The organism is Streptomyces aurantiaciflavus, from assembly GCF_049808595.1.
GTDB lineage: Bacteria > Actinomycetota > Actinomycetes > Streptomycetales > Streptomycetaceae > Streptomyces.
Genome location: NZ_JBNCAQ010000036.1, coordinates 1 through 57,671, shown reverse-complemented (window position 1 = coordinate 57,671; position 57,671 = coordinate 1). Strand labels below are relative to the sequence as shown.

The following is a 57,671-nucleotide window of genomic DNA, read 5'->3' as shown; positions in this document are numbered from 1 at the left end:
CCCTGACCGTCGAGGGTGAGCCCGTCGCGGTGCTTGACGATGCTGCTGCGCGCGCTGCGGAACCAGGTGAAGGCTTCGGTCGACTGCGCGGTGTCCGCGGTGATCGCCTCGGTGGCCTCGACATAGAGCCGGCCCAACTGCTCACGCGCCGTCTTGTCGTCGATCCAGAGCACGCTCGCTCCGTCGATGCGGGAGCTCTGCTCGGTGAAGCCGCCGAGGTCGACGGGCGTGGACGTGTACGGGCCACGATTGGTGTGCCGGTGCGGGATCGCGGCGGCCAGGTCACCGTCCTGCCCGGTGCCGCCGTCCCCCAGCACGACCCGCGCGACGTGGTCAGAGGCGGTGCCGTCCGGAAACAGGGTCACTTTCGCGGTGAAGCCGGCCGGTCCGGCGGCGATCACCATGTTCTCCACGGCGCAGCCGAGCCCGGCGAAGTGTTCGCGGCCACTGGCGTCGTTGAGCGGCATCCGCCGGCTGGGGTCGGAGTGGACGTCGATGGCATCGCCGTCGACGGCGATGCGCCAGGGCTGGGTGTTGTGCGGGTTGCACGCGAGGACGCCGGCGGCGACCACCCGCTCGATACCGGACATCGAGGTCCAGTCGTGCCAGAGGTCGTACGGATCGCCGGATCCCGCGCTGAAGACGCCGTTGGTGATCGCCCGGACTCCGCCGACACCCACGCCGACGGTGACTATCGAGCCGAAACCGAGGCCGGCCAGCTTCAGCGCGTCCCTGCGGGTCACGGCCACCTCTGGGGGTTCGTCTGTGACAGCGTTCGTGGCCATTGCGTCTCTCCTGTCGCGCGGCCCGGGTTGTGGCAGGACGATCGCGTCGGACAGGGTGCTCGCGCACCACCCCGCCGCGAGGTGCACCCGGGGTGGTGGAGCTGGCAGAATCGGCGCCGGGTTGCGGTGCCGGGCCGCAGGTCGGGAGCGTCGTGACGTCGGACATACGCACGCGGCCACTGCTGGCCGTGAAGCAGGTGATCCCACCGGCCCGGGCCGGCGCGGTCCCGCGTGAACGCCTGCGGCGGCAGTTGCGTCTGGCCGAGACCCGGCTGACCGTGGTGGTGGCGCCCGCCGGTTGGGGCAAGACGAGTCTGCTCAGCGGTTGGGCGGCGGACCCCGACGAGAAGCGCCGCATCGCGTGGGTCTCGCTCGACGAGAGCGACGACGAACCCGTCCGGTTCTGGAGTTACGTGCTCACCGCGCTGCACAACGCCGGTGACGCGATCAGCACGGGCCCGCTGCAGGCGTTGGACGCGGCCGACGTCTCCCCGGTCGACCTCGCCCTGCCGATGCTGCTGAACGAGCTGGCCGCGTCGGAGGTGCCGCACGTGTTGGTCCTCGACGACTACCACCTGCTCGCCGACCGGCGGATCCACGAGGCGGTCGAGTACCTCGTGACGTACCTGCCCGCCTCGTTGCGTGTGGTGATCGCCGCGCGTACGGACCCGCCGCTGCCGATCGCGCGGCTACGGGCCCGTGGCGACCTGACGGAGCTGCGGGCGGCGCAACTGCGGTTCTCGCCGGACGAGGCGGCGGCCCTGGTGTCGGCGGTGTCGGGGCACGAACTCGACGAGGCGGCGGCAGCAGCCGTGTGGGATCGGACGGAGGGGTGGGCGGCAGGCCTGCAGCTGGCCGCCCTCGCGCTGCGGGAGAACCCGGCGAAGGCCCACGCCGACGACCGGCATCTGCTGGACTACTTCGCGGCCGAGGTGCTGCCCGGCCTCGCGCCGAGCCATCGCGACCTGCTCATCAGGGCTGCGCCGCTCGAACGGCTCTCCGGGCCGCTGTGTGACGCCGCACTGCAGGTGAAGGGGTCGGCCCAGGTACTGGCCGAGCTGGTCAGGGCGGACCTGTTCGTGGCCGCCCTGGACGACGAACGGCAGTGGTACCGGTGCCATCACCTGCTCCGGGAGGTCCTGGGACGCGAGGCCACGGCGGACCCGCGGGAGGTCCTCGGCCATGCCGCGGCGTGGTTCGCCGACGAGGACCGCATCGACGAAGCGGTGCACCACCTGCTGCGGGCCGGCCGCGACGACGACGCCGCCGAGCTGATGCTGCGCAACGGGGAGACCTGGTTCTTCCCACGGGGGGCTGCGGCGACCTACCTGCAGTTCGGTGAGCGGCTGCCCCGCCGGGCGGTGAGCCCGGCGCTGGCGTTCTCGCTGGCCTACACGGCGGCGCTCTGCGGCGATCAGGACCGTGTGAACCGCTGGCTGGACGTCTGCGAGGCGGGTGGCGCCCCCGACACCGCCGTCCCCGGCTGGCACAGCTTCCGCAGCGCCGTGCTCTGCGTGCGTGCGGGCTTCGGCATGTCGGACGCGCAGGCCGCGCGGTCCGTCGCCATGGTGCAGCAGGCGCTGGACGAGGAAACCGAGGCAGGCACCACCGGGCATCCGACCGTACGGGCGGCGCTGGGGGCCATGCTGGCTCGCGACGGCCGCTTCGACGAGGCCGCCACGCTGCTGCTCCACCTGTGGTCGTCACCGGCCCACCGCAAGGCGTGGCCGCCGTCGCTGATGCTTCAGGGGGCCGGCACGCTGACGATCAGCCTCCTCGAAGCCGGCCGCGGCGAGGACTGCGACCGGGTCCTGCGCGAGGCCGGTCCGCTCGCCGACGCCGTCGAGCGGGACGGGCGGGAGACGAGTACGCCGGGGCTGGCCCCCCTGCGCATCGCCCAGGCCAGGCGCAGATACCAGAACGCCGACATGGAGGCGGCCGCCGTCCTGCTGCGCCGCGCCGTCACCCTCGCCGAACTGCACCCGCGGCCGACCGTGCTCTTCCTCGGCCTGCTGTACCTCGCCGACGCCGAACTCGCCTGCGGCGACCGGCCCGCCGCCCGCGCCGCACTGGCGCGAGCCCGCGAGGTGGTGGACGAGGAGCCGGTGAGCGCCTACGCGAAGCGGCGGCTCGAGGAGAGCGAGGCGCGGCTGGGCCGGGCCGGCGCCCGCACCGCCGTACGCTCGGGTGCTCTCGCGGAGGAACTGACCGACCGCGAGTTGTCGATCCTGCGGGCGCTGCAGGGGTCGGCGACCCAGCGGGAGATCGGCGCGGCGCTGTTCCTGTCGATCAACACGGTCAAGGCGTACAACAAGAGCCTCTACCGCAAGCTCGGCGTCGCCTCCCGGCAGGACGCCGTCATGGCGGCACGCGAACTCGGCCTGATCTGAGGCCACCCCGGGTGCCTCTCCCGGGCGGGTGGTGCGCGGACACCCGGGCCAAGGGTTCTCTGCACGGCATGGCCCACAACCGTTACGAGCTGACGCTGCGCGGACCGGTCTCCCGCACCCTGCTGGACGTGATCCGGACCAGGTTCGACCATGTGTCGACGCCCGGCGCGGACGGCACCGTGCTGATCGTCGAGAACATCGACCAGGCATCGGTACGCGCCCTGCTGACCCTGCTCTGGGACACGGGCCACGAGGTGCTGGCCTTCGAGGAGTTGACGGCCTGAGACCTCCCCCGCTCTCTACCGGTAGTTGAGCTCGGCGAGTTCGGTGGCGAGCTTCTTGGGCATGCCCGTGTGGCCGAGCAGGGGAAGCGCGATGTTGCGTGCCCCGCGAGCCATCGCGTTGCGCGCGGTGGCCACGCGGGTCATCCGGTGGGTGAAGGCGACCACTCGCTGGGCCACGGGGCGGCGTTGCGCCTCGTAGCCGTCGAGCTGCCCGGACGCGAACGCCCGGCCGAGGGCGTAGCCGTCCTGGATGCCGGTGTTCATGCCCTGACCGCCGGCGGGGCTGTGCACATGGGCGGCGTCGCCGGCCAGCAGCAGACGGCCGGCGCGGTAGCGGTCGGCGACCCGGTGGTGCACGCGGAACCGTGACGACCACGCCAGGCCGGTGACCTCGGCCTGGCCGGGGGCGCGCTCGTCGAGCAACTGCTGGACGAAGGCGAGATCCGGTGTGGCGGGCGCGTCGTCCACGGTGGCGACGACCCGGTAGTGACCTCCGGGGAGCGGGGCGACGACGGTGAGTCCCGCGGTGCCGAAGGTGAGCGAGACCTCACTGGGGCCCGGGGCCCAGTCCATCACGACGTCGGCGAGCACGAAGGACTCGGCGTAGGCGTTGCCGGTGAACCCGATGCCCGCGGCTTCGCGCACGGTGCTGTGCATGCCGTCGGCGCCGACGGCGTACGCGGCGCGCAGCGTCTCACCGGTGGTCATGGTGAGCGTCACGCCCTCCTCGTCCTCGACGACGGAGGCGACCTCGTAGGGGCGGTGCACATCGCCGCCGAGGGCGCGCAGCCGTGCCAGCAGCACGCTCTCGGTCTCGTACTGAGGAACCATCAGCGTGTACGGGTGGGGCGTGGGCAGCTGGTCGAACGGCACGGTCAGCAGTCGGCGGGCGCCGTCGCGGACGGCGAAGCGGGTGACCTGAACGCCTCGCGCGATCAGCTCCTCGGAGGCTCCGAGCTCGTCCAGGACCTCCAGGGTGCGGGCGTGTACGACGGCTGCACGCGAGGTGTTCGCGCCCTCGGCCAGCCGGTCCAGGACGACGAAGTCGATGCCGGCGGAAGCGAGTGTGACGGCGAGCGCCAGCCCGGTCGGGCCGCTGCCGACGATGGCGACATCGGTACGGCCGGGGAGTGCGGTGGTGTTCATGTCGGGGTTTCCCTTCCAGGAGCCAGGTCGACGATCAGACGTCAACAACTGTTGGCCAACGTCTGTTGACATCATGCTCGGCTTCCCGCTGGAAAGTCAACATACGTTGGCCTACAGTCGTTGGCATGACGCCGGAAACCGAGATCACCAGCACCGACAGGCGTTCGGATCGCACCAAGGCCGCGATCCTGCGCGCCGCACGCGAGCGATTCGCAGCCCAGGGCTACGAGCGCACCACCATCCGAGCCGTGGCCTCGGACGCCGGCATCGACCCGTCGATGGTCATGCGCTACTTCGGCAACAAGGCACAGCTCTTCGACGCGACACTCGCCATCGACCTGCGACTGCCGGACCTCACGGGCGTTCCCGCGGGCGAGCTCGCCCAGGCCCTGGTGCGGCACTTCCTCGAACGCTGGGAGGGCGACCCGGCCGACGACGCACTGCTGGTCCTGATGCGTTCGGCGGTCACCAACGAACAGGCCGCAACGCGGATGCACGAGATCTTCGCGGCGCAGGTCGCCCCGACCCTGGCCGCCGCCCTGGGCCCGGAACTCGCCGCACGCCGGGCCGGCCTGGTCTCCGCGCAGCTCCTCGGCCTCGGACTCACCCGCTGCCTGCTGCGCCTCCCGGCAGTGACCGCCCTGACGCCGGACGAGATCGAAGGCGGCCTCGCCCTGGCCATCCAGGCCGTCCTCGACCAGAACCAGGGCGAGACCGGTGCTGGAGACCTTCGAGGATCCGAGCGTGCGATGCCCGGTCCGAGTGATGACCACGGTCACCTGGTGGCGACAGCGTGCAGGGACGCTGCTGCCCGCGGACAGTGCTGCCGGTGCCGGTGACAGCCTGGCTGCCGACGCGGCCACCACGGCGGTGGCTGCCACTCCGGCCGCGCGGAGAACCGCGGCCGATCGGATGAACGGCGCCGAGGGGACGGACCGTACCGCTCATGCGCGCACGGGCGTTGCCTAGCATGACGGCCGCCGGAAGTCGCGCGTCAGGGTGTCATGCCCCCGAGTCCGGCATCGGCGGCACTGGCCCTCGACGAACGGGAGTCCCTGGATGGACCTGATCCACTTCAGGATGGTGATGCCGCCTGCGCTGACCCAGCGGGCCGTCGACCTGCTCACGGCGGACGGTCACGTTCTCAACCTCGTGGTGGTGAGGTCGGCGGCACACGGCCCGGACGGCGACGCGCTCGACTGCGACGTGATGAAGGGCGCGGCCAACGAAGTGCTGGGTGGCCTGCGTGCCTTGGGGGTCGACCGCATGGGGTCGATCGCTGTCGACGATGTCGAGATGATGTTCTCGCGGCGTGCGGAGCGCATCGAGGCCGACGAGCCCAGCGCACTCGTCCACACGCCCCTGTGGGCCGCGGTCGAGGCCCATATCCGTGCGGAGGGGACCTACCTGCCCTCCTTCTACCTGTTCCTGGTCATCGCCGGGCTCATCGGTTCGGTCGGCATCATGTCGAATTCCCAGATCCTCATCGTGGCGGCCATGGTGGTCGGCCCGGAGTACAACGCGATCGCCGGCGTCGCCCTCGGACTCGACCGGGGCAACCGCCGCCGGGTACGGGAGGGCGCACGTGCGCTGACGTCGGGCTTCCTCCTGGCCATCGTCGTCACTTTCGGTTTCGCGGTGCTGTCGCGGGCCGCCCACTTCGAATCCGAGGCGTTTCAGCAGGGCCTGCGGCCTGTCTCCCACCTCATCGACACGCCCGACTTCTTCTCACTGGCGGTGGCCGCCCTCGCCGGGGTCGTCGGCATCGTCTCGCTCACCGAGGCACGCGCGAGTGCCCTGCTCGGCGTCTTCATCTCCGTGACCACGATCCCGGCCGCCTCGGACATCGCCGTCTCGCTCGCCTTCGCCGACTGGTCCCAGGCCTGGGGCTCGCTGCTCCAGCTCCTCCTGAACGTGGTCGTCCTCGTGGTCGTCGGCTATCTCACTCTTCGCCTGCAACGACGGCTCTGGCGGCGCGCGAGTCGCCCGGCCGCCGCGGAGGCGGAGGGATGACACGGGGTGGCGGGGCACGTCGGCGGGCGACGGCGCACGAGTGCGGCGGATCCGGCTCGGCGGGCCGGTGCCGAGTGCCCGGCTTACGCTGGTCGGGGGGCGTCAGCCGAGTGGCGATCAGTGCCGGAAGGGGCCCCATGGACAAGTACCCGCTGATCGAGAACCACGGTCTGATCGGTGATCTGCAGACCGCGGCGCTGGTGACCACCGACGGGACGGTCGACTGGTTCTGCTGTCCGCGCTTCGACTCGCCCAGCGTGTTCGGCGCGCTGCTGGACAAGGACGAGGGCGGACACTGCACGGTCCGGCCGGCTCACGAGACGTACGCGACCAAGCAGTTGTACTTCCCCGACACGGCGATCCTCGTGACGCGGTTCATGACCGAGGTGGGCGCGGGTGAGGTGGTCGACTTCATGCCGGTGACCGGTACGACGGCCACCCCTCGCCACCGGTTGGTCCGCATGGTCCGCTGTGTGCGCGGCAGCATGACCTTCGAGGTCGCCATCGCGCCACGGTTCGACTACGGGCGCAAGCCGCACGAGCTGCGCGTCACCGAGCAGGGGGCGGTGTTCGTCTCGGACGGACTGGAGCTGACCGTGCACGCCATCCGTGAACCGGACGACGAGCGCTTGCTGAACCAGCTCACGGAAGGGAACGATCTGCGTCTCTCGCTGAGCCTGAAAGCAGGTCAGCAGCGCGGACTGGTCCTGGAGTCCGCCGCCGACGGGCCGCCCAGAGAGATCCGGCTCAGCGAGTACCAGCAGCTCTTCGACGACACCATCCGGTACTGGCGGTCCTGGCTGAGCAGGTCGCGCTACTCGGGACGCTGGCGTGAGGCGGTGGAACGCTCCGCCGTGACGTTGAAGCTCATGACCTACGCCCCCACCGGCGCCGTGGTGGCCGCCCCCACGACGGGGCTGCCCGAACAACTGGGCGGGGAACGCAACTGGGACTACCGGTTCACCTGGATCCGGGACGCGTCCTTCTCCGTGTACGCCTTGCTGGGGCTGGGATTCACGGACGAGGCGAAGGCGTTCATCGCGTGGCTCGGTGAACGGATCAAGGAACGGGCCGGCGCCAAGGGGGGTTCCGGGCCGCTGAACATCATGTACGCGGTCGACGGCTCCTCCGATCTGAAGGAGGAGGTCCTGGAGCACTGGGAGGGCTACGAGCAGTCGGCGCCCGTCCGCATCGGCAACGGCGCCGCCACACAGCTCCAACTGGACATCTACGGCGAGGCGATGGACAGCATCTACTTCGCACACCGGCACGGGATCCATCCGGGGCACCAGGCATGGACCGAGCTGATCACCGTCCTCGACTGGCTGGCGGACCACTGGGACCAGGCCGGAGAGGGTCTGTGGGAGACCCGTGGGGGCCGCGAGAACTTCACCTACGGCCGTGTGATGTCGTGGGTCGCGTTCGACCGCGCGCTGCGGCTCGCGGAGGCCGGCGGCCGTCCGGCCGCGGCCGGACGCTGGAGCCGTGTGCGGGACGCGATCTACGAGCAGGTCATGGCGCAGGGGTGGAGCAAGCCACGCGGGGCCTTCGTCCAGCACTACGGGAGCGATGTGCTCGACTCCTCACTGCTGCGCTTGCCGACGGTCGGCTTCATCACCCCTGAGGACCCGATGTGGACCTCCACGCTGGACGCGATGGAGCAGGAGCTGGTGACCGACAGCCTGGTCTACCGGTACAACCCCGAGGCCTCACCCGACGGGCTGCGCGGGTCCGAGGGCACCTTCTCGCTGTGCAGCTTCATGTACGTCGACGCGCTGGCACGCGCCGGACGGACGAACCAGGCCAGGCTCGCGCTGGAGAAGATGCTGGGGTACGCGAACCATCTGGGCCTCTACTCGGAGGAGATCGCTCTGACGGGTCGTCAACTCGGTAACTTCCCCCAGGCGTTCACCCATCTGGCGCTCATCGACGCGGCCATCACCCTGGACGCGGCTCTGAACCGGCGACCGTGACCGGCCCGGGCCGTGTGCACCGGTGGACCCTAGGAGGGGCCGTCCGGTCCGGGTCCGAGGAGCACGAGCGTGTCTCCTTCCGCCGGAGTGACCTCCTGCGCCTGGGTGACCGGTTCGAGCCGGCCGTCGGCCCGTACGACGAAGAGCGTCTCGTGTCCCGGTGGCACCGGGTCGGAGGCGGGCCGCACGAGAAAGCGGGCCCCACGCCCATGGCGGTCCGCCAGGGCGCTCCGGACGTGCCCGGGACCGAAGAGGACGGCGCCTCCGGTGTACGGGGCGACGACGCCCTGGCTGCCGGGCGGCGGACCGATGCGGTAGACCGGTCCTTCGATTCTGTTCTGCACGACCACCGAGGCGAGAGCGTTGAAGTCGTCGTCGTCCGTGAGCAGGAGGACCGAGGTGACTCCCTCCAGCCGGGCTTCGGGGTCGGTCACCGTGGCCAGGAGTTCCCCCGGGGCCAGCTCGATCCCGGCCTGCCCGATCCGGTCTCGTTCCTGCGGGAGTCCGGCCCACATCAGCACCTCCAGACCGGCCGTGCGCAGCGACCGCGCGAGGTCGATCACCCAGGGGGCGGCGCCCACCAGCAGGGGCCTGGCCCGAGCCGACCGGACGACGCCCAGACGGGCGGCCACCGGCCGGGCCGTCAGCGCGTACACCAGGACGGTTCCGACGATCACCAGGAAGGTGACCGGCAGGATCTTGTCGGCGCCGCGCAGTCCCTTGTCGACGAGCGTGGCGGAGAACGTCGTGGCGGTGGAGGCGGCGACGATACCCCGGGGCGCCATCCAGCCGATGAAGCGCCGGTCCCCGGAGCCGACGTCCGTCCTCGCCGTCGCGCAGACGGCTACCAGTGGTCGTACCACGAGGACGAGCGCGGCGACGAGGGCCAGTGAGGGAAGCAGCAGGGGGACGACCGTGTCCGGTGCGACCGAGGCCGAGATGGAGATGAACAGAAGACCGATGACCAGTTCGACGACGGTCCCGAAGAAGGGCCGGCGTGCCGGCATGTCGAATCCGGGCAGGTTCGCCAGCGCCATACCCATGACGATCGCCGCGATGAGCCCGGTGTCGTCGAACACCATGTCGCACGCCGCGGACAGCCCGACGACGGTCGCCAGCTGCGCGAGGGTCCCCAGCGTCCCGCTGAGCCCCAGCTTTCGCAGCGCCGCCCACAACAGTGCGACGCCGACCACTCCGCCGACCAGCCCGACGGCCAGGCTCGCGACGAACGTGCCGAACCGGAATCCCTGACTTTCCTGGGACCGGACGACGGCGTGGAACACGACCGCGCCGAGGATGCCGCCGAGGGGGTCGATCAGGGACCCTTCCCAGATCAGGATCCTGCGCACCCGGTCGGTCGGTCTGACGTGGTCCAGCAGGGGACCGACGACGGTGGGCCCGGACACCACCAGGATCACGCCGATCATCGCCGCCACCGTGAGCGGGACGTCGTACAGCGCGGTGACCAGTCCCAGACAGGCTCCCCAGGTGATGAGGACCCCGAGCACGATCAGCTGTACCACGACGTTCCGGGTCCTGCCTTTCAGGTACCGCAGATCGAGACCGAGTCCGGCGTCGTAGAGGATGACGGCCACCGCGAGCGACACCAGCGGCGTGAAGTCGGGTACCAGTTGGTCGGGGTGGACGACGTCGGTGAGTGCTCCGGCGGTGAAGCCGACGGGGAGCAGCAGGATCAGTGAGGGAACCCGCAGCCGGCTCGCCAGGATCTGGGAGCCGACCGCGAGCACGACGGTCAGACCGAGTCCCAGCAGGATCTCTTCTTCGGTCACGGCGGTCTCGTCCCTGTCGAACGCGGTGGTGGGGTTCCGGGATCAGCCTTGGTCCCCTGCTCCAGGTCGCCGCAGGTCGGCGTCGGTGAGGGGTTCCAGCTCGCCCTGGGTGTCCAGCCAGTACAGGAGGGCGACGGCCGGGAAGACCAGCAGCACGGCCACCAGCGTGACGATCCCGAGCCAGTGCAGGGTGCTGGAGGCTCCCGCCCCCTCGGTGACGGTCAGGGAGGTCGGGATGAGGTACGGGCGCTGGGCCATGCCCCAGGCGATCACGGCCGAGGCGACGACCGCGACGGCCGTGACCCGCGACCAGGAGCCGGGGGTTCGCAGCAGCAGCCCGGCGGTGGCGAGCGTGGCCACCGCCGCCAGGACGACGAAGACCAGGCCGACGCCGTGGGTGAGGCCGTGCCAGACGTGCGGTGCGTCGTCGTGGGTGACGAACAGGGTGATCACGGCGAGTACGGCGACGGCGGCGAGGGCGCCGAGCGCGCGCCTGCGGAAGTAGCCGTCGAGGTCGTCCGCACGGAAGCGCCGGGCGTCGGCGGCCAGGAACACGCCCCCCAGGAAAGCCGTCGCCGCGACGGCCAGCAGACCGAAGAGGAGGGAGGTGGGATTGGACCAGGCGTCGTCCGCCGCGGGTGTGCCCGGGGCGATCCGGCCCGAGGCCACGCCGCCGGCCGCCGCGCCGAGGAAGAACGGGGTCAGCAGCGAGGAAACGGCGAACACGGCCCCGTAGAGCCGCCGCCCGGCGAGCCGTCGGCTGGGCTTGCGCAGGGCGAAGCCGGCCCCGCGCAGGAGCACGCCCACGGCGGCCAGCGTCAGCGGCAGCCACATGGCGGCGAAGACCGTCTGGAACATCACCGGGAAGCCGGTCCACATGATGACCAGGACGAAGATCAGCCAGACGTTGTTGACCTCCCAGACGGGGGCCATCGCGTGGTCGATGAGCCATCTCGGGCGCCTGCCCCGCTTCGCTCCCCCGGCTGTCAGGTCCCAGAACCCGGCCCCGTAGTCGGTGCCGCCGGCGCAGCTGTAGGCGGCGATCGCGAGCAGCAGGACGACGGCGATGACGTCGGCGATCATGATCCGTCGCTTTCGGAGGAGTCGGCGCCCGGCGCGCGGGAGTCCCCGGCCGGGACCACGGGACGCGGTCCGTAGGGGCTGTCCGTCTCCGGGCCTTCCGCCGTCCGCTGTTCGTCGGCGAGACGCCAGCGGGTGCGCATCCTCAGAAGCACGACGAGGAACGAGCCGAAGACGAACACGTATACGACGATCACCAGGCCGAACATGGTCCACAGTCCGCTGGACCGAGTAGAGGTCACCGCTTCGGCGACCCGCATGTTCTCGTAGACGATCCACGGCTGGCGTCCCACCTCGGTGGTGATCCAGCCGCATTCCACGGCCACGACGGAGGCGACGCCCGCGCACGCGGCGACGCGGTAGAACCATTTCGACTCGGGCAGCCGGCGGCGGCGCAGCCACACCACTCCGTACCACAGGGCGAGCAGCGCCAGCAGGGAGCCGATGCCGACCATGGTGTCGAAGGCCCAGTGGGCGATGGTCGCCTGGGTGGCGTTCGGCCGGTCGGCGGCCGGTACGGAGGTCAGCCCGGTCACCTTGGTGTCCGGGCTGAAGCCGGCCAGGATGGAGTCGAACTGCGGGATCCTGATCCCGCCGGAGATGCTTCCGTCCGGATGGAGACGGCCGAACAGGTACTCCGGCACATGGGTGTCGGTCTTCCAGACGATCTCCATCGCGGCGAACTTGACCGGTTGTTTGTGGAACACCTGCCGGGCGATGGAGTCGCCCAGCATGAACTGGACGGGTGTGAACACCGCGGCGACGGTGAACGGGACGGCGAAGCCGAGACGGTGGTAGCGGTCCCGGCGCCCGCGCAGCCACCCGGTGGCATACACACCGGCCACGACATAGCCGGCGGTCACCAGCATGGCCACCATGAAGTGCCAGTACTCCGGCCCGAACATGGGCGTGAAGATCGCCTTCCAGACCTTCACGTCGCTGGGGTTGCCCTCGGCGTCGAGCGTGAAGCCTCGCGGCGTGTTCATCCAGGAGTTGGCGGCCAGGATGCCGAAGGCCCCGAGGAGGGCGGCGGCAGGAAGCGGAAGAGCGAGCAGGAAATGGGTGCGGGGCTTCAGACGGCGCCATCCGTACAGATAGATGGCGATGAGCACCGCCTCCAGGAAGAAGGCCCATGCCTCGACGCCGAAGCCGATGCCGAACACGTCCCCCCAGCGGCCCATCAGGCCGGGCCACAGCAGGCCGAACTCGAAGGACAGGACCGTGCCGGTGACGACGCCGATCGCGAACTGAACCGCCATCACGGCCGACCAGCGCCGGGCCAGCAACAGGGCGGTCGGATCGTCTTTGCGCAGCCCGTATCCGTGCACGATGAGAGTGATCAGCGGCAGCGCCACGCCCAGCGGCACCAGGATGATGTGAGAGGCGAGGGTGAAGGCCATGAGCGATCTGGCCGGCAGCATCTGCGGCGGAGCGTCGGCCAGCAGGTGGATCGTGGTGTGCATACGTGTCTCCCGGAAAGCCGACGAGGCCGGTGAGCGAGGTCAGCCGCCGGTGGCGAACCCGGGAAACAGGGTCATTCCCCCGTCCACGTAGAGGGTGGTTCCCACGACGTAGTCCATGAGGTCGGAGGCGAGGCCGACGGCCGCGTGCGCGATGTCCGCGGGGTCGCCGACGCGCCCGTACGGGATCAGCCGCAGGAGGTCGCGCTCGGCGTCCGGCGTCGCCCAGGCGTCGCGGTTGATGGGGGTCCTGATGGCCCCGGGGGCGATCGCGTTCACGCGGATCCTCTTCGGGGCGAGTTCCTGCGCCAGGGTCTCCATCATCATCTGCACGCCGCCCTTGGAGCTTGCGTAGTTGACGTGTCCAGACCACGGGATGAGCTGGTGCACCGAGCTCATGCAGATGATCTTTCCCGCGGCGCACGACACCTCGGGGACGACCCCGCGACGCAGGAACTCCTTGGTCGCCTCCCGGGCGCAGAGGAACTGCCCGGTGAGGTTGACGTCCAGTACCTTCTGCCACTGGGCGAGGGTCATCTCGGTGAACGAGGCGTCCCGCTGCAGTCCGGCGTTGGCGACGAGGATGTCGATCGTCCCGAACTCCTCGACCATGCGCTCGGTCATGGCGACGACCTGGTCCTCGTTCGAGACGTCCGCCTCGTACGCCGCCGCCTTCACCCCGAACGAGGTGATCTCCTCGACGACCTTCTCGGCTTCCTCCCGGCCGACGACGTAGTTGACGACCACGTCCGCGCCGGCCCGGCCCAGGCCGATGGCGGTGGCCTTGCCGATCCCCGAGTTGGCCCCGGTCACCAGCGCCTTCTGGCCCCGGAGCAGGTGGGCGGGAATCACGTCCTGAGGTGTCCCCTCGATGGAACTCACGGTCGACTGCCTCCTCGGCTGCGTGGCACCGTCCGGGCTGGTCGCGGCCCGATGGGTTTGTTCCTCACACCATCACCGCGGGCGGCAGGCGGCATCCGCAGCGGGTCGGTGTTGCGCTGCCTGGCCGACGGCGTTCGCTCACTCGGAGGCGGCGCCGGCCTTCAGCCCAGCCGCTCCAGCAGGTGGTCGCCCACGCGCAGGGCGTTCGCGATGGCCGTGAGGGACGGGTTGACCGCGCCGATGCTCGGGAAGAAGCTCGTGTCGACGACGTAGAGGTTGTCCACCTCGTGGGCCTTGCAGTTGATGTCCAGGGCCGAGGAGGCCGGGTCGTCGCCGAACCGGACGGTGCCGGCCTGGTGGGCGGTGGCGCCGATCGGCATCCCCTTGTGCAGGTAGATGCTGTGGGGCAGCAAGTGGTGCTCGTGCATGCCCAGATGGCCGAGCATGTGCTGGAGTTTGTGCCGCAGGCGCTTGAGGCCGGCGATGTTGTTGCTCTCGTCGAGCGCGAGGTGGATACGGCCGTCTCCGTCCAGGGTGACGCGGTTGTCGGGGAGCGGAAGGTCCTCTCCGCACAGCCAGAAGTCGACGGCGTGATGGGCCAGGACCTCGAACGGCATGTCCGGGGCCACCGCTCCGGCCCAGCGCGGGGCCTCGCCGTGGATCTGGTCGGCGTCCGACTTGCCGAGCATCTGGATCCCGCCGAGGGGGTAGTCCCAGTCGTCCGCGCCGAGGTACCAGTCGTGCAGGGCGAGCGTCTTCTGGAACTTCGTGTCGTTGGGTTCCTTCGACACCGCCATCAGGGCGAGGTTGTTGTGCCGCATGTAGTGCCGGCCGACCACGTCGGAGCCATTGGCCAGGCCCCGGGGGTGGTGGTCGTTCGCCGAAGCGAGAAGCAGCACGGCCGAGTTGACCGCCCCGCAGGCGACGACCACGACATCGGCCGAGTAACGGATCTCCTCGTCGCCCGCGATCCGGGCCACGACCGTGTTGACACTGCGCCCTGTCCCATCGGTCTCCAGCTTGGTCACACGGGCGTTGGTGACCATCTCGACGTTGGGGTACCGCAGGGCGGGTTCGACGCAGATCACCTGGGCGTCGGACTTGGCGCGCACGAGGCACGGGAAGCCGTCGACCCGGTCGCAGCGGATGCACACGCTCGAATGGGCCGCCCGGCCGTCGCCGTCCTGGGTCAGATCGACGCCGATGGGCAGGTGGAAGGGGTGCAGGCCCTGCTTCTCCAGGTCGTCGCTGAGCTGCTGGATACGCGGCTCGTGTTCGACGGGCGGGTACGCGTACTGGTCACTGACGGGGCCCTCCCAGGGGTCCTCGCCGTGCCGTCCGTGGACCAGGTAGAGGTGTTCCGCCTGGGTGTAGTACGGCTCCAGGTCCTCGTAGCGGATCGGCCAGGCGGGTGAGACCCCGTCGTGGTGGCGCAGTTCGCCGAAGTCCTCGGGCCTCAGCCGGAACAGGGCCGCGCCATAGAACTTGGTGTTGCCGCCGACGTAGTAGTTGACCTCGGGCGGGAACTCCCGGCCGTGCTTGTCGAGCCAGAACTCCGGGGCCCGGTACTGGCCTCTGACGAACACGGCGGTGGAGTCCCAGTTGTCCCGCTCGCGCGGGAGATAGTCGCCGCGTTCGAGGACGAGCACCCGTTTTCCGGAAGGGGCCAGCCGGTGGGCGAGCGTACCGCCGCCGGCGCCGGTGCCGATGATGATGACGTCGTAGTGGGGAGCGTCGCCCACGCGGACCACCGTCCTCGGGTTCGCGGCCCCGGGTCCCGCCGGGACCTGACACGGCCGTTCCCCCCTTCGAACGTATACGCCCTTCGTCCGCTCGGCACCCGGGAGCGTCTTCGTACCGCCGCGGTCAGAGCACGGCGATCGGATTCACCGGTGAGCCGGTGGCCGCCGGCAGCCGCAGCGGCGCGACCACGCACAGGAAGTGCCAGCGGTCCAACTCCGCGCACACCGGTGCCAGTTCCTCGAAGTCCAGGTAGTCCATCAGGTGCACACCCATCGCATGTATCGCCAGCACGTGCACGGGGAACGCGATGCCCGCCACCGCGCTCGGCGCCGTGTCGTTGTTGCCGTCCGAGCCCAGGACGGCGACGCGTCGCTCGGCCAGGAAGCCCATCGCCCTCGGATGGAGGCCGACCCTGGCCTGCGCCGCGTTCCACGCCCCGGCTTCCCGGCGCCGACGGCGGTGCCCGACGCGCACGAACAGCAGGTCTCCCGGCCCGGTCCGGACCCCTTGGGCGGCCTCGGCCGCCGTGAGGTCGTCGGTCGTCACCTGGTCGCCGGGTTCGAGCCAGGGCACTCCGCGCGACCGTGGGATGTCCAGGAGCACGCCGCGGCCGACGATTCCGTCATGGAGCAGGTCGAGAGCGAGCGCACGGGCGCCGCCCGGCGTCACCGTGCCGGCCGGGACGCCTCCGTGGAGCTCACCGTCGAACATCACATGGCACAGCGCGTCGAGATGGCTGTCCGTGTCACCGTGCACGTTCATGGCGAAACGGTCGCGGGCGAAGTGCAGCCCGGCGGCTTCCGGGCCCCGGGGGGCGGTCGCCGTCATGCTGTGGGTCGCGGGCTCCGGGTTGTCCGGCCCGGGCCGCGTCTCGATGGGCGCGGCCAGGGACACGGTGCGTCCGTACCGCACCTCGGCGGCGGCCGCCCTCACACGCTCGGGGGTCAGATGGACCAGAGCTCCGCGGCCGTGCTCCTCGCCGGTCCGCGCCTGATCCCGCAACTGTTCGTACAGGGACCGGAACGCCTCCTCGGACATGAGCTGCGCCGCCGCTCGGTCGGGTGTCGACGGGTGCGGATGTGACGTCATCGGAACCGACCCCCTGCGCCTGGTCCGTCCGGGGTGTTTCCTCCAATCTCCGGTGCCGTTGTTCCCCACGCACCCCGGGCGTCACTGCCGCAGGCTCGCGCGCCCGCCCCCGCCCGGCCGTCCACGACCGGGCTTCAGCGGTCTGCCGCAGATCATGTGGCCCCCCCAGCCGGTCCCCGGGACGGCCGTGGCGTTCGCGCGGTAGCCGACTGGACTTCATGGTGCGACGTCCACCAGTACCTTGCCGACCGCGCCGCTCTCCACCGCTCGGTGCGCGTCGGCGGTACGGTCGAGGGGAAAGCGGATCAGCGGCAGGCCGTGCTCCTCGCCGACCGGCAGGGCGCCGCCGCGGACGGCGGCGGCGACGTCCTCAACGGCCGCGGCGCGTGCCTCCGGACCGGCCGTGAACAGCACGATGAACTGAAAGCGCGTGTTCAGCACCATGTTCTGCAGCGCGTCCAGTTCGACCGGCTTGCCACCGTCGTTGGCGTAGGTCGCGATCGTGCCGCGCGTCCGCAGCACGTCCAGGTCCAGTGCGAGGTTGGCGCCGAGCGCCACCTCGGCGACGATGTCGACGCCGTGCGGGGCGATCTTGCGAATCTCGGCGGCCGGGTCGCCCTCGCGATAGTTGATCACGTGGTGGGCCCCGGCAGCAGTGGCCAGCCGTGCTTTCTCCGGGCCGCTGATCGTGCTGATCACGGTGGCACCGGCCCATCGGGCGAGCTGGATCACCGCGTGCCCTACCGCCCCGGCCCCGCCTGCGGCGAGCACCACCCTGCCGTCAAGTGCCCCGGGCTGCAGACGGCGTGGCCCGCCCTCGGCGACGGTGAGCGCGCGGTGCGCGGTGAGCGCGGGGACGCCGAGTGCGGCGCCCACGTCGAACCCGGCCTCGTCGGGCAGCGGCATGGCCCGATCGGCGGGCACGACGGTGAACTCGGCTGCGGTGCCGGTGGGCCGCCCGGCGGCGGCCATGAACAGCCAGACCCGCTGGCCGACCTGGCTCTGGTCGATCCCCTCACCGACGGCGTCGATTGTGCCGGCGCCGTCGAGGTGCGGGGTGACCTCTGGGAATCCCTTCGGTATGGCGCGGGACCGGGCCTGCCAGTCGGTCGGGTTGACCCCGGACACGGCGACCCGGACGCGAACCTCGCCGCGGCCGGGGGCGGGCAGGTCACGGTCGACGAGCTGAAGAACGTCGGGGGCGCCGTTGTCGCGGTAGATGATGGCCTTCATGAACCGTCCTCAGGGTCCTTGCAGTCTGGTGGAGCGGGGAGTCCCTGCGGCCTGGCGTTCCGTCAGGGCGTCCGGCGTGTGGTGTGTGGTGTGGTCGCGGTGTGGTGTGGTCGCGGCCCGGGTCGTGTGGCTTCCGGTCAGCCGATGGGGACCTCGTGGGAGCGGGACTCGACGGCACCGAGGGTGGCGAGGGTCGCTGCGTCGAAGGTGATCTCGCTGACCGCCATGTTGGCCTCCAGGTGGGCGGCGTCGGCGGTGCCAGGGATGAGCAGCACGTTCGGGGCACGGTGCAGCAGCCAGGCGAGGCCGACCTGGGCGGGCGTGACGCCCAGGGACACGGCCACGGCGTGCACGGCCGGCTCGTCGGCTACTTTGGGCAGGCCCGGGAAGGCCCCGCCGAGCGGGAAGAACGGCACCCAGGCGATGCCCTCGGCCACGCACAGCTGCAGCATGTCCTCGTCGTCGCGGGAGACGAGACTGTACGCGTTCTGCACGCAGACGATGCCGGCCGGCAGGGCGCGGCGCAGGCCGTCGAGGGTGACGCTGCTCAGGCCGATCGCGCCGATCTTGCCCTCGTCGCGCAGGGCGGTCATCATCGCGAGCTGGTCGTCGAGGTCGACGACCTGGTCGCCCTCCGGACGCAGCCCGGGGCCGGTGTCCAGGCGGCGGAGGTTGACGACGGCCAGCCGGTCGACGCGCAGGCTGCGCAGGTTGTCCTCGACGCTGGCGCGCAGTTGCTCGGGCCGCTGTGCCAGACGCAGCGGCAGGTGTCCGCCGGGGTCGGGGTCAGCGCCGACCTTCGTGACGACCAGGACGTCGTCCTCGGGGCGCAGTGCCTCGCGGATCACGTCGTTGGCGAACCCGAAGCCATAGAACTCGGCGGTGTCCACGTGGTCGACGCCCAACTCGACCGCGCGGCGCAACAGCGCGACGGCGTCGCCGCGGCGGTCGTGCAGGCGCTCGAGCTGCAAGGCGCCGTAGCCGATCCGGAAAACGGTGCGGGCGGCCAACGAAGCGGTCGAGGTGGTCATGACGCTGTCTCCTCAGTCGGTGATCTCAAGGCGGTGTACAGCAGTTCGGCCTGGTAGAGCGCCATGACCCGGTGGGCGATCGGAGTGGCGCGCTCCCGGGCCTCGGCCGGTTCGTGGCGCTCGACCTTGACCAGCCACGCCATGACGCAGTCGTGCAGCATCGCGCGCATGCGGTCGGTCATGTCGACGACGATGTCGCGGACGGCCTGGTCGGTGGTCGCCTCACCCCAGGTCTGCACGCCGACCCGGGCCTCGGCCGGGTCGATCGCGGCGATCAGGTGGGAGAGCAGTTCGTCAGGGCTGGGCGGGGCGTCGCCCGCGGCGTACTCGCCGAGGACGTCGGCGCGTCTGGCAAGCACCTCGCGGGCGGCGGCCCGAACCAGATCGGCCTTGTTGCGGTAGTGCGCATAGATAGAGCCGGCCGAGAGGCCGGACTCGGCGGTGATGTCGGCGATCGAGGTCCGCTCCAGACCGTTGCGGCCGAAGCAGCGTACGGCGGCCTCCGCGATCTGCGTACGCCGGAGTTCCTTGCGCGCGTCGGTGAGCCGCGGCACCACACCCCCACAAAAAGAATCGCGATTCTGCTTGCAAGGGCCCACGCTAACAGAACGGCTGTTCCTTTTGCGGTGGGTGAGTCGCGTACGAACAGGTCCGCTCGTGACGGCCCGGGCCTGTTCGCGATGGGTTCGTCAGACGGACGGCAGCCAGTCGGTGCGCGCGGGCTCGGCTGTCGCGCTCTCCGGATCCCGTTCCGCGGCGGCGGCGATCCGCTCCGCCGCCGCCAGTCCCGGCTGACGGCCCTGCACTCCGAAGGTGTGGAGCACCGCGTCTGCCACGACCGACGCCTTTCGCCGTCTTCCACTGGTCGGCGTCGACAGGATGGGCCCGAGGCCGCCACTTACGCTTCCCTGCGTCCCATCAGCGTCCCAACCACCGACCCCACCCGCCTGTCGGGCCGTCCGCTCCAGTCCGCGAGAGTCACCGAACGATTCATAACCGCAGGTCAGCGAAGCACTCAACTAAAGATCACCGCATCACCGCTGAACTCACGAGCAGCGGATGGGCGTTGGGGCAGCAGCGGCAGATGCCGGATCCATGAGCGGCCCGGGCCGGGGTGGAGTGTGGAGGTTCACACCCCGGCCCGGGTCTCATCGGATGTGCTTCGCAGGCTTGGTGGCGGCGTTGAGCAGGTACTCCAGGGGGCCGCGGCGGAAGAAGCGGGACCAGATCGCGGCGAACAGGATGGCTGCGAGGATGTACATGATCAGGGGCAGCCAGGACTGCTGGGTGCCGGTTCCGGCGGGCGTGGACAGTGCGGTCTGTGCGAGGAAGTGGCCGACGTAGGCGGTCAGGGACATGGTGCCCACGGCGATGACCGGCTTGGCCAGGCGGCGCAGTCGCGGCAGGCGGTCCATCGCCACCGTCGCGCCCACGATCACGAGGATCGCGATTCCGACGCTGCCGATGATGTCGAACGTGGTGCCGCTGTGCGGGCCGGCCGTCAGGAGCGTCGACGACGGCATGTCGGGGAACGACCCCCCGTCGGGCACCGACCCGCTGTCGAGGGGCACAGACCCGGAGCCGCCGGACGACGGCCCGTCTTCCGCGAGGCTCCGCAACGCGCCCTTGCCGGCGAGCAGCAGGGACATGCCGTAGGCGGCCGCGGTGAGGGTGGCGCCGAGCGCGGCCAGGCGCTTCTGGATGGTGCCGCAGGAGAGGTCGAGGCGGCCCAGCGCCATGCCCGCGATGACGAACGACATCCAGGTGAGCGCCGGGTAGAAGCCGGTGAGCAGCAGATCGAGGACGCCGACCTCGCTGAGGTGGCGGAGCGGGTCGTAGGTGTTGATGCTCTGCTGAACCGACGGGGTCAGCAGCGAGGTGAGGACGAACGCCAGCTGCGGTGTGACGAGGGCGAACGCGGCCGCGATGATCGCGAGAGTCCTGGCGCTCAGTCGTACCAGGGGCAGGGCGAGGAGGAAGTAGACGCCGTAGAAGCCGAGGATGATCACGCCCCCGTACTCCATCGCCATCACGGTGCCCAGCGCCAGCAGGATCACGGCGCGGATCGCGATGCGGGCCCTCGCCTGCCGGCCCGCCTGGCCGGTCTTGGGCTCGCGGCGGCCGGCGAGCAGCATCAGTGAGAACCCGGCGAGGGTGGCGAACAGGACCGACGAGTGGCCGTCCGACATGTATCGGATCCAGCTGGCGACGCCAGTCGTGGCGGACAGCGGGGGGCCGATGTGCACGACGTACATGCCGAACACCGCCAGCGCGCGGGCCAGGTCCACCCCGACGAGGCGTCCCATCGAGGGACCGGGCGAGGCCGGGGACTCGGGGGAGGTCTGGGGCGGCGGAGGCGAGTTCTCCTGCGGAGCTGACGTCTCCTGCGGCGGCTGTGTCTGTGTCATACGGAGAACCTCGCGTGGGCGTCCGGGGGCGGACCATCCGGCAGTCTTCGGGCTCTCCCCCGCCGATCGGCGGGTACCTCCCTGCCGACTGACGGAGTCTCGTCCTGACCCGTCGGTCCGGTGCGACCGGACGGGCGGTGTTGTTCAGCCACTTGGCGGGGGTGGACCCGACGGTTGCCGGATGGGCGCGTGGCGGCCGGGCTTGAAGGCTGGAGGCATGACAGACCGCGCCGGCACAAGGAGCGCGAGGACTGCCTGCCCCGGCACTTCGGCCCGCGTACCGGGTTGTGACGCCGCGACGCTGCAGAAGAAAGGAACTTCGTGAACACCGCATCCGCTCCGACGACGGATGAGCCGTCCCTGTCCGCCCGGGAGACGATCAAGGCACTGGGCGCGTATGTGCGGCCGCACCGGTGGGCGGTCGCCCTCGGTCTGTTGTGCGCCCTGGTCGGGACCGCCGCGGGGCTGCTGCAGCCGCTGGCCACGAAGGCGCTGGTGGACCGGCTGGCCTCCGGCGAGACCATCGCCGGGATCCTGATCGCGCTCACCGTGCTGGTGGTGCTGGGCACGGCGGTCGAGGCGTTCGGCGCGTACGTGCTGGAGCGGACGGCGGAGTCGGTGGTCCTGGCCGCGCGACGCACCCTTGTGGGGCGGCTGTTGCGGTTGCGGATCGCGGAGTGGGAGCGGATCGCGCCGGGCGATCTGATGTCGAGGGTCACCTCGGACACCACGCTGCTGCGGGCGGTCAGCACCCAGGCGGTCGTCTCCGCGGCCACCGGCGCGGTGGCCTTCGTCGCGGCGGTGGTGGTGATGGCGTTCCTGGACGTCGTGCTGCTGGGTGTGACGCTCGGTGTGATCGTGTTGGTCGGTGGGGCCGCCGCGCTGGTGATGCCACAGATCGCGCGGGCCACCGAGCGGTCGCAGGAGGCGGTCGGGGAGATCTCCGTCGGATTGGAGCGGTCTCTCGGGGCGTTTCGCACGGTGAAGGTGTCCGGTGCCGAGGAGCGGGAGACCGCCCGGGTGGAGGCGGCGGCACGGCGGGCCTGGCGGCACGGTGTGAAGAGCGCGAAGTGGGAGGCCGTGGCCGGCTCGGCCGACGAACTCGCCGTACAGCTGGCCTTTCTCGCGGTGCTCGCCGTCGGCGGGGCGCGCGTGGCGTCCGGGGAGATCCCCGTGTCCACCCTCATCGCCTTCCTGCTGTACCTCTTCTATCTGATCGAGCCGGTGTCCAGGCTGGTCGACGCCGTGACCTCCTATCAGGAGGGGGCGGCCGTGGTCTCCCGCATCGCGGCCGTGGAACGCCTCTCGACGGAATCGCCCGCTCGGCGGACAGGCGCCCTGCCCCGGCAGGGGACAGCCGCCCCGGGTCCGGCGTCGGTCCGTTTCGAGGACGTGTCCTTCCGCTACCGTCCGGGCCTGCCGTACACCCACCAGCAGGTGAGTTTCGAGGTGCCCGGTGCCGGGATGACGGCCTTCGTCGGTCCTTCCGGCGCGGGCAAGTCGACGGTCTTCGCGCTCATCGAGCGGTTCTACGAAGCCACCGGCGGCCGGGTCCTGGTCGACGGCAAAGACGTACGGGACTGGTCCCTGGGCGAGCTGCGGTCCGCCATCGGGTACGTGGAGCAGGACGCTCCGGTGCTGGCCGGCACGCTACGGGAGAACCTGGTCTTCGCGGCGCCCGGTGCGACGGACGACGCCCTCCGCGACGTCCTGACCCGCACGAAGCTCGACACCCTCGTGGAGCGTCTGCCCCACGGCCTGGACGCCCCGGTCGGCCATCGCGGCTCGAAGCTGTCGGGCGGTGAGCGGCAGCGCGTCGCCATCGCCCGCGCCGTCCTGCGCAAGCCCCGGCTGCTGCTGTTGGACGAGGCGACCTCGCAACTCGACGCCGTCAACGAGCTGGCGCTGCGGGACGTCATCGCGGACGTGGCCAGGGAGACCACTGTGCTGGTGGTGGCCCACCGCCTGTCGACGGTGACAGGCGCCGACCGGATCGTCGTCATGGACGCCGGCCGGGTCCGGGCCGTGGGCACCCATGAGGAACTGGTGGACCAGGACCGGCTGTACGCGCGGCTGGCGGCCACCCAGCTCCTGGCACCCGCGCGATGACCCACCACACGCAGGGTTGTCCGGTCGTCCACTGCCCCAGTCCCGGCCGGACGACCCACGCACCGACACCCACCTGGCTCATGGGTACGCCCACCAGATCGCCCACCGCGACGCGCAGGGCCATCCCGGCTTACGAGGTGTGGTGCGTGCCGTGCTCCTATGCGGGGCCGGCCTTGGCTGGTGGCGCTCCGCAGGCATCGAGTACGTCGCCTTCGGAATCAACACCGTGAAGTGAGGCGGCGATCAGGACTGTCAGCCTGGTGCCGGGATCCTCACCGGGCTGACGCGGCACCGGACACGGTCAGGACGGGGAGCTGGACGAGCGGGCGAGCCGACGGAGCACGGTCCAGGGGCGCCGGCGTCCGTTGCCGGCCGCGGCTCACGCGTGGGTCTTGTGAGCCGCAAGCCGACGGAACAGCATGTCAGTCCGCGCTGAGGGGAACCCTCAGCCGCACCCGGTAGCCGCCCTGCGCGGTCGGGCCCGCGTCCAGGGTGCCGTGCAGGATCTCGGCCCGTTCGCGCAGACCGACCAAGCCCTGCTGCGATCCAGGCAGGGAGAGGGAGGGGCGCGTGGGAGGGGTGTTGGTGACGGTCACTCCAATACCGTCCCCGTCCTGCCACAGCTCCACGCGAGCGTTGGCGCCGGGGGCGTGCTTGCGGACGTTGGTCAGCGCCTCCTGAACCGTGCGGTAAAGGGCGCGTTGGGCGGGTGTGCCCACGGTGGGCGGCAACTCACCCGTCAGCTCCGTGTGAGTGCCGCTGGATTCCACCAGTTTGCGCAGGTCGGCCAAGGTGGGCTGCGGCGCCGGCTCGGTGGATCTGCCGCCGGAGGCGCGCAGCAGCGTGACCATGGTGCGCAGCTCGTCGAGGGTGGTGACGCTCAGCGAACGGATCGTGCGGGCGGCCTCCTTGGCGTCCGCGTCCTTGGCGGCGACCTGCAACGCCCCGGCCCGTACGGCGATCAGGCTGACCTGGTGGGAGACCACGTCGTGCATCTCGCGGGCCAGCTGGGCGCGTTCACGGGCGAGCACGGCCTGGGCGTGCAGGGTCCGCTCGTGCTCCCTGGCCTCCTCGACCTCGGCCAGCCGCCGCGCCAGGTCCCGTCGTGCCTGGAGAAGCTGGCCGAAGAGGACCGGGGCGACGCTGGTTGCCAGGCCGTACACGAAGAAGACCAGCGTCATGGTCCGGTCCGCCTCGGCCAGGGGCCACGGCGTACTGCTCGCGACGGCGGCCAGGACGACGCACACCGCGAGGAGACGGCGGTTGCGGGAGCGTTCGGCCAGCGTGAACAGCGCCGCGAGCACAGCGACGGCGACATCCTGCATCAGCGCGATGGGCAGGGTGAGCAGGAAGACGCCGAGCGGGAACCTGCGCCGGAACGCCAACGCGGCGCAGCCGACCGCGGCCAGCGTGGCCTCGGGGCGCGTGTGCTCCCACATGTCCACCACCAGCACATCCACGGCCGCCACCGCCACCAGGACGATGTCGACGACCGGCGCGGGAACCCGCTGCCACACGGCACGGGCACGGCTCATCGGCCGGCCTCCGACCGCGTGCGCTCGTCGAGCAGCCCGGCCCGCTGTGCGAGCAGCGCGGCCTGCACCCGGCTCGTCACCCGCAGCTTCGTGAGGATCGCGCTGACGTGGTCCTTCACCGTGCCCGCCCCCAGGTGGATGCGCGCCCCGATGTCGGCGTTCGACAGCCCCTCCGCCACCAGGACGAGGACGTCGCGCTCCCGCGCGGTGAGCAGCCGGACCCGCGCGGCCTCCTCGTCGACGGCCGCCTCGGTGCCGGGGTGGCTGTGCAGCAGCGTCCGCGACGCCCTGGGCGACAGCACCACACCGCCCGCGACCAGGGTCCGCACCAGGTGGGCCAGCTGTTCCGGCTCCGTGTCCTTGAGCAGGAAACCGGCCGCACCGGAGTGCAGCGCGGTCAGGATGTACTCGTCGGCGTCGAACGTCGTCAGCATCGCCACCACCGGCGGATCCGGCATCGTCCGCAACTCGCGCAGGACGGTGAGCCCGTCGACGTCCGGCATCCGGATGTCCAGCAGCACCACGTCCGGCCGCTCCCGCCGGACGGTCTCCACCGCGTCGCCGCCGCTCGCGGTCGCGACGACCTCGATGTCCTCGGACGCGCCCAGAATGAGTTCGAAGCCCGAGCGGACCAGTGCCTCGTCGTCGACCACCACTACCCGGATCACGCGCTCCGCCTCACCTTCGTTCATGCCTACGGCCCATGCCGATTCGACCCTAAAGCCACGTAGAGCCCTTGCGACCCGGCGAGCGGCAGCTCCAGCCACACAGCGGGGTAGCACCCACCACTCGGCAGGGACACCGCAGCCTTCTGCCGGATAGTCCATGATCGGCCCGAGTTTCCACCCTGAGGGCCATGACCCATCACCCGGACTCCCGGCCCCTTACGGCCGACGCGCCGTCCCCCGAACGCGAGCGCAGTGAGCCCTCGACCGGCGCGCCCGGCGTGGGCCGGCTGATCGGGCTGGACGTGGCCCGCGGCATGGCCGTCTTCGGCATGTACGCGGTTCATGTGGGCCCCCGCCCCCAGCCAGGGCGGGGTCATCGGCTTCATCGGGGGTGAAGGACGTGCCGTTCCAGTCGCCGGTGAAGTACTGGGCGGTCGAGCCGTTCGTGGCGCGCAGGTCGGGGGTCCAGCCCCGGAGCGTGCCGTCCAGCCCTGGATGCCGGTGACGAGGTCGGCGGCGGCGATGTTCTCGAAGGACACCGCGCCGGACGTTGCCGTAACGGCGAGTCGGCCCGTGGTGTGAGTTGCGTCCTGGGCGGTGATGACGGGGCTGCAGCCGTCGGGTGAGAGGAAGTTGGTCTGCCAGTGCACGCGCAGTTCGTCGTGCTCGGCTTCGACGCGCAGGCGGTAGACCGTGTCCGCCTTGATGGTGGTCGGGTACGTGCCGAGGGTGACGTCCCCGTCGATGCGGTAGAGCCTCAGCTGCCCTGGCCTGGGTCGACTTGGACGCCGTAGCCGCGTGCGGCCTTGGCGTCGGTGCGCACCAGCAGCGTGGCGATCGTGGCGGCGTCGTGCAGGAGCAGGTCGGCCTGGAGCGCGGTGTCGTAGACCGGGGTCGCGGTGATGGCGCGGGCGGTGGCTCCCTCGGAGGGACCCGCGTGCCAGCCGAGCGGGCTCGCGGTCCAGGTGCCGCCGCTCGTGGTCCAGCCGGTGAGGTTGGTGGTGATGGTGGAGACGGAGGGCGGGCCGAAGGTGACCGTGCCGCCCTGGGCGAGCAGGCCCACGGAGCCGGTGTCGTGGCGGTGGTCCTCGGCGTGGAGGAGCCGCTTGCCGTCCACGAACACCGACAACTCGGGTCCGTCCACGGCTACTTCGAGGTTGTGGGATCTCCCGGCCGGCGTGTTTTTCAGTGGCGCGGTGGCGAGTGTGCCGCCGCTGGCCAGGTCGTAGAGCCGTACGCGGGCGCGGCCCGAGTCGAAGGCGGCCGCGTATCCGGTCGAGCCGTCCGGGGCTGCCCGGAACACCAACGCGCCCACGGCGGAATCGGATTCGGGCGTCATGCGAGCCGCGTACGTGCCCTTGACCGCGAGCTGCTGCTCGGAGGTCAGCATGGCAGGCAACAGGCCTGCCTGGTGCCTGCAACGACCGCAGCAGCCTGACGCCTGCGTCAGCAGGAACTGCCGCAGGACGACGAGCTGCTGCCGCACGAAGAGGAGCTCCCACACGAAGAGGAACTCCCGCACGACGACGAGGCACTGCCACAGGACGACGACGAACCGCTGCCGCACGAGGAAGGGTTCGACACACCGTCGCACGAGGTGCCCATGACGTACCAGGACGAGTCGCTGAACGCGCCGCTGCCGGCAATCGTCGCTGCTCCTGTGCTCCCGGCACCACCCGGCGACCAGGACCTGTGACCACGTCCGGCGCCTCCGCCGCCGACGCTGCCGATGGACGCCTGCCGGCCCAGGTCCGCCCATGCACGCCGCCAGGCCCGCCGCAGCATCCACGCGGACCAGGCGACGAGCCCCACCGTCACCGCGCCCACCAGAACGAGCGTCATCAACATGCTTTCTCTCCCCCCGTGACCGCCGGGCCTTCGCACCGGCTGCTTCGAGGGTGCCCGCGGGCAGACCCGCTCCAAGCCTTCCTTGAGCAAGCCCAGAGGTTCGGCAAGCAGGCCGTCGGAGGCCGCGGTGGCGCACTGCCCGGTGTGGCCGGGCCCCGCCGGCAGGGGCTGCGCGGCGGGGCCCCGTCCCGTGGCTGCTCACGGGCGCTGGAAGACCGAGGTCAGCAGGACTCGCCGAACTTGACCGCGGTGAACGTCACAGGCTCACCGTCGATTCTTGTGCCTGCCGCAGGGGTCTGGGTACAGACTTTCCAGTTGGACTCGACGATGACGAAGCGGTCGTCACCGGAGGCGTCCTCGACGGTGATGCTGGTGCCGCTGTCCAGAGACTGGCGGGCGACCTTGACGGACTTGCCCACGTAGTCGGGCATCGTCGCGCCCGCCTCCTGCACGGTGCCCTCGTCCTTGGCCGGGCAGGTCTCCTCGAGCTTGACCGTGCCGAAGTCGACCTTCGTGTCGGTGGCGTGAGTGCCGGCCGCGGGAGTCTGGGAACAGACCTTCCAGTTGCGGTCGAAGGCCTGCATACGGCCGCGGCCGAGTGCGTCGTGCGAGGTCAGGTGGTAGAAACCGGCGGCCTGAGCCTGGTCCTGGGCGGACTGCAGGCCCTTGCCCCGCATGTCGGGCAGGCTCGCGCTGTCGGCCTTGTCGCTCGTCACCGCGTCCTTCTCCGGGGTGGGAGTAGGGGTGGGGGTGGGCGTGGGAGAGGTGGCCTGGGGGGCGGAGGCCGCCTTGTCGTTGCCGGCACTGGCGGCGGCTGGGGCGCCCTTGCCGTTGTCCTTGTCTCCACTCCCGACGATGGCGCCGATGATGGTGATGACGACGAACAGGCCGATGACGCCCAGGCAGCCGACACCCACGATCTTTCCGGCGGAGGGCCTCTTGGGCGTCGCGGGCGGTGGGCCCCATACGGGCTGCTGAGGTCCGTGGTGTCCCGGTTGGTGGTGCTGGCTCATGGTCTCCCCGAGGCCTTGGTTGTGCTGTGCGTGTGTACGACTCGTGCAGAGGCCATGTGGTTGCGGAGTGCGCCGGGATTCACCGGAACGTGATCTTCGGTTCGCCACGGCCGCTTCCGGCCGTCGGCCCACCCCCCGTCTCCGGCCCCCTCCCGTCTCCGGCCCCCTCCTGCCTCCGGGCTGCTCCCACTCTCCGGGAGGCCTCCTGCCCCCTGGCCCCCTCCTGCCTCCAGACCGCCCCTGCCTCCAGGCCGCCCCTGCCTCCAGGCCGCCCCTGCCTTCGGGCGAATGCGGAGCCGGCGGCGTGGTGTGCCGGGCGGCAGGTGGTACGAGCATGGGGATGTCCACACACCCCGATCCGCCCACGTCACCGCCCCCACGCCTGAGCGGCGCGGAGACGCATGTGCCGGGCGTGCTGCGGACCGCGGCCGCATACGCGTGGCGGATCCTCGCCGTCGGCGTGGTCGTCCGGGCCGCCTTCTCCGTGCTGGGGCAGTTCCACCGCATCGCCGTAGCCGTCTTCCTGGGTCTCGTCATCACGGCGGTGCTGCGGCCTCTGGCCGATCTGCTCGCCCGCGTGGTTCCGCGGGCACTGGCGGTCGCCGTCGCGCTCGTCGGCGGCACGGTCCTCGTCTTCGGGGTGTTCATCGGGGTGGGCGAGATCGTCGCCGGGCAGCGCACCGGGCTGGAGAGGGAGTTCGTGTCAGGGATCGACCGGATCGAGCACCGGCTGGAGGAACCGCCGTTCCGGCTCGACCCGGGAGCACTCGGCGACATCCGGTCCCGTATCGGCAAGCTCCTGTCGAGCCACCGCTCCACCGTCATCAGTACGGCGCTCAGCGGCGCGACCCGGCTCCTCGAAGTACTGACCGTGCTCGCCCTCGCCCTGTTCTGCTCGGTCTTCTTCGCGCACTCGGGTGAGCGGCAGTGGCGGTGGTTCTGCGAGCAGCTTCCCGCGACGGCTCGGAAGCGGGTCACGGTCGCCGGCGGGGCCGCGTGGCGCACCTTCACCGGCTACACGCGCGGCATCCTCCTGGTGGCCGCGGTCAACGCGGTTCTCGTGGGCATCGCCCTGTTCGCTCTGGGCGTGCCGCTCGCCGTGCCGCTGGCGCTGCTGGAGTTCTTCGCCGCCTTCGTCCCGTTGATCGGCTCGCCGATCGCCCTGGCGGTCGCGGCGGTCGTCGCGCTGACGTCCAAGGGCGTGCTGACCGCGGTGGTGGTCGTGGCCCTGATCGTGGTCATCGGGCAGATCGAGGGGCATGTCCTGCACCCGATCGTGATGAGCTGGGCCGTCCGGCTGCACCCGGTGGTGGTCGCCCTGTCGGTCGTCGGCGGAGCGGTCGCGGCGGGGGTGGTCGGCGCGGTGGTGGCCGTACCGCTGGTAGCCGTGGCGTGGTCCGTGCACCAGGCGCTGCGGGGCCGTACGGGTGCAGCGGCAGAACCCTGATCGGCGGTTCAGGGGTCGCATGGCCAGCAGTCCGGGGCGGGGAGCGGCCCCGTACGCGCACTGGTGCATGCCCGAGCCACGACGTGCGCGGCCCGGCGCTGCCGCACCCTCCGTACCGTACCGGCCTGCCGCACCTCCGTACCGGTCTGCGCGTCGCCGACGGGTCGTCAGGCCGCCGCCTGCTGGAGGCCGTCGAGAACGAGGTCCAGCCCGAACTCGAACTCGTCGCCGTAGGCGTATCCGGGGCGCATGACGTGGGCGGTCGCGATCTCGGTCAGGTAGGGGTACTCGCCTTCGCCGAATCCGCTCATGATGGACTCCGCGAGTTCGGCGGTCTCGTCCGGCGTGTCGAAGGGCAGGGTCTTCTCCTGCAGGGCGAAACCGTAGATGTAGCTGTCGAGGACCGAGACGGCGTGCGCGGTGAGGGTGAGGGAGAAGCCGCCCTGACGCAGGCAGCCGAGCACGGCGTCGTGGTGGCGCAGGGTGGCGGGGCCCGGATGGGACCGTGACTCCATCAGCCCGATCGCCCAGCGGTGGCGGGACAGCACGTGGCGCATGGAGATCGCCCGCTGCCGCATCGCCTGACGCCAGTCGTCGCCGGGGGCGGGCAGTTCGACCTCGCCGAAGACCAGGTCGACCATGCCGTCGAGCAGGTCCTCCTTGTTGGCGACGTGGTTGTAGAGGGACATCGCCTCGACTCCGACGGCCTCGCCGAGCTTGCGCATGCTGAGCGTCTCCAGGCCGCCGCTGTCGGCGAGTTCGACGGCGGCGCGCAGTACCCGCTGCCGGGTGAGCGTCTCGCGGGTCGGCTGCGGGTTGGGGCGTCGGGTCACGGTGGACGGTCACTTCCTCTTGCGGTCTCCCAGCGTTGACGAGCTTACGCCGTAAGTGCTGTACTTACGGCGTAAGTACAGGCTTACACCGTAAGCACGCCGACGGAGACGACCGGGAGCAGCAGCGACGATGCGGAACAAGAGCGAGCCGGTCCCGACCGCCGCCGGGACCAAGACGATGAAGGCCGTCGTGCAGGAGCGGTACGGCGCCGAGCCGGAAGCCGTGCTGCGCGTGGCGCGGCTGGGCCTGCCCGGAATCGAGCCGGGCGAGGTCCTGGTCCGGGTGCGCGCCTCCAGCGTGGACCGGGGCACCTGGCACATGATGGCCGGTCTGCCGTACGCGGTCCGGCCCGTGAGCGGCCTGCGCAGGCCGAGGCTCCCCAACCCCGGCCGCAACGTCGCCGGTGTCGTGGAGGCGGTCGGCTCCGACGTGACCGGGTTCGCGCCCGGCGACGAGGTGTACGGCACGGCAGCCGCCGCGTTCGCCGAATACGCCGCCGCCCGCCCCGACCGGATCGCTCCCAAACCGGCCGGGCTCACCTTCGAGGAGGCGGCGACGGTACCCGTCAGCGCGCTGACCGCGCTGCAGGCGGTGCGCGACAAGGGCAGGGTCGAGGAGGGACAGCGGGTACTGATCACGGGGGCGGCCGGCGGCGTGGGCACCTTCGCCGTCCAGCTCGCCCGCGCCGCCGGCGCCCGGGTCACGGCCGTCGCGAGCACTCCCAAGCTCGACGCCGTACGGGCCCTGGGCGCCGAGCAGGTCGTCGACTACACCCGAGAGGACTTCCTCGCCGGCGCGCGACGCTACGACGTCATCATCGACATCGCGGGCAACCGCGGTCTGCGGGACCTGCGCCGCGCCCTCACTCCCCACGGCAGGCTGGTCATCACGGGCGGCGAGACGAACGGCGTCTGGCTCGGCGGCACCGACCGGCAGCTCCGCGCACAGGTGCTGTCCCCGTTCACCGGCCAGCACCTCGGCACCTTCATCGCCTCCGAGCACGCCGACGGGCTACGCGACCTGACCGCGCTCATCGACGCGGGCACAGTCAGCCCTGTGGTGGACCGCGTCCACCCGTTGACCGAGACCGCCGCGGCTGTGCGACACCTCCTCGACGGCCGTGTCACGGGCAAACTGGCGCTCTCTGTGCCTGCGGAGTGACGGCGTGGGCCGCTACGCACGCAACACCCAGGCGGGCAGACGCTTTTCACCCGCGTGGGCATCGCCGCTCGGCAGCGCAGGCCGACGATGCCCCAGCCGCGGCGTGCGCGCTCGCGCCGCCGGGCCGACGCGTCGCTCACGACACGATGAGGTGCGCCGGCGTCCTAGTGCCGCGGCAGGCAACGTTTGCCCGTGTACCTCCCGCCCGAGCCGTGCGAAGCCGGTTCGAGGGTGGGGGAGCGTGCTCTCGGTGTGCCGGCCGGAAGCCCTCGTACTGGATGTACTTGGGCTTTCGGCCGGTGCGGCGAGAGGGCGTGCCGGGCGTCGCGACGGGGCGAACGTTGCCTGTCGCGGCACTAGCTTCCGTGCCCGGCGCGACCGGTCGCGGAGCGGACGGTGCCGCCCCTCGACGCCCCGCCGGACGCCCCGCCCGAAGCACCGCCCGTCGCCTCGGCTGCCGCGTGGCCCATCACATCGGGCAGGCCGGCCTCGACGCGGGCGAGCTGTGCGGTCAGGCTCGTCAGCCACACCTCTAGGTCGACCAGTGCCGGCAGCGGCGGCGTGAGCGGCCGGGCGGGTCCCCGCGGCGTCGTGTCCGGTGGCGGCCGTTCCCCGGTGCACAGGGCGGCCAGTCGATCGGTGACCCCGGCCGCCGCCCGGGCATCGGCCCGCGCGCGTTCCACCGCGCCCGGAGGCAGGGCACTCCTGGGCAGGTCGAAGCGGGGCAGCCAGTGGGCGCCGAGCAGCACCTGGTGGGCCGCGATGAGGACGCCGTGCCAGTCGGCGCCGGCGAAGTCACCGGCGGACGGCTCGCTGCGGAACTGGGCGTAGGCGGACTCGGCCAGGCGCATCCGGTGAAGGGCGTGGAGCGTCGGCGGGGACGGGGCGGAGCCCGACGGCACGGCCGTCAGTGCCGCCACGGTGCCCCTGATCAGCGGGCCGCACTCGAGCAACAGCCCCGCCATGGTCCTGCGCACCTCCCGGCGCGCCCCGGCCGGCCAGGCGAGCGTCGCGCACAGCAGACCGATGACGCTCCCGGTCACCACGTCCACGATCCTGACCTCCGCCAACCGCCAGGACGCCGGGGCGATCTGCGCGAACGCGGTCGCCACCACGAGCGTGAACAGGCCCTGCGTCCAGGCGATGCCGAGCAGCGGCCCGAGCGCGAAGGCGAGCAGCATGCTCGGCGCGAGGATCGCGGCGTAGGCCTCGGTGTGCTGTCCGAGACCGATGAGCAGGACGCCCGCCGTCACGGCGCCCACCAGATTGCCGGCCACCGCCCGGCGAGCGGCCACCCAGGTCTCCCCGACGGTGGTCCTGCTCAGCGTCAGCACGGCGAGCAGCACCCAGAACCCGTGGGTCAGGTCCAGCAAGCCGGCGATCAGGCGTGCCGCGCCGAGGGCGAGCGCGATCCGGACGGCGTTGTGGAACTGCACCGACCGGGGCGTCATGTTTCCGACGATCCGGCGCAGCCACAGCCGGACCGTGGTCGCCTCCGTGTACCAGAACAGCTCCCGCGGCTCGATGGGCGGGGTGCGCCGCCCGTCGAGGCCGACCCCTACGGAGATCTCCAGGGCGCGCACCGACTCGGCGACGCCGAGCAGGGCCGCCTGCCGGCGCAGCACCCGTGCCGCCGCCGGCCCCGGTGGCGCCTCGGCGGCCGACTCCGCCGCCTGCCGCACGCGCATCGCCTGGAAGACACCGATCGCGTCGTCCATGCGCGGCCGGCCCGGGACTGCCCGGCCCACCCGAAGGGCCTCGGCACTGGCGTCGCACAAGGACGCCACCTGCGGCAGAAGCAACTGGGAGGCCACGTCGGCAGGCGCCGCACCATCCCGCACGTCCGCCCGTCCACCGTCCCGTACGTCCGCCCGTCCACCGTCCCGAACGTCCGCCCGACCACCGTCCCGAACGTCCGCCCGACCACCGTCCCGAACGTCCGCCCGACCACCGTCCCGTACGTCGGCAAAGCCGCCGTCTCCTGCGCGCGATCGGCCACCGTCCCGGAGGAGGTCGTGCAGTTGTCCCGTCTCGGTCAGATGGGCCAGCTGTTCGAGCAGTCGGCGGGCCGAGGAACCCGCCTGGGAGAGGCCACGGACCGCGCGGCCCGGGCCCGCGGGGCGTTCCGCGGGCGGGATCTGCGACAGCCGTAGCCACGCGCCCGCGGCACGCAGGGCCTCGGGCGAAGGGCTGGTGCGGCCGGCGAGAGTGTCGCCCGCGATGTCCACAGCCTTCGCGAGGCTCCATCGGTACGTCTCCCCCGCGGGCCGCGGCAGGACGAACAACTCGCACAGCGCCAGCAGCACCACGCCCACGGTGAGCCCGGCCAGCCGCAGCCCCAGGGTGTGCGGTTCGTAGGGCGGGAAGCAGGCCAGGATGTAGAAGAGCTGGAGTCCCGGCGCCGCACCGGCCGGCCGCGGTCCCGCAACGGCCGCGAAGGCCAGCAGGAAGCCCACGACGAGCATGCCGAGCACCGCCGCCCAGGTCCGCACCGCCAGCACGGTTCCCAGCGCCACCAGCACCAGGCCCACCGGCAACGCCTTGAGCATGACCGCGGCCCGTTGCCGTCCCGACCCCGGGATCAGGGAGAGCAGCCCGAGAGAGATGGGCCCGAACAGCGCGTACAGCGCCGGCAACGGCTCGCCGAGTCCGTACAGGAAGGGGTAGAAGCCCGCGGACGCCGCCAGTGTCACCCGCGCCGACCGGTGCAGGATCTCCGCCCGCTCGGCCCCGCTCTTCACGGCGGGTCCCCACCGGGCGTCACGCGCGAGCCGAGCGACGGGACCCGGCCCAGGGCCACGAGCCGGCGGCGTACGGCCATGACGACGAGGGACGCCGCGAGCATCACCGCGCCGCCCCTGCGCAGCGTCACGCCGCATGCCGCCTTCGGCGCCCGCGCCGGCGTGACACCGAACTCGTCGGCGAGGACCGGGACGGCCGGCTTCAGCCCGGGGAAGTCGAGCGGGATGCGGGACAGTGCCAGGGCGACCGCGACGAATTCCCCCGTCCGCGCGCCCGGCGAAGACTCAGCGCGCATGAGCACATTCCTCTCGGGCCGACGCCGCCGAGGCGTCGTGGGCGGGCCGACAGGCGCCCCGTCACCCCATTGTCGGCCGACCTCAGAGGTACCGCAGTCCGACCGCTCAGGCCGTGACGGGCTTCCTCCGCCCGCCGTGCCAACCCGGCGGGCCACGCCGGTCGCCGCCTCCGGGCGGCGGGGATGTGTCGTGTCAGCGCCCCCACACATGGGGTCCACCGCCCCGCCACTCGATGAGCCCGGACATCTCCACGTACGCCTCGTCCGCGTCCTCGACACCGGCCCGGCGCAGGAAATCGGCGACGTCCAGCAGCCCGTACGCCATCCCCAGGAAATGGTCGTCGACACGAACCCGGCGCCCGCCGTCCGCGGCGGGCGGGTAGACGACCACGGGCTGTGCGGAGGCCATGAGGCCAGGGTGCGCCCCGCGCCGACCGCACGCACGCGGGGGCCTGGGCCCGGCCTGCCGAGTCCGTGGCTCAGGCGGCGGGCCACCACCGGGGCGCCGCCCAGGCCAGCGCATAGCCGAAGCCGTTGATCGCCCAGTGCACCGCCGCGGGCGTCAGCAGGCTGCCGGAGCGGCGGCGCAGCTCACACAGGACCGCCCCGGCGGCGACCATGGCGACGACGGCCGCCGTCACGGTCGTCGCCACGCCCGCCGAGCCGCTTCCGAAGACCGTTCCCACGGCGGAGTTGGAGCGGTTGAGGCCGCGGGAGGGCAGCAGATGCCACAGGCCGAAGAGGAGCGACGAGGCGGCGGTGGCCCACGCCGTGCCACGTCGGCGCCGGATCATGGCCCACAGCACACCGCGGAAGGCGGTCTCCTCCAGCAGGACGGTGCCGATCGGCACGCGCACCAGCACTCGCCACAGCATCTGCCCAAGGGTCAGGCCGGCGCTCCTGGTGTCCCGGAACGCCTCCCGGCCGGCCGGAACGGTGAGGAGGAGCTGGAAAACGAAGAGGACGGCACAGGCCAGAACAGGAGCCCACCGCAGCCCCTGACGCACCCCCGCCGCGTCGATCCCCAGATCGGCCGGGGTGAGGCCGTCCCAGCGGGCGATCAGCAGCAGGACGGCCGTCGTGGCCACACAGGTGAGGAGGTACGCCAGGGGGCCGCGCGCGAGCCAGTTGTTGATCAGGTTCGCGGCGGCCAGGACGACCATGACAGAGGCGATCCGCATCCTGACTCCAGGATCCCAGCCGGCAGCGGAAAGCGCGCACATCACCTTCGACCAGCGGGCCGCGCATCACCGGCGGCCACACCGCCGGATCCCTCGCCCCTGGCGGTACTACTTCTTGGTGCCGTCCACGATGACCGGCGCCCCGTTGGAGTCGGTCCCGCACGGCACCGCGTACACCGGGTTGGCCTTGGCGGCCTCCCTGTAGGCCTCCAGGCACTGGTTGTACAGCACCTTGTCGCTCAGGGACTTCTCGATGATCTTGTTGGCGCGGGCCGTGCCCTCCGCCTCGATCCGCTTGCGCTCCGCCTCCGCCGTCGCCGTACGCGAGGCCTCGACGGCCCGCTGTGTGGCCTGCTCCTGCTGGATCTTCTTGTCGATCTGGTCCTGCAGCTTGTCCGAGGGCTTCACATTGCGCAGGTTGACGGCCGTGACGTCGATCCCCCGCGGCGACAGGCGCTCCTTGATGAGGACTTCGATCTGTGCACCGATCTTCTCGCGGGCGGAGGCGTAGCCCTCCTCGCTGGTGTGCTTGGCGAAGACGTTGCGGATAATCTCACGGCTGTCCGGCAGTACCAGCCGCTCCTGGATCGCCTCCTGACTGCCCGCCAGCCGGTACAGCGCGACCGCCTTCGCCGGGACCACGGCCCACTTGATGGTGACGTCCGCGTACAGCACACCGCCCTGCGACGAGCGGACCTCGACCACGTCCTTGTCGTAGAGGTTGAGGTCCACCGGTCGGGTGGAGAAGGAAGTGACGTCGGTGAACGGCGACTTGAAGTGGACGCCGGAGGTCAGCGGCGTGCCGACCCTGCCGAAGGTCACCGGTACGCCGACCTCGTACGCACTCACGACATGGATGCACGCGAAGGTTCCGGCCAGGACGCCCGCCACCGCGCTGAGCGCCGCCCCGAGTTTCCAGCTTCCGGCAGTGCGGCGCCGGCCGACGACAAAGAGCACGACCGCCGCTATCAGCAGCAGGACGGACAGCACGAACACAGGTATCCCCCTCCGGAAACGAATGCGCGCCGCCTCGGAGGCGGCGGCGGCAGCGCAGCATAACGAGCCTCGACGTACGGCCCGCACGCAGCCCTGCCGTTGCCGTCGCCTCGCACAACTCACCATGGCAGCGGCTGTGTTGAAGGACGGATGCGCAGCTCCGCACGGGGCACGGGTGCCCGCACCACGCTGTCGACCGCCTCAGGCCACCGTGCGGTCCGCTCGCCGAAGGGCAAGCCGGAACCCCGCGCGGCACCCTCGCCCCGGCTCGGGGCGTCAGCGCCGTTGCCCCCAGGCCATCGCCATGCCCGGTCCGAGTTCGGCCAGTCGGGGCGAGGCCAGGTACGCCAGGGCCTCGTCGATGACGTCGGGGGCGACCCGGCCGGTCGCCTCCAGCGCGGGGCGCATACGGCTCCAGGTCTCCGACCAGAAACGGGCCAGGGGACTGTCCGCGACCAAGGGTGGACAGAACAGCTCCGCGGCGATGTTCCGCAGGCCTTCCTCCCGCAGGAAGTGCGGGTACGCCGGCACGGAGGAGATGTCCGTGCCGATCGTCGTCCGCAGCGCCTGCCACATGGCGTCCATGGTCCGCCGGTAGGCGGAGGAGGTGTCGAGGGCATCGGGCAGTTCCACGGCATCGCCGAGCAACAGCCAGCCGCCGGGGTTCAGCCAGCCGGCGAGCCGCGAGATCAGCCGGCGCCGTCGGGGCAGGTGCATGAGGACGAACCGGGCGTGGACCAGGTCGAAGCTGCCCGGTCGCAGGCTCTCCTCCGTGAGATCGGCGGCGACCACCCGCAGTCGAGGGCCCGCGAGGGCGGCCAGCGCGCCGGTGTCCCTGTCCAGGGCGACGACCTCCTCGACCCCTGCCTCCTCCAGGAGCCAGCGCGCCACCGTTCCGGTCCCGGCGCCGACATCCAGGCAGCGCCAGCCCGGGCCTGCGCCCAGCGCCCGCAGGCGGTGCGTGGTGACGGGGTCGTACGCCAGTGCGGCGGCGTCGATCCGCTCGGCCTCACCCGCGTGCTCCGGCTCGAACAGGTCCTTCCCGTACCGGCCACCGCCGGCGTGCGCCCCGTCCTGACCGTACGAACGCGTCATGACCGCACCTCCTGCCCCGAGCGCCCTGCCACGGCGCCCGCGGCATGCCCCGCGTGCCCGGCCCGGAACGCCGGTCGGCCCCGCCGCCCCGACCGGCACGGTCCTGTCCGGTCGACCGTCCCCGCATCCGGTCCGCCGCTCGTCGCATCCATGACCTCGAAGCTAGGTCTGTCGCCCGGAGGCCGCCACCGGGCTCCGAGTCGTGACCTCGCACAACGCCACCAGCATCATCCAGCTATCCCACCAGCGCACGGGCCGGCGTCCCGCCGACGATCGCCGCGCACCCCAGAAGGACAGCCCTCCCCCGTCGTATCCGAGTACCTCCGCTGTCGTGTCCGAGTACGTCTCTGAGTAGCGCAACGCATGCCGTGTCCACTGCGTCCCCGGAATCGTGATGACCGGCTCCTCCGCCAGAACCGCGCGGAACGGGGCCGGCCTCGACCAACAGATCGGAGAACACCGTGAGTTCCTCTCGCCGCGGCCGTGCCGTGCTCGCCCTGGCCGTGAACAACTGGCTGTCCCGCGGCTACCTGGCCGCGGTGGTCCTCACGGGCGGGTACGCGCTCTGCGAAGACGTACTCGTGAGTCAGGCCGACGCCTCCATGGCCTATGTCGTGCCCATGCTGCTGACCGCTCCGCTGAACCTCCTGCTGATGGTCGCGCTCGGCTGGATACCCACCGACGCCCCCTTCTACCTGGGAATCGCGGGCGGCGCGCTCGTGAACGCCGTCGCCCTGGGCGCGGTCGTCCGCGCGGTCCGCAGGCGCCGGCCGTCATCCGTGCGTCCCGCCCCCAGCGCCTGACCGCGTCGGCCTGCCCCCAGCGATCCTCCAGCGCCGTCCGTGTGCGGCGGCGGGGACGAAAAACGGGGCGCCGGCCACCGCACCGGTCCCCTGCCCCTGCGCCGGCCTCCGCCCGGGGGTCGCAGGGCCCAGGTGGTTCCCGATCGCCGGCAGCGGCCCCGCTGCCGGCGCACCGAACTCCCCCGTGCCGAGAGCACGTACTGTGGGCGTCGGATTCCACCGATGCGGCGAGGGAGCGAGGCGGCATGGCCGACCAGGTGAAGGAGAAGCTGTCGCGCAAGGTCTACGAGCGTGAACTGCTGCGCTTGCAGACGGAGTTGGTGAAGCTCCAGGAGTGGGTGCGAGCAGAGGGCGCCCGGCTCGTCGTCGTCTTCGAGGGCCGCGACGCGGCCGGCAAGGGCGGCACCATCAAGCGGGTCTCCGAACACCTCAACCCGCGTGTCGCACGCATCGCCGCGCTGCCCAAGCCGACCGAGCGCGAGCGCACCCAGTGGTACTTCCAGCGGTACGTGGAGCATCTGCCGGCCGCCGGGGAGATGGTGCTGTTCGACCGGTCCTGGTACAACCGGGCCGGCGTCGAGCACGTGATGGGCTTCTGCACCAAGGAGGAGCACCAGCTCTTCCTGCGGCAGTGCCCGATCTTCGAACGGATGCTGGTGGAGGACGGGATCCTGCTGCGCAAGTACTGGTTCTCGGTCAGCGACACCGAGCAGCAGGAGCGCTTCCGGCGTCGCCTCGAAGACCCCTTGAAGCGCTGGAAGCTCTCCCCCATGGATCTGGAGTCGATCACTCACTGGGAGGCGTACTCCCGGGCGAAGGACGAGATGATGGTGCACACCGACATCACCGAGGCGCCCTGGTACGTCGTGGAGAGCGACGACAAGCGTCGGGCCCGGCTGAACATGATCGCCCACCTCCTGGACTCCGTGCCGTACCACGAGGTCCCGCCGCCGGTGCTCGAGCTGCCGCCCAGGCCGTCATCGACCGGCTACGAGCGCCCGCCCCGTGATCTGCAGACCTACGTCCCGGATCACGCGGCGAGCCTCTGAGGCCTCGAAGCGCAGGAAGCCCTCCCCGGTGGATCGGGAGTCGATCACTCACCGGGAGGCGTGTCGGCACACGATTCCCCCGCGAACCGTTCGGCGTCTCGCGGTCGGCCAGGGGCGGGGAGGATCCTGAGGTCCTTCGGCCCAAGGAGGATGATGTCCCAGAGCTCGGTCGGCCCTGCTCCATGGTGGCGGCGTCTGGTGCCCGGGCTCGGTGCGCTGCTCGGCTACCGGCGTTCGTGGCTGAGGGGCGACGTCCTGGCCGGAGTGACGGTGGCCGCGTATCTCGTGCCCCAGGTGATGGCGTACGCGGGCGTGGCCGGCCTGCCGCCGGTCGCCGGGTTGTGGGCGATCCTGCCCGCGCTCGCCCTGTACGCGCTGCTCGGCTCCTCCCGCCTGCTCTCGGTGGGCCCGGAGTCGACGACCGCGCTGATGACGGCGACGGTGGTCGGACCGCTCGCCGCCGGTGATCCGGCCCGTTACGCGACGCTGGCGGCCACCCTCGCGATCGCGGTCGGCCTGCTGTGCGTGCTGGCATGGGCGGCGCGGCTCGGCTTCGTCGCGGATCTGCTCTCGCGGCCGGTGCTGATCGGGTATCTGGCGGGCGTGGCACTGATCATGATCGTGGACCAACTTCCCAAACTGACCGGTGTCCGCACGACGGGGTCGGCCTTCTTCCCCCAACTGTGGTCGTTCGTACGGCACCTGGCGCGGGTGCACGTGGCCACGGTGCTGTTCGCCGTTGTGGCGCTCGGCGTCCTCTTCACGGTGGCCCACTTCTTCCGCGCCGTCCCCGGTCCCCTGCTCGTCGTGGTGTTCGGTACGGCGGCCGTGTCCCTGTTCGACCTGGACGACCGACACGGCATCAAGGTGATCGGCGACGTCCCGTCGGGCCTGCCCGCCGTGGCCGTGCCGGACCTGACCGAGCTGCCGCACCTGGTCCTTCCCGCCCTGGGCGTCCTCCTGGTCGGCTACACCGACTTCGTCCTCACCGCGCGGGCCTTCACCAGGCGCGACGACGAGGGCCCCGGGCTGGACGCCAACCAGGAGTTCCTCGCTCTGGGCGCGGCGAACCTCGGCGCGGGCACGCTGCACGGATTCCCGGTCAGCAGCAGCGCCAGCCGTACCGCGCTCGCCTCCTCGGCGGGCGCGCGCAGCCAGGCGTACTCACTGGTCGCCGGCGCGGTCGTCCTCGCGGTCCTGCTCTTCCTGAGCCCGCTGCTCTCCCGCACGCCCACGGTGATCCTCGGGGCGCTCGTCGTCTACGCGGCCGTCCGCATGATCGACCTGGCGGGCTTCCGGCGGCTGGCGTCCTTCCGCCGCCGGGAACTCCTGCTTGCGCTCGGCTGCCTGGCCGGGGTTCTCGCCCTGGACATCCTGTACGGCGTGCTGGTCGCCGTCGGCCTGTCCGTGGCCGAACTGCTCACCCGGGTGGCCCGCCCGCACGACGCCGTCCAGGGCCTGGTCCCCGGTGTGGCCGGCATGCACGACGTCGACGACTACCCACAGGCCCGCACCGTCCCCGGCCTCCTGGTCTACCGCTACGACTCGCCTCTCTTCTTCGCCAACGCGGAGAACTTCCGCCGCCGGGCGCTGGCCGCCGTGGACGAGGAGACCGTGCCCGTCCGCTGGTTCGTGCTGAACACCGAGGCGAATGTGGAGGTGGACATCACCGCCTTGGACGCGGTCGACGAACTGCGCCGCGAACTCGCCCACCGCGGCATCGTCTTCGCCCTCGCCCGCGTCAAGCAGGACCTGCTGGACGACCTGAAGGCGTACGGCCTGGTGGACGCCGTCGGCAGCGAGCGGATCTTTCCCACTCTGCCGACGGCGGTGGCCGCCTACCGGAAGTGGCGCCGTGACCAGTAGATCGCCCGGGAAGCCGTCCCCCTCGGCGCGAAGCGTGCGAGGCCGCCGCTGATCGCGCCATCATCAACGCTCACCCGGAAGAGCCGCAACGGCGGCACTCCGCGCCGCGACGGACACCGATCGACCGCCCGCGGTTCTCGGCGAGGCGTCGGCGGTGGCCGCGCGGGCGGCCGAACGCGCCGAGGTCGCGGTCACTCGCCGAGCAGCCGGCGCAGCCACCGCAGCCGTGCCGCGCGGGCGTCCTGCGAGAGGGCGGCCTGCGGCACCATCCCGTCGAACCCGTGGAAACCGCCCGGCCACACGTGCAGTTCGGCGATGCCGCCCGCCTGCCAGATACGGCTCGCGTAGGCGACGTCCTCGTCACGGAAGGTTTCCGCCGAGCCGACGTCGATGAACGCCGGCGGCAGACCGGACAGGTCGTCCGCGCGGGCGGGCGCGGCGTACGGGGAAACGTCGGCGGTGCCCCGTGCCTCGCCCAGCAGGGCGCTCCACCCGGTCTCGTTGGACGTGCGGTCCCACACGCCCAGGCCCGCCATCTGGTGGGCGGACGGGGTGTCGTTGCGGTCGTCGAGCATCGGGCACATCAGCACCTGCCCGATCGCACGCGGTCCCTCGCGGTCGCGTGCGAGCAGCGCCACGGCCGCGGTGAGCCCGCCGCCGGCGCTCCCGCCCGCCAGGATGACGCGGTCCGGGTCGCCACCGATCTCCTTGGCGTGCTCGGCCGTCCACAGCAGGCCCGCGTAGCAGTCCTCCACCGGGGCCGGGTGGGGATGTTCGGGGGCGAGCCGGTACTCCACCGACACCACGACCAGGCCCAGTTCCTGCGCCCAGTCGAGCGGCAGCCCCAGCCGGTGGGAGCCCGCCACCATGCCACCGCCGTGGATGGTGTAGACGATCGGGCGCGGTTCGGTCACGGTCGTGGGCCGACAGATCAGCAGTGGAACCTCCGGCGCGCCCGGAGGACCCGGGACCGTCCGCTCCTCGACCTCGAAGAGACCGCCGCAGGCCAGCTCCTCGTTCGTCGGAGGCGCGAACGGGCCGCCGTCCGTCTGCCGCCCGGCGGGGATCATGTCCGGGGTGATCGTGGGCGGCAGCACGGCGCCGATCGCCTCGAGCTCGCCGGCGAGTTCCGGGTCGAAGGGCGGGGGGCGCAGGTCCATCGGGTCTCCTCAGGGCTTGTACGGGGGCCGCAGCCATCGCGGGGTCCTCGGGCCGGGCGTGGACGGGGTCGTCGAGACGGCGACTGCCTCCATGGGCACATCGACAACTGCCCGCGCTCGGTGCGACCAGGCGGCCGCTGTCAGGTCGACGAGGCCGACGCTTCGGTCGGCCGGCAGTCCGCGAGCGTTCGGCGACGAGCCTTCGGCGCGGCCTGCCGCCCGGGGTGAGGGGCCTGGGGCAGTCGGGGCACCCAGGCCAGGCCGATCACCGCCGCGACCAGCATGAAGCCGAACAGCAGGCCGAAGAAGAGCCGGGTGTGGCCGAGGGCGAAGGCGGGCGTGCCCAGGGCGGCCAGTCCGGCGACGGCCCGGGTGAAGGCCATGGTCACGCCGGTCGCGGTGGCGCGCAGCAGCGTCGGGAACAGTTCCTGGGTCCAGACCTTGTAGACGGACTCGCCTGCGAAGGAGTTGCCCAGGCCGGACAGGAGCATGACGGCGATCAGTGTGAACCTGTTCGCCCCGAGCAGGGCGGGCAGCGCCCAGGCGAGGACGATCGACGCGGAGCCGACGGCGAACCAGGTGTGCCGGGCGGGCTGGTCGACGACCCTCATGAACGCCAGGCCGGCCAGGAAGCCGACGGGCAGTCCGAGGAGGGTGAGCCGGGAGTACTGCTCGACCTCTCCCTCGGTCAGGGCGGTCCACAGGAAGGTGCCGAACTGGCCGAGGGTGTTCGCGCCGAGGTTCCAGGTGGCGTAGTACAGGCCGGTCGCGAGCAGGGCGTGCACCACCGGAGGCCGCAGCAGCTCCTTCGCCCGGCTGAACCGGACGGTCTCGGAGGCGGCCGCGGCGTCCGCGTCGGCGGACTGGCGTGCGGCCGCCCATTCTGCCGATTCACCGAGGGTGAGGCGCAGGAGCAGCACGACGACGGCCACGAGGAGCAGATGGGCGAAGAGGATCCGGCCGCCGAGCAGGCCTCGCGCTCCCATGAAGGAGCTCAGCAGGAGCACGGCGACGATGCCGGCGAGCCAGAGCATGCCGGAGAACACCACCATGGTGCCCTTCCTGCCCGGTGGGGCCTCCTCGTTGGCGAGCGCGAGCGACACCGGCAGGTCGGCGCCGATGGCCAGCCCGGTCGCCATGACACCGGCGTACAGCAGGACGGGGCCGGTCGCGACCAGGAGCAGAAGGACGCCGGCCGCGTAGAGGACGAGGGAGAGGGTGAAGATCTTCCGCCGGCCGAACCGGTCGCCCAGTCGGCCGCCGAACAGCGCACCGGCCGCGAACGCCAGCGTCTGCAGTCCCAGCAGGGTTCCGATGGTCCCGGCGCCGAGCCGAAGGTCGGCGGCGTAGTAGCCGCCGATCGCGATGCCCGAGGTCACCAGCGCTCCGGCGTCCAGGTAGGAGGCCATGCCGGCCAGGACCGCCGTCTTCCAGGGGCTTCTCAGGGGGGCCTTCATGTCGGACATGGGTCATCCTCGCTGGGGACCGGGAAGGGGCTGGTGGCCTGGCACCGCGTCGTCACGATCGCGCGCGGGGCGGGGCTCCGGGACGGTGTGCCTACTCGTTTCACTTACGCGTGCCAGTTGGGCAACCTGGCAGGTAAGCTAACTGCGGCCGTGGGCTTTGACAAGAGGTACGACCGAGGGCGGGGCGGGTGACCGGGGTGTCCGAAGGCAGACGGGTGACCAGCGCGGATGTGGCGCGGGAGGCCGGAGTCTCGCGTGCCACGGTGAGCTACGTCCTCAACGACACCCCTCACCAGAAGATCCCCGAGGCCACACGGCAGCGGGTCTGGGAAGCGGCGGCCCGGCTCGGCTACGCGCCCTCGGCTGCCGCGCGGGCCCTGCGGATGGGACGTTCGGACATCGTGCTCGGCCTGCTGCCGGACTGGCCGATCGAGCATGTCCTCGGACGGCTCATCCAGCAGCTGACCAACGCCTTCGCCGAGCACGGACTGACCTTCGTGGTGCATTCGTCGGCTCGCCCGGCACGCCCCCTGCGGGAGCTCTGGAAATCCATGACGCCGGCGGCCGTGCTGGCCCTGCAGGAGTTCGCCGAGCCGGAAGCCCGGGCGATGCGGGCCGCCGGCATCGAGGTGGTCATGGCGATGCACGGGTCGATCCCGGGTGAGGCGGGGCCTCCCCTGGTGTCCGAGCAGCCGATCGGCGCGGCGCAGGCACGGCACCTCGCGGCATCCCACCGCAGACTCGGCTACGCCTACCCCGATCTGCCGGGACTCGACGTCCTGGCACAACCGCGGCTGGACGGCGTCCGCAAGGTCTGCGCCGAACTCGGCCTCCCGGACCCTGACGTCCGTACGGTGCCCCTCGAAGCGCGGGGTGCCGCCGAAGTGGTCGAGGCGTGGCTTGCCGACGAGTCACCGGTGACAGGTGTGTGCGCCTTCAACGACGATGTGGCCCTCGCGGTGCTAGCGGGTCTGAGTCACCTCGGACTGCGTGCTCCGCGGGACCTGGCCGTGATCGGCGTCGACGACATCCCCAACGCGTCGCTGGCGCAGCCGCCCCTCACCACCGTCTTCCGGGACACGAACACCATCGCGCGGAACATGGCCCGCCGCGTCGTCGACACACTCGACGGAAAGCAGATCCCGGCCGAACCCCTCCGGGACGAGCTCGGGATCCGCATCCGGGAATCCGCCTGACCCCTGCGCGACGGACCCCTGGAAGCCGGTGGCCATGCCCCGGAACACGCCGAGACGGTCCTCGATCCTCCGGCTCGTCCGGGGCGGATCGCCGGAGGGCCGGCTCGGCTTTGTCCCGTTTTCCGGTGCGGCGACTACGGCCGAACGGTGATGACGGTCTCGGCCGCCTCGCATCCTGGGGCGGTCACCCGGACGCGGATCCCGCCGACGGCGGTCGGCCGTACGACGGCCAGGGCCTGTCCGTCGTAGGTGTGCCGTTCGGTCGCGTCGAACCGCTCCTGCGACCGCGGAGCGGCGCTGCCCAGGGCGATGAGCTCACCGGTTCCGGACACCTCCACCCGGACCGGGCGGTCGGCCCCGGTCCGGCAGGTCCCGTGCGGGTCGGTCAGGGCCGGTTCTCGCTGTCACCGCCGACGAGCGACAGCTCCCGCTCCTGCAGTGCTCGCTTGTGCCCGGCACTGGTCACCGGTCGTCGGGCCGTCCGTCATGAGACCGCTTCCACACCCAGCCGATGGAGACGGCGTTCGCGTTGCAGGACCGGGTCCGGGACGGGCGCGGCCGCCACCAGTCGCCGGGTGTACTCGTGCTGCGGCTGGTCACACACATCGGTGCTGCGTCCCTCTTCGACGATGCGTCCGTGTTGCAGCACCAGGGTGCGCGCCGCGAACTGCCTGACGACGGCGAGGTCATGGGTGATGAACAGATACGCACAGCCGAGTGTGGTCTGGAGCTCGGAGAGGAGGTCCAGGGCGGCGGCCTGGGTGGTGACGTCCAGGGCACTGGTCGGCTCGTCACACATGATGATCCTGGGTTGCCGGGCGACGGCCCGGGCGATGGCGATGCGTTGGCGCTGACCACCGCTGAACTGCGCCGGGTACCGGTCGGCCGCGTCCTCCGGCAGGCCGACGCGGCGCAGCAGATCGGCGATGCGGGCGCGGACTTCGCGAGGTGAGCGGGTGGAACCGGCGAGCAGGGGCTCCGCCAGTGTCCGGCCCACGGGCAGCGCCGGGTTGAGCGACCCGTACGGGTTCTGGAAGATCGCCTGGAGATCGGTGGACAGAGCACGGCGGGCACGACCGGTGAGATGGGTGATGTCCCGCCCGCCGAGGAGCACGCGCCCGCCGCTGACCGGGGTCAGCCCCAGCACGGCCCTGCCGATGGTGGTCTTGCCCGAGCCGGACTCACCCACGAGCGCGACCGTCTCGCCGGGACCCACCTCGAACGACACGTCCTCGATGACCGTGGTCGCAGGCCTGCGGAAACCACGGGAGGGGTAGCGGACGACAAGGCCGTCAAGCTGGAGTACGGGTGTTCCGGTCACGCGATCCTGCCCTCGGTAGCGGTGATGCTGGGGGTGCTCTGGATGAGTTGCCTCGTATACGGATGCCGGGCCTTGTAGAAGATGTCCTCGACCGAACCCTCTTCCACGATCCGGCCCTTCTCCATCACGATCGCGCGGTCGCAGATGTCGGCCACCACTCCCAGGTCGTGTGTGATCAGGATGATCGCCATGCCGCGCTCGTCGCGCAGCGACCGGAGCAGGTCCAGGATGCCGGCCTGAACCGTGACGTCCAGTGCGGTGGTGGGCTCGTCGGCGATCAGCACCTTCGGTGACCCGGCCAGCGCCATGGCGATGGCGACCCGCTGGAGCATGCCGCCGGACAGCTCGTGCGGGTGCCGGCGTGCGACGTCGTCCGGCTCGCGCAGCTGGACGCTGGTCAGCAGGTCACGGACGCGTTGCCGCACGGCCTCCTTCCCGCCCGTCACGGTGCCGGTGCGTCGGATGACCTCGCCCAGCTGGGAGCCGATGGTGAAGTAGGGGTCGAGTGCCACCATGGGCTCCTGCGACACCAGGCCTATCTCACTGCCGCGGATGCCCTGCAGTTCCCGCTCCGCCAGACCGGTGATCCGGGTCCCGGCCAGCCACGCCGCGCCGCCCGTCACCGCGCCGCCCGGGGCGAGCAGCCCGAGCAGTGACAGGCCCGTCACCGTCTTCCCGCTGCCGGACTCGCCCACCAGGCCGAAGATCTCACCGGCGTTCACCGTGAAGCTGACGGAGTCGACGACCGTACGCGGCCCTTGCGCGGTGGCGAAGGCGATGGAGTAGTCGCGCACGGCGAGCACCCCCGTGTCCGATGGTGTGTCCGAGGCTTCGGCGGTGGCCTTGGCGACCGTCACGGGAACCGGCCGCCGCGACCGGCCGCCGGTCCCGCGCCTCCGGTCCTGATCGAGGTCGCGCAGCCCGTCGCCGAGCAGCCCGAAGGCGACGGACATCAGGCCGATCAGACCGCCGGAGATGAGCAGCAGCATGGGGCTCTGCTCCATGACCTGCGAGGCCTCTCCGACCATGCCGCCCCAGCTGGGAGCGGGCGGCGGGGTGGCCAGGCCGAGGAACCCGAGGCCGGTCTGCACCATGAGTGCGATGCCCGAGAAGAGACACACCTGGACCAGCAACAGCCCCACCAGGCCGGGGAAGATGTGCCGCGCCATGATCCGTGCGGCGCTGAGGCCGGACACTCTGGCGGCGTCCACGAACAGTTCCTCCCGCAGCGCGATGCACGAACTCCGGATGACCCGCGCGAGGCCCGCGGAGGAGAGGATGCCGAGCGTGACCATGGCGGCGACATTGCTCTGGCTGAAGATCGCCAGGACGGCGAGCATGAGGATGACCACGGGAACGGAGAGCATGATGTCCATCAAGGCCACGATCACCCTGTCGGTCCAGCCGCGCAGATAGCCGGCGAGGATGCCGAGTGACGTGCCCAGGACCATGTAGACGCTGACGGCCACCCCTACCCCCAGCAGGGCCGGCCGCCCGCCGTAGAGCAGGCGGCTCAGCACGTCGCGGCCGAGGTCGTCGGTGCCCAGTGGGTGGCTTGCCGACGGACCGCCGCGCGCGTGGAGCAGATCCTGCGCCAGCGGCGGGTGCGGCGCCAGAAGGGGGGCGAGGAGCACGGCGAGGGTGACCGCCAGGACCACCACGAGCGCTGCCGCGGTGAGAGGTCGGCGCCAGATCCCGGCGAAGGGGTTGGTCCACGTGCGTGCTCGCACACGCACGGGCGGATCTGCAGCGGTCATGCCACACGCACCTTCGGGTTCAGGAAGCTGTAGAGAACATCGACGAGAAGGTTGATCACGATCACCATCACCGTGAAGGTGATGGCGACGCCCTGCACGACCGGCAGATCGTGCTGGTTGGTCGCGTCCGTGACCGTCGTCCCGAGCCCGGGCAGGGTGAAGACGTTCTCCACGAGGATCGTGCCGGGGATGTACGCGATCATCGTGAGGCCGACCGCGGTCGCCACCGGCAGCCCGCAACTGCGCAGGGCGTGCTTCCAGACGATGGATGCGGGACGGACGCCGGAGGCTCGGAGCGTTCTGATGTGGTCGAGGGCCAGGGTCGACAGCATCGCGTCGCGGGTGATCTTGGAGATCAGGGCGACTCCCCCGATCGAGAGAGCGATCACGGGCAGTACGAGGCCGGCCGCCCATTGCCCCGGTGACTCGGCGAACGGGGTGTACCCGGTGGCCGGGAAGATCCGGAACCTGACGGCGAAGACGGATACGAGCATCAGCGCGAGCCAGAAGTTGGGCAGGGCGCTGCCCAGCAGGGACACCACGTCGATCAGCCGGCGGCTGAACCGGCCACGCGTCGCGCTGTACACGCCGAGCAGGACGCCGACCAGGGTCGACAGCACGGTGGCCCCGATCACCAGGGTCAGCGTGACCGGCAGGCGTTGCTCGATCACCTCCAGCACGGACTCGCCGCTGAACAGCGAGCTGCCGAAGTCGCCGTGCAGGATGTCGCGCAGGTACAGCCAGTACTGCTCGACGAACGGCTTGTCGAGATGGAGCGCGGCTCGCAGCGCGTCGTACTGCTCCTTCGTCGCGTTGACACCCAGGACCGTTGGGGGCCGGGACCCCCCCCCGAACCACACACGGGGGAGGGGTTGGCCGGGCGCGCCCGCCGCCCCCCCCGCCGCCCCCCCCCCCCCCCCCCCCCCCCCCGACTCCAGGAGCGAGGTGATCGCCGAGACGACCACCAGGAGCGGGACGGACAGCGCCAGCCTGCGGAGAATGATGGAAGGCATCGGTCCTCGTCAGCGAGAAGTCCACGTGACGTTCGGGGTCAGCTGGGCGGTGCCCACCCCGAACTTCACCCCGCGCAGCTTGTTGTTGTACATCGCGATCGTGTCGGTGGCGGACACCGGCAGGGCAAGCGCCTTCCGTACGATCACATCGGTGAGATCCTTCGCCGCCGCGCCACTGGTCCGGGGGTCCGACTTGGCGAGCCGGTCGAAGGCGGCATCGACGTCCTCGTCGTCCACGGCGAAGACGTTCATGATGCCCGTCTTGATGAACCCCGCCTGCTGCGCATAGAAGTTCTCACCGCCACCCTGGCCGGGCGACAGCACCGTGGCTGCGTACTTCTTCGACAGGAAGTCGTTGATCCACCCACCGAAGTTGGCGGCGCCCTTGAGCTTCAGGGTCACGCCCACCTTGGCGAGCTGGTCCTGCACGGCCTGAAGCATCTTGGTCGTCGAGGGGTCGAAGGACCCGTAGTTCACCGGGATGGTCAGCTTCTCGTAACCCGCCGCCTTCAGCAGCTCCTTGGCCTTGGCCGGGTCGTAGGGGTACATCTTCTCGGCTTCGGGGCTGTGGCCGTCGTACCCGGGCATCGCGGGCTGGGAGACCGGTGCGCCGAAGTCGCCGTAGACCGCCTTCGTGATCGCGGCCCGGTCGATGGCGAAGTTCAGCGCCTGCCGGACACGCACATCGCTCAGTCCCTTGACGACGGTGCCGTCGCGGTCCACGAGGAACAGGCCCGCCCAGGTGGTGGGGCTCTTGATCATGGTGAGCGACTTGTTGCCGGCGATGGTCGGCGCCACGTCCGGAGTGCCGTACATGAGGTCGATCTGCCCGGACTTCAGGGCCTGCGCCTGCGAGTTGACGTTCGGCATCACCCGGATGGTGATCTTCTTGAAGTGGATGGCGGACTGGTCGTAGAAGTGCTTGTTCGGCACGTAGACATAGTGGTCGTTGGAGACCGTCTGCTGGGCGCTGAGCACGTACGGCCCGGCACCGAAGGTCGCGGTGGCCAGCTTCTTCGGGTCCTTCAGTCCCGCCGGGCTGACGATGGCTCCGCTCATGAACGCGGGCGTGAACAGCGCGCCCATGTCGGGGTTCGGCGTCGGGCTGCTGACCACCACGGTCGAGCTGTCCGGCGTGGAGAAGGTCAGGGGACGGACGTAGGACCCGCCGGGTCCACTGCCCTTCTGGAAGTACTTGATCGAGTTGACGACGTCGGTGGCCGTGACCGGCGTGCCGTCGGCGAACTTCGCATCCTTGCGCAGCTTGAGCTGGAACTTGGTGTTACCGCTGCCGACATAGCCCCACTGGTCGGCCAGCCCGGGCCCCAGGGTGCCGTCGTCCTTGCGCGTCAGCAGCGACGCGTAGGCAGGGTCCATGTAGTTCAGGAACGGCCCGACAGCGACCTGGGCCGGGTCCAGGCTGTTGGGCGCCGAGTTCAGAGCGATGGTCATGGTGGCCGGACCGGCGCTGCCGTTGCCGTTGCCGGCGCTGCAGGCGGCGAGTGCGAGTGCTGCGGCCGCGCCGATCGAGGCTTGGAGGAGGATTCTTCTCTTCATCGAGGTCTCCGTTGGGTCGGGGGGCTGCGATGGGGGCACGGGGAGGGTGACGTGGGTGGGCGAGGGCGTCTGCGAGGTGGACGGACTGGGTGGCGGGCTCCGAACTCGCGGAGCTCCAGGGGGATTCAGCGGTGTTGAGGTCGGGGTCCCAGCGCGTTGGCTGCTGAGGTGACTCGGTGTCCGAATCCCGCACGTTGCCCGCACGGTCGCTGACACGTTTCGCTTACACGTTTAAGCCGATGCCCGGTAAATTAACTGCGCCGGATGCGTTGCGCAAGAGGTGCGCGGAAGCGGTTTTGAGGAACCGCGACGCCGTGGAGCGAACAGCGCGCCGGGTCCTCGAACGGCAAACTCGGGCCGGACCCGCGGCATCGCGGTCGCTTCCCGCACTTCCGCGCTCCCGCACTTCCGCGCTCCCGCACTTCCGCACTTCCGCGCTCCCGCACTTCCGCACTTCCGCGCTCCCGCACTTCCGCACTTCCGCACTTCCGCGGCAGCGCAGCCGTCAGGCGGACAAGCGCACGAGCACCCGAGGCGCGTCCCCGAGGGGATCGGCGGGGAGCCGCCTGCCGTCGAGCGCGTCGACGAGGCGGCGGGCCAGGCCGCGCGCGATGGCGTCGGTGTCGCGGACGACCGTGGTGAGCGGCGGCTGCGCCAGCGCCGCCCCGAGAGTGTCGTCGACGCCGATCACGGCCATGTCCTCCGGGACCCGCAGCCCCAGCGAGCGCAGGGCGACCAGCACGGACATGGCGACGGCGTCGTTGAAGGCGCAGACGCCCGTCACCGGCGGATCGGCGGCGCGCCATGCCTTCACCGCCTCCACGGCACCGTCCGGATCGAAGGGGACGACGCGCACGTCCGGCTCCGGAAGGCCGAGTTCGGCGCACACCTTGCGTACACCGTCCAGCCGCGGACGGGCCAGGACACCGAGTCTCGCGAGGTCCGGGCACGCATAGCCGATCCGGCGGTGCGAGTCGGCGAGGTGGCGGGCCTGCGCCGCTCCGACCGGTTCCTCCGACACGAGAGCGGGCCGGTGCCGGCCCTGTGCCGAGCCGTGCACCGCCATGACGACCTCGATCCCCGCCGCCCGCATGGCGCCGGCCTCGGACTCGGGAAACGCGTCCAGCGCCAGCACCGCCGCGGGGGTCAGGGCTTTCCAGATCTCCCGGAGGGGCCGGACGGGGTGAGCCGACGAGTGCACGAGGAAGGTGAGCTCGTGTTCGGCGAAGGCGTTGGTCAGCTGCTGGACGAGTCGTCCGAGGACATGCTCGATCGGCCAGTCCGGCAGCAGACCGAGCACGATGTCCGAGCGCCCTGTCCGCAGCGAGCGGGCCGCCGCCGAGGGCGCGTAGCCGAGCCGGGCGGCCGCTTCCCAGACCCGCTGCCGTGTGGTCTCGGGGATCTTCTGGTGCGGGGTGTCGTTGAGGACGTAGCTCACCGTCGCGCGGGAGACGCCGGCCTCCCGCGCGACATCCCCGCTGGTCACGCGTCTGCGGCCGGACCCGGTCATGCATCCCACCCCTCTGACAGGCCTCTTGTCAAAGCCCACGGCCTGGGGCTAACTTACCCGCTCAGTATACGTACACGTTTAAGTGACGCGTTTAAGTTCGCTCTCCGTAGCCACCTTCGTGGACGCCACCCCGCTACCCGGCTCCCCCACCGCCGCCGGCAGCCCCAGCCGAGCGTCCCCCCTCGAACCGACCGGAAAGGCTGCCCTGTGATCCGCCATCACGACTTCTCGCACAACGGCTTGACCCTGCGTTCCACCGTGCACATACCCGAGGGCCCGGCCGGAACCCGGTGGCCGACCGCGGTGTTCGTCCACGGCTTCACCTCCAACCGGCTGGAACTGCCGTCCTTCGTCGGCATGTCCCGGCTGCTGGAAGCGAACGGCATCGCCTCGGTCCGGTTCGACCTCTCCGGCCACGGCGAGAGCGACGGCGACTTCTTCGACGTGACCATCACCGGTGAGATCGCCGAGACCCGCGCGGTCCTGCGGACGGTCCGGACCCTGGACTTCGTCGACCCCGAGCGCATCGGCCTGGTCGGTATGAGCATGGGAGGTGTGGTCGCGGGCATCGTGGCCGCCGAGGAGCCCGGGATCAGCGCGCTGTGCCTGTGGTCCCCGGCCGCCGTCGCGCCCTTCGAGATCGGCGGCGGCTACCTCAAGGGCCGCAGACTCGCGCCGGAGATGGAGGAGAAGGGTTACGTCGACGCCGACGGGTACCGGATGAGTCCCGCGCTCGTCGAGGACATCGCCGGTCTCGACGTCTACGGGCGCTCCGGCGCGTACACCGGACCGGTCCACATCCTGCACGGCGACAAGGACGAGATCGCTCCCCTCGCGTACGTGCGCCGCTACCTGGACCACTACGACGGCAACGCCGAACTGGACCTCGTGGAAGGCGCGGACCACGCCTGGGGCACCGTGCCGCACCGCACCACACTGCATCGATCGACCCTGCGATTCCTTCGGAGGCACCTCCAGTCATGACGACGTCGAGCTCCGAGGTACTCCACACCGCGGACACCACGACGGCTGTCGTCGGGCTGCGCACCGCGGACGACTCCGGTCTCGTGGCCACGCCGAGTCCCGCCCCCCGACTGTCGTGGGCGCTGGCGAGCGACCGGCCCGGTGTCCTGCAGCACGCCTACGAGATCCAGGTCTCGGCCGACCGGTCCTTCGGCGACGCGGCCTCCAGCGGACAGGTCGAGTCCGACGTGGTGACCGATCACCCGTGGCCGGCCCAACCGCTGCGCAGCCGGGAGGTCCGTCACTGGCGCGTGCGGGTCCGCACCGATCTCGGGTGGACGGCATGGAGCGAACCCGCCCGGGTGGAGGCCGCGCTCCTGCGCGACGAGGACTGGACGGCCCGCCCGGTCCACCTCCCCGGTGACCGAGAGCGCGCCGCTCCCGGCCCGGTGCCGCTGCTCCGCCGGGAGTTCGACCTCCCGACGAAACCGGTCTCCGCGCGGCTGTACGTGACCGCGCTGGGCGTCCACCGCACCACGGTCAACGGCCGACCCGTCGGCGACGAACTCCTGGAACCCGGCTGGACCAGCTACCCCAACCGGCTGCTCTACGCCACCTATGACGTCACCTCACTGCTCGCGGCCGGCCGGAACGCTCTGTCCGCCGCGGTCGGCGACGGCTGGTACCGAGGCCACCTCACCTGGCACAAGAACCGCGACGTCTACGGCGACACCTCGGCGCTGCTCGCCCAGCTCGAAGTCACCCTGGCCGACGGCACCACCGTCACGATCGTCACCGACGACCGCTGGAGGGGCGGCTACGGCGACCTGCTGGCGGCCGACCTGTACGACGGCTGCGAACGCGACCTCCGCCGGGAACCGCACGGCTGGCGGCTGCCCGGCTTCGACGACCGGGGCTGGGAGCGGGCCGCCCCTCTCCCCCTGCCCGCCGGGCTGACGCAGCGCGCCCACCCGCCCGTGCGCGTGGTGCAGGTCATCCAGCCCGAGCAGCGGATACTGCCCGACGGCACCATCGCGGTCGACGCGGGTGAGAACGTGACCGGTTGGCTCCGGCTCCGCGCCCGCGGCCCGGCGGGAAGCACGGTCACCGTCCGGCACGCCGAGGTTCTCGACGGCGACGGCCGCCTGCTGACGAGCATCCTGCGCGGCGCACGCGCCACCGACCGGTACACCCTGGCCGGTGACACGGCCGAACTGGAGCCGGAGTTCACCTTCCACGGCTTCCGGTACGCCGAGATCGAGGCCTCCCCGGGCGTCACCGTCGACCGGATCGACGTGGCCGTCGTGGCCAGCGACCTGGACCGCATCGGCGCGTTCCACTGCTCCGACGAACGCGTCAACACGTTGTACGCCAACGTCGTCCGCTCCCAGCGCGGCAACTTCCTCGCCGTACCGACGGACTGCCCGCAACGCGACGAACGCCTCGGCTGGACCGGAGACCTCATGGCCTTCGCCCCGACGGCCTGCGCCACGTTCGACAGCCGCTCCTTCCTCGACAGCTGGCTCACCGACCTCGCCCTCGAACAGCGACCGGACGGCGCGGTCCCGATGGTGATCCCCGATGTGCCGCTGGGCGACCCGCCGCCGAGCGAGTTGCCGTTCGCGGGCTCCGCCGCGGGCTGGGGCGACGCCGCCACCGTCGTACCGTCCGCTCTCTTCGACGCCTACGGCCGGCTCCATCTGCTGGGCCGCCACTACCCGGCGATGCGCGCGTGGGTCGACTTCACCGTCGCCCACCTGGACGACGACGGGACGTGGAGCGGCAACGCGCAACTCGGGGACTGGCTCGACCCGGCAGCACCGCCGGAGGACCCGGCGCGCGCCACCACCGACTCCGGGTATGTCGCCACCGCCTTCGTCGCGCACAGCGCCCGTCTGCTCGCCGACGCGGCCGGTGAACTGGGCCATGCGGACGACGCCGACCGGTACGCGGCTCTGCACCGGCGTACCGCCGAGGCCGCCTGGCGGAAATGGGGGGACCACGCCCGCACCACCCAGACGGGATGCGCGCTCGCCCTCGCGTTCGGCATCGCCCCTGCCGCTGAGCGTGCCGCGGTGGGCGAAGCCCTCGCCGCCCTGGTGCGCGCGGGCGGCGGGCGCATCGCCACCGGCTTCCTCGGCACCCCCTTCGTCTTGCCCGCCCTGACCAGCACCGGCCACACGGCCGAGGCGTACCGGCTCCTGCTCAACACCGAGTGTCCGGGCTGGCTGTACCAGGTCGCTCGAGGCGCGACCACCATGTGGGAGCGGTGGGACGCCATACGCCCCGACGGCACCATCGACACAGAGACAGCCGGCACGATGCTGTCCTTCAACCACTACGCCTACGGCGCCGTCGCCGCCTGGCTCTACCAGTGCGTCGCCGGACTACGACCCGCCACCCCCGGCTACCGCACCCTCGAGGTCGCGCCCCGGCCCGGCGGCGGGCTCACCTCGGCCGACGCCTCGATCGTCACCCCCTACGGCACGGCGTCCGTCTCCTGGTCCGTGGGCGGCAGCACCTTGACGGTGGACCTCGCCCTGCCGCCCGGCACCACCGGGCGGTTCAGCGCCCCCGAGGGGTGGCGATGCACCACCGCGGTCGGCCGACTCGGATCCGGGCACCACCGCCTGGTCCTCCACCCCGGCTCATAGCCCGGTCCGGTCCACCGGCCCCCCGATCGCGGCCCGCCGTGCCCTGACACACGGCGGGCCGCTTGCACGGCCTGCCCCGGTCGGCTCACCGGTGGCCGGAAGGCTCCGCGGCTTCGACGCTCAGCCGGTCGAGAGTGGTGGCGCCGACGAGGCGGTTTCCTGGGTGGCGGCCCAGGAGGCGAGCAGCCGCAGTCCTTCTTCGGAGGGCGAACCCGGCTCGGCGGTGTAGACGGTGAGGGCGAGGCCGGGAGCGGCGACCAGCTCCAGGCCCTCCCAGGCGAGGGTGAGATCGCCGACGACCGGGTGGTGGAACTCCTTCGCGCCGGTGCCGTGGAGGCGGACGTTGTGGCTGGCCCAGCGGGTGCGGAACGCGTCGCTGCGGGTGGACAGCTCGCCGACCAGGTCGTGCAGGTCCCGGTTGTGGGGCTCGCGGCCGGCCTGGGTGCGCAGGATGGCGACGGTCTGGTCGGCGATCTGCTCCCGGTCCGTGTAGAAGCGCTGCGCGGCGGGGTCGAGGAAGGCGTGTCGAGCGAGGTTGGCCGGCCGCCGGTCGGTGGCGCGCAGGTCGCAGTAGAAGGCGCGGGCGAGCTGGTTCGTGGCGAGCAGGTCCATCCGGCCGTTGGCGACGAACGCGGGTCCGGCGGTGACGGCGTCCAGGGTCCACTGGAGGCTCGGGTGCGCGGTCCACTGCCTGGCTGCGCGACGGCGCGGCCGTGCGAGGGTGTCGGAGCCGTCGGCGGCCTGGGCCAGGTGGAGCAGGTGGGTGCGTTGTTCTACTCCACGCCCCGGGGCTACCACCCGAACTCCATAACCCAGTTCACACTGACGAGCAGCATGTCGTTCATGAACTTCCCGCTGCTCACCCACATCAAGTCGATCTCGCCGCGGCCGATCCTCTTCCTCGCGGGCGAGGACGCCTTCTCGCGGTACTTCAGCGAGGACGCCTACCAGGAGGCGGCGGAGCCCAAGGAGCTCCACCTCGTCCCGGGCGGCAACCACGTGGGCCTCTACGACAGGACGGACGTGATCCCGTTCGACAAGCTGGAGGAGTTCTTCACCAAGAACCTCGCGTGACCGCCGGGTTGCGGCGGGCCTGGTGCGGCCGGGCTCGCCGGCTTGGTCGGC

The 57,671-nt window shown here is 71.4% G+C and carries 48 protein-coding genes and 1 pseudogene (1 of these 49 running past the window's edge); 16 read left to right on the top strand and 33 right to left on the bottom strand.

Annotation, left to right across the window (positions count from 1 at the left end; all coding sequences use genetic code 11):
- Positions 1–785: the 5' portion of an Acg family FMN-binding oxidoreductase gene (locus tag ACPT94_RS33615; protein WP_360341575.1), read on the bottom strand. 418 nt of this gene lie to the left of the window's left edge; the window shows 785 of its 1,203 coding nt (coding positions 1–785); the start codon lies at positions 783–785; its stop codon lies beyond the left edge, outside the window.
- 152 nt (positions 786–937) lie between these two features.
- Here ACPT94_RS33615 and ACPT94_RS33610 point away from each other — a divergent pair, with 152 nt between their 5' ends.
- Together ACPT94_RS33610 and ACPT94_RS33605 are read left to right on the top strand one after the other, a co-directional pair.
- The gene (locus tag ACPT94_RS33610; RefSeq protein WP_360341578.1) at positions 938–3,175 is read left to right on the top strand and encodes a helix-turn-helix transcriptional regulator; all 2,238 of its coding nucleotides are present in this window, start codon (positions 938–940) and stop codon (positions 3,173–3,175) included.
- A gap of 68 nt (positions 3,176–3,243) precedes the next feature.
- Complete coding sequence (locus ACPT94_RS33605; RefSeq protein ID WP_360341581.1) at positions 3,244–3,459, top strand: hypothetical protein; 216 nt, start codon at positions 3,244–3,246, stop codon at positions 3,457–3,459.
- 15 nt (positions 3,460–3,474) lie between these two features.
- Here the strand turns inward: ACPT94_RS33605 and ACPT94_RS33600 are convergent, their stop codons facing one another.
- On the bottom strand, positions 3,475–4,605 hold the full coding sequence (locus ACPT94_RS33600; protein ID WP_360341584.1) for an FAD-dependent oxidoreductase: 1,131 nt from the start codon (positions 4,603–4,605) through the stop codon (positions 3,475–3,477).
- A 125-nt stretch (positions 4,606–4,730) separates the two neighbouring features.
- Between ACPT94_RS33600 and ACPT94_RS33595 the strand changes: the two genes are divergently transcribed.
- From ACPT94_RS33595 to ACPT94_RS33585, 3 genes are all read left to right on the top strand, one after another.
- A complete protein-coding gene (locus ACPT94_RS33595) occupies positions 4,731–5,444 on the top strand; it encodes a TetR/AcrR family transcriptional regulator (RefSeq protein WP_425247572.1) in 714 nt (237 codons plus the stop codon).
- 220 nt (positions 5,445–5,664) lie between these two features.
- Positions 5,665–6,618, top strand: coding sequence for a DUF389 domain-containing protein (locus ACPT94_RS33590; RefSeq protein ID WP_425247571.1), 954 nt, complete (start codon positions 5,665–5,667; stop codon positions 6,616–6,618).
- Between the two features lie 137 nt (positions 6,619–6,755).
- Positions 6,756–8,591: a glycoside hydrolase family 15 protein gene (locus ACPT94_RS33585; RefSeq protein WP_425247570.1), complete on the top strand. Its 1,836-nt coding sequence runs from the start codon at positions 6,756–6,758 to the stop codon at positions 8,589–8,591.
- Positions 8,592–8,620: 29 nt separating this feature from the next.
- Here the strand turns inward: ACPT94_RS33585 and ACPT94_RS33580 are convergent, their stop codons facing one another.
- From ACPT94_RS33580 to ACPT94_RS33530, 11 genes are all read right to left on the bottom strand, one after another.
- Positions 8,621–10,381: a cation:proton antiporter gene (locus tag ACPT94_RS33580; protein WP_425247569.1), complete on the bottom strand. Its 1,761-nt coding sequence runs from the start codon at positions 10,379–10,381 to the stop codon at positions 8,621–8,623.
- Positions 10,382–10,423: 42 nt separating this feature from the next.
- Entirely contained in the window at positions 10,424–11,464 is a 1,041-nt protein-coding gene (locus ACPT94_RS33575) for a cytochrome d ubiquinol oxidase subunit II (RefSeq protein ID WP_425247568.1), read from the bottom strand.
- Complete coding sequence (locus ACPT94_RS33570) at positions 11,461–12,924, bottom strand: cytochrome ubiquinol oxidase subunit I (protein WP_425247567.1); 1,464 nt, start codon at positions 12,922–12,924, stop codon at positions 11,461–11,463. The genes ACPT94_RS33575 and ACPT94_RS33570 overlap by 4 nt, the downstream gene beginning before the upstream one ends.
- 39 nt (positions 12,925–12,963) lie before the next feature.
- Positions 12,964–13,758, bottom strand: coding sequence for an SDR family oxidoreductase (locus ACPT94_RS33565; RefSeq protein ID WP_425247594.1), 795 nt, complete (start codon positions 13,756–13,758; stop codon positions 12,964–12,966).
- 206 nt (positions 13,759–13,964) lie between these two features.
- Positions 13,965–15,545, bottom strand: coding sequence for a GMC oxidoreductase (locus ACPT94_RS33560; RefSeq protein WP_425247566.1), 1,581 nt, complete (start codon positions 15,543–15,545; stop codon positions 13,965–13,967).
- Between the two features lie 124 nt (positions 15,546–15,669).
- Positions 15,670–16,584, bottom strand: a complete 915-nt coding sequence (locus ACPT94_RS33555) for a cyclase family protein (protein WP_425247593.1) — start codon at positions 16,582–16,584, stop codon at positions 15,670–15,672.
- A gap of 267 nt (positions 16,585–16,851) precedes the next feature.
- Positions 16,852–17,868: an NADPH:quinone reductase gene (locus ACPT94_RS33550; RefSeq protein ID WP_425247565.1), complete on the bottom strand. Its 1,017-nt coding sequence runs from the start codon at positions 17,866–17,868 to the stop codon at positions 16,852–16,854.
- Positions 17,869–18,005: 137 nt separating this feature from the next.
- Positions 18,006–18,899, bottom strand: coding sequence for an aldo/keto reductase (locus ACPT94_RS33545; RefSeq protein WP_425247564.1), 894 nt, complete (start codon positions 18,897–18,899; stop codon positions 18,006–18,008).
- Entirely contained in the window at positions 18,896–19,456 is a 561-nt protein-coding gene (locus ACPT94_RS33540; RefSeq protein ID WP_425247563.1) for a TetR/AcrR family transcriptional regulator, read from the bottom strand. The genes ACPT94_RS33545 and ACPT94_RS33540 overlap by 4 nt, the downstream gene beginning before the upstream one ends.
- Positions 19,457–19,588: 132 nt before the next feature.
- Complete coding sequence (locus ACPT94_RS33535; protein ID WP_360341620.1) at positions 19,589–19,735, bottom strand: hypothetical protein; 147 nt, start codon at positions 19,733–19,735, stop codon at positions 19,589–19,591.
- A 312-nt stretch (positions 19,736–20,047) separates the two neighbouring features.
- Positions 20,048–21,307, bottom strand: a complete 1,260-nt coding sequence (locus ACPT94_RS33530; RefSeq protein WP_360341623.1) for a DUF418 domain-containing protein — start codon at positions 21,305–21,307, stop codon at positions 20,048–20,050.
- A 321-nt stretch (positions 21,308–21,628) separates the two neighbouring features.
- On the opposite strand from ACPT94_RS33530, the gene ACPT94_RS33525 reads away from it, so the two are divergent.
- The gene (locus tag ACPT94_RS33525; RefSeq protein ID WP_425247562.1) at positions 21,629–23,416 is read left to right on the top strand and encodes an ABC transporter ATP-binding protein; all 1,788 of its coding nucleotides are present in this window, start codon (positions 21,629–21,631) and stop codon (positions 23,414–23,416) included.
- A gap of 422 nt (positions 23,417–23,838) precedes the next feature.
- Here the strand turns inward: ACPT94_RS33525 and ACPT94_RS33520 are convergent, their stop codons facing one another.
- Together ACPT94_RS33520 and ACPT94_RS33515 are read right to left on the bottom strand one after the other, a co-directional pair.
- On the bottom strand, positions 23,839–24,951 hold the full coding sequence (locus tag ACPT94_RS33520; RefSeq protein WP_425247561.1) for a sensor histidine kinase: 1,113 nt from the start codon (positions 24,949–24,951) through the stop codon (positions 23,839–23,841).
- Positions 24,948–25,643 (bottom strand): response regulator, encoded by a 696-nt coding sequence (locus ACPT94_RS33515; protein WP_425247560.1) that lies wholly within the window; start codon positions 25,641–25,643, stop codon positions 24,948–24,950. Before ACPT94_RS33515 ends, ACPT94_RS33520 begins: the two co-directional genes overlap by 4 nt.
- A 164-nt stretch (positions 25,644–25,807) precedes the next feature.
- Here ACPT94_RS33515 and ACPT94_RS33510 point away from each other — a divergent pair, with 164 nt between their 5' ends.
- Positions 25,808–26,014 (top strand): hypothetical protein, encoded by a 207-nt coding sequence (locus ACPT94_RS33510; protein ID WP_425247559.1) that lies wholly within the window; start codon positions 25,808–25,810, stop codon positions 26,012–26,014.
- 362 nt (positions 26,015–26,376) lie between these two features.
- Here ACPT94_RS33510 and ACPT94_RS33505 read toward each other — a convergent pair whose 3' ends face one another.
- Both ACPT94_RS33505 and ACPT94_RS33500 read right to left on the bottom strand, forming a co-directional pair.
- A complete protein-coding gene (locus tag ACPT94_RS33505) occupies positions 26,377–27,213 on the bottom strand; it encodes a hypothetical protein (RefSeq protein ID WP_425247558.1) in 837 nt (278 codons plus the stop codon).
- Between the two features lie 475 nt (positions 27,214–27,688).
- On the bottom strand, positions 27,689–28,480 hold the full coding sequence (locus ACPT94_RS33500; protein WP_425247557.1) for a hypothetical protein: 792 nt from the start codon (positions 28,478–28,480) through the stop codon (positions 27,689–27,691).
- 334 nt (positions 28,481–28,814) lie between these two features.
- Here ACPT94_RS33500 and ACPT94_RS33495 point away from each other — a divergent pair, with 334 nt between their 5' ends.
- Positions 28,815–29,927 (top strand): AI-2E family transporter, encoded by a 1,113-nt coding sequence (locus ACPT94_RS33495; protein WP_425247556.1) that lies wholly within the window; start codon positions 28,815–28,817, stop codon positions 29,925–29,927.
- Between the two features lie 167 nt (positions 29,928–30,094).
- Here the strand turns inward: ACPT94_RS33495 and ACPT94_RS33490 are convergent, their stop codons facing one another.
- Complete coding sequence (locus tag ACPT94_RS33490; protein WP_360341644.1) at positions 30,095–30,760, bottom strand: TetR/AcrR family transcriptional regulator; 666 nt, start codon at positions 30,758–30,760, stop codon at positions 30,095–30,097.
- Positions 30,761–30,890: 130 nt separating this feature from the next.
- Here ACPT94_RS33490 and ACPT94_RS33485 point away from each other — a divergent pair, with 130 nt between their 5' ends.
- Positions 30,891–31,922: an NAD(P)-dependent alcohol dehydrogenase gene (locus ACPT94_RS33485; protein WP_425247555.1), complete on the top strand. Its 1,032-nt coding sequence runs from the start codon at positions 30,891–30,893 to the stop codon at positions 31,920–31,922.
- A 356-nt stretch (positions 31,923–32,278) separates the two neighbouring features.
- On the opposite strand, the gene ACPT94_RS33480 is transcribed toward ACPT94_RS33485, so the two are convergent.
- The 6 genes from ACPT94_RS33480 to ACPT94_RS33455 all read right to left on the bottom strand — a co-directional run bounded on the left by ACPT94_RS33480 (position 32,279) and on the right by ACPT94_RS33455 (position 38,231).
- Entirely contained in the window at positions 32,279–34,663 is a 2,385-nt protein-coding gene (locus ACPT94_RS33480) for an FUSC family protein (protein ID WP_425247554.1), read from the bottom strand.
- Positions 34,660–34,959, bottom strand: coding sequence for a hypothetical protein (locus ACPT94_RS33475; RefSeq protein ID WP_360341652.1), 300 nt, complete (start codon positions 34,957–34,959; stop codon positions 34,660–34,662). Before ACPT94_RS33475 ends, ACPT94_RS33480 begins: the two co-directional genes overlap by 4 nt.
- Before the next feature lie 193 nt (positions 34,960–35,152).
- On the bottom strand, positions 35,153–35,368 hold the full coding sequence (locus tag ACPT94_RS33470; protein ID WP_360341655.1) for a hypothetical protein: 216 nt from the start codon (positions 35,366–35,368) through the stop codon (positions 35,153–35,155).
- Between the two features lie 70 nt (positions 35,369–35,438).
- A complete protein-coding gene (locus ACPT94_RS33465; protein WP_425247553.1) occupies positions 35,439–36,140 on the bottom strand; it encodes a CPBP family intramembrane glutamic endopeptidase in 702 nt (233 codons plus the stop codon).
- A 108-nt stretch (positions 36,141–36,248) separates the two neighbouring features.
- Positions 36,249–37,136 carry a prohibitin family protein gene (locus ACPT94_RS33460; protein WP_360341661.1) on the bottom strand — a complete coding sequence of 296 codons (888 nt, stop codon included), beginning with the start codon at positions 37,134–37,136 and terminating at the stop codon, positions 36,249–36,251.
- A gap of 276 nt (positions 37,137–37,412) precedes the next feature.
- Positions 37,413–38,231, bottom strand: coding sequence for a class I SAM-dependent methyltransferase (locus ACPT94_RS33455; RefSeq protein WP_360341664.1), 819 nt, complete (start codon positions 38,229–38,231; stop codon positions 37,413–37,415).
- A gap of 461 nt (positions 38,232–38,692) precedes the next feature.
- Between ACPT94_RS33455 and ACPT94_RS33450 the strand changes: the two genes are divergently transcribed.
- The 3 genes from ACPT94_RS33450 to ACPT94_RS33440 all read left to right on the top strand — a co-directional run bounded on the left by ACPT94_RS33450 (position 38,693) and on the right by ACPT94_RS33440 (position 41,949).
- Positions 38,693–39,034 carry an SCO4225 family membrane protein gene (locus tag ACPT94_RS33450; protein WP_425247552.1) on the top strand — a complete coding sequence of 114 codons (342 nt, stop codon included), beginning with the start codon at positions 38,693–38,695 and terminating at the stop codon, positions 39,032–39,034.
- 245 nt (positions 39,035–39,279) lie between these two features.
- Complete coding sequence (ppk2, locus tag ACPT94_RS33445; RefSeq protein ID WP_360341670.1) at positions 39,280–40,083, top strand: polyphosphate kinase 2; 804 nt, start codon at positions 39,280–39,282, stop codon at positions 40,081–40,083.
- 153 nt (positions 40,084–40,236) lie between these two features.
- Complete coding sequence (locus ACPT94_RS33440) at positions 40,237–41,949, top strand: SulP family inorganic anion transporter (RefSeq protein ID WP_425247551.1); 1,713 nt, start codon at positions 40,237–40,239, stop codon at positions 41,947–41,949.
- 191 nt (positions 41,950–42,140) lie between these two features.
- On the opposite strand, the gene ACPT94_RS33435 is transcribed toward ACPT94_RS33440, so the two are convergent.
- A complete protein-coding gene (locus ACPT94_RS33435) occupies positions 42,141–43,109 on the bottom strand; it encodes an alpha/beta hydrolase (protein ID WP_425247550.1) in 969 nt (322 codons plus the stop codon).
- A gap of 140 nt (positions 43,110–43,249) precedes the next feature.
- The gene (locus ACPT94_RS33430) at positions 43,250–44,575 is read right to left on the bottom strand and encodes an MFS transporter (RefSeq protein WP_360352225.1); all 1,326 of its coding nucleotides are present in this window, start codon (positions 44,573–44,575) and stop codon (positions 43,250–43,252) included.
- Positions 44,576–44,772: 197 nt separating this feature from the next.
- On the opposite strand from ACPT94_RS33430, the gene ACPT94_RS33425 reads away from it, so the two are divergent.
- Positions 44,773–45,771, top strand: a complete 999-nt coding sequence (locus ACPT94_RS33425) for a LacI family DNA-binding transcriptional regulator (protein WP_425247549.1) — start codon at positions 44,773–44,775, stop codon at positions 45,769–45,771.
- A 134-nt stretch (positions 45,772–45,905) separates the two neighbouring features.
- Here the strand turns inward: ACPT94_RS33425 and ACPT94_RS33420 are convergent, their stop codons facing one another.
- The 6 genes from ACPT94_RS33420 to ACPT94_RS33395 form a co-directional block, all read right to left on the bottom strand.
- Positions 45,906–46,160 carry a hypothetical protein gene (locus ACPT94_RS33420; RefSeq protein ID WP_425247592.1) on the bottom strand — a complete coding sequence of 85 codons (255 nt, stop codon included), beginning with the start codon at positions 46,158–46,160 and terminating at the stop codon, positions 45,906–45,908.
- Between the two features lie 95 nt (positions 46,161–46,255).
- Positions 46,256–47,092: an ABC transporter ATP-binding protein gene (locus ACPT94_RS33415; RefSeq protein WP_360352231.1), complete on the bottom strand. Its 837-nt coding sequence runs from the start codon at positions 47,090–47,092 to the stop codon at positions 46,256–46,258.
- Positions 47,089–48,849 (bottom strand): dipeptide/oligopeptide/nickel ABC transporter permease/ATP-binding protein, encoded by a 1,761-nt coding sequence (locus ACPT94_RS33410; RefSeq protein WP_425247548.1) that lies wholly within the window; start codon positions 48,847–48,849, stop codon positions 47,089–47,091. The genes ACPT94_RS33415 and ACPT94_RS33410 overlap by 4 nt, the downstream gene beginning before the upstream one ends.
- On the bottom strand, positions 48,846–49,709 hold the full coding sequence (locus ACPT94_RS33405; RefSeq protein WP_425247547.1) for an ABC transporter permease: 864 nt from the start codon (positions 49,707–49,709) through the stop codon (positions 48,846–48,848). Before ACPT94_RS33405 ends, ACPT94_RS33410 begins: the two co-directional genes overlap by 4 nt.
- Before the next feature lie 162 nt (positions 49,710–49,871).
- Positions 49,872–51,419, bottom strand: coding sequence for an ABC transporter substrate-binding protein (locus tag ACPT94_RS33400; protein ID WP_425247546.1), 1,548 nt, complete (start codon positions 51,417–51,419; stop codon positions 49,872–49,874).
- A 505-nt stretch (positions 51,420–51,924) separates the two neighbouring features.
- Positions 51,925–52,929, bottom strand: coding sequence for a LacI family DNA-binding transcriptional regulator (locus tag ACPT94_RS33395; RefSeq protein WP_425247545.1), 1,005 nt, complete (start codon positions 52,927–52,929; stop codon positions 51,925–51,927).
- Between the two features lie 207 nt (positions 52,930–53,136).
- Here ACPT94_RS33395 and ACPT94_RS33390 point away from each other — a divergent pair, with 207 nt between their 5' ends.
- Together ACPT94_RS33390 and ACPT94_RS33385 are read left to right on the top strand one after the other, a co-directional pair.
- Positions 53,137–53,913, top strand: coding sequence for an alpha/beta hydrolase (locus ACPT94_RS33390; protein ID WP_360352213.1), 777 nt, complete (start codon positions 53,137–53,139; stop codon positions 53,911–53,913).
- The gene (locus ACPT94_RS33385) at positions 53,910–56,546 is read left to right on the top strand and encodes a family 78 glycoside hydrolase catalytic domain (protein WP_425247544.1); all 2,637 of its coding nucleotides are present in this window, start codon (positions 53,910–53,912) and stop codon (positions 56,544–56,546) included. Before ACPT94_RS33390 ends, ACPT94_RS33385 begins: the two co-directional genes overlap by 4 nt.
- A 120-nt stretch (positions 56,547–56,666) precedes the next feature.
- Here the strand turns inward: ACPT94_RS33385 and ACPT94_RS33380 are convergent.
- Positions 56,667–57,317: pseudogene (locus ACPT94_RS33380) on the bottom strand (MmyB family transcriptional regulator); the annotation flags it as partial.
- A 63-nt stretch (positions 57,318–57,380) separates the two neighbouring features.
- Between ACPT94_RS33380 and ACPT94_RS33375 the strand changes: the two are divergent.
- Positions 57,381–57,620: an alpha/beta hydrolase gene (locus ACPT94_RS33375; RefSeq protein ID WP_360352219.1), complete on the top strand. Its 240-nt coding sequence runs from the start codon at positions 57,381–57,383 to the stop codon at positions 57,618–57,620.
- The last annotated feature ends 51 nt before the right edge of the window (positions 57,621–57,671 follow it).

Bases quoted from the DNA above. Each gene is read 5' to 3' on its own strand.
- ACPT94_RS33475 (WP_360341652.1), bottom strand. From the start codon at position 34,959: ATGCGCGCTGAGTCTTCGCCGGGCGCGCGGACGGGGGAATTCGTCGCG.
- ACPT94_RS33530 (WP_360341623.1), bottom strand. From the start codon at position 21,307: ATGACACAGACACAGCCGCCGCAGGAGACGTCAGCTCCGCAGGAGAAC.
- ACPT94_RS33510 (WP_425247559.1), top strand. From the start codon at position 25,808: ATGACCCATCACCCGGACTCCCGGCCCCTTACGGCCGACGCGCCGTCC.
- ACPT94_RS33520 (WP_425247561.1), bottom strand. From the start codon at position 24,951: ATGAGCCGTGCCCGTGCCGTGTGGCAGCGGGTTCCCGCGCCGGTCGTC.
- ACPT94_RS33585 (WP_425247570.1), top strand. From the start codon at position 6,756: ATGGACAAGTACCCGCTGATCGAGAACCACGGTCTGATCGGTGATCTG.
- ACPT94_RS33395 (WP_425247545.1), bottom strand. From the start codon at position 52,929: ATGACCGGGTCCGGCCGCAGACGCGTGACCAGCGGGGATGTCGCGCGG.
- ACPT94_RS33400 (WP_425247546.1), bottom strand. From the start codon at position 51,419: ATGAAGAGAAGAATCCTCCTCCAAGCCTCGATCGGCGCGGCCGCAGCA.
- ACPT94_RS33515 (WP_425247560.1), bottom strand. From the start codon at position 25,643: ATGAACGAAGGTGAGGCGGAGCGCGTGATCCGGGTAGTGGTGGTCGAC.
- ACPT94_RS33455 (WP_360341664.1), bottom strand. From the start codon at position 38,231: ATGACGCGTTCGTACGGTCAGGACGGGGCGCACGCCGGCGGTGGCCGG.
- ACPT94_RS33375 (WP_360352219.1), top strand. From the start codon at position 57,381: ATGTCGTTCATGAACTTCCCGCTGCTCACCCACATCAAGTCGATCTCG.
- ACPT94_RS33575 (WP_425247568.1), bottom strand. From the start codon at position 11,464: ATGATCGCCGACGTCATCGCCGTCGTCCTGCTGCTCGCGATCGCCGCC.
- ACPT94_RS33570 (WP_425247567.1), bottom strand. From the start codon at position 12,924: ATGCACACCACGATCCACCTGCTGGCCGACGCTCCGCCGCAGATGCTG.
- ACPT94_RS33430 (WP_360352225.1), bottom strand. From the start codon at position 44,575: ATGTCCGACATGAAGGCCCCCCTGAGAAGCCCCTGGAAGACGGCGGTC.
- ACPT94_RS33410 (WP_425247548.1), bottom strand. From the start codon at position 48,849: ATGACCGCTGCAGATCCGCCCGTGCGTGTGCGAGCACGCACGTGGACC.
- ACPT94_RS33470 (WP_360341655.1), bottom strand. From the start codon at position 35,368: ATGGCCTCCGCACAGCCCGTGGTCGTCTACCCGCCCGCCGCGGACGGC.
- ppk2 (WP_360341670.1), top strand. From the start codon at position 39,280: ATGGCCGACCAGGTGAAGGAGAAGCTGTCGCGCAAGGTCTACGAGCGT.
- ACPT94_RS33500 (WP_425247557.1), bottom strand. From the start codon at position 28,480: ATGAGCCAGCACCACCAACCGGGACACCACGGACCTCAGCAGCCCGTA.
- ACPT94_RS33495 (WP_425247556.1), top strand. From the start codon at position 28,815: ATGGGGATGTCCACACACCCCGATCCGCCCACGTCACCGCCCCCACGC.
- ACPT94_RS33440 (WP_425247551.1), top strand. From the start codon at position 40,237: ATGTCCCAGAGCTCGGTCGGCCCTGCTCCATGGTGGCGGCGTCTGGTG.
- ACPT94_RS33550 (WP_425247565.1), bottom strand. From the start codon at position 17,868: ATGAAGGCCATCATCTACCGCGACAACGGCGCCCCCGACGTTCTTCAG.
- ACPT94_RS33465 (WP_425247553.1), bottom strand. From the start codon at position 36,140: ATGCGGATCGCCTCTGTCATGGTCGTCCTGGCCGCCGCGAACCTGATC.
- ACPT94_RS33545 (WP_425247564.1), bottom strand. From the start codon at position 18,899: ATGACCACCTCGACCGCTTCGTTGGCCGCCCGCACCGTTTTCCGGATC.
- ACPT94_RS33385 (WP_425247544.1), top strand. From the start codon at position 53,910: ATGACGACGTCGAGCTCCGAGGTACTCCACACCGCGGACACCACGACG.
- ACPT94_RS33600 (WP_360341584.1), bottom strand. From the start codon at position 4,605: ATGAACACCACCGCACTCCCCGGCCGTACCGATGTCGCCATCGTCGGC.
- ACPT94_RS33555 (WP_425247593.1), bottom strand. From the start codon at position 16,584: ATGTCCGAGGAGGCGTTCCGGTCCCTGTACGAACAGTTGCGGGATCAG.
- ACPT94_RS33590 (WP_425247571.1), top strand. From the start codon at position 5,665: ATGGACCTGATCCACTTCAGGATGGTGATGCCGCCTGCGCTGACCCAG.
- ACPT94_RS33595 (WP_425247572.1), top strand. From the start codon at position 4,731: ATGACGCCGGAAACCGAGATCACCAGCACCGACAGGCGTTCGGATCGC.
- ACPT94_RS33435 (WP_425247550.1), bottom strand. From the start codon at position 43,109: ATGGACCTGCGCCCCCCGCCCTTCGACCCGGAACTCGCCGGCGAGCTC.
- ACPT94_RS33605 (WP_360341581.1), top strand. From the start codon at position 3,244: ATGGCCCACAACCGTTACGAGCTGACGCTGCGCGGACCGGTCTCCCGC.
- ACPT94_RS33485 (WP_425247555.1), top strand. From the start codon at position 30,891: ATGCGGAACAAGAGCGAGCCGGTCCCGACCGCCGCCGGGACCAAGACG.